Genomic DNA, 56,068 nt, shown 5'->3' on the forward strand with positions numbered 1-56,068 from the left:
CTGCCACCCGAGCTGCAAACAGAAACCGCCCGGGTACGCGGCTGTGAAAGCGCCGCCTGGCTCTACCACTGCCAAATCGAGGGCAAGCATCTGTTTATTGCCGACAGCGAGGCTCGCATCGTCAAAGGGCTGATAGCCCTGTTGCTGCATGCGGTGAATAACAGCGACAACCAAACCCTGGCGCAATTTGAGCCCAAGGCTTATCTCAAACAACTGGGTTTGGAGGGGCAACTGAGCCCATCCCGCAGCAACGGCCTCTATGCCCTGATAAGCAGAATCATCGAGCTCAGCCAGTGCTAATACCATGCTGATTTTTTCAGCGCTTCCACTATCCAGCTCACATCGGAGAATAATTTTGCGGCCTGGTTGGCATTTTTCTGGTTAAGCTTCACTTACCATCTGGCTCCAGAGTCGGAGCGTAGCTCAGCCCGGTAGAGCGCTGTCTTCGGGAGGCAGGGGTCGCAAGTTCGAATCTTGTCGCTCCGACCAATTAAACCGCTATCCAAGCGGCATAAAGACTCAAGGGCAGGTTCATCGAACTTGCCCTTGTTGTTTCTGCCCCGTCACACTGCTACAACCATCATCAAGCCGGCCAGCAACAGACAAGTGCCGAGCACGTATTGCAGGTGTTTCTTAGCCAGCACTTTACAGGTTACCTCTCCCACCATGCTGAGGATCAACACTGTCGCGCCGATCCCCACTAGATACCCCAAGAACAAATTGGAGCCACTGAGAGTCCAGTCCGCCACGCCCAGATTGGCACTGCCCAGGGTGTAACCATGGGCGAATGCCAACATGGCGACCATGGCCGCGGCGACATGGGTAGCAAAACAGATATTGCCGGCAATCAACATGCCGAGCACAAACATGGACAGGAGAACAAAGGATTTACTGACGATAAGCGCCATCGAGGTTTGCGCCGTCAAAGTACCGGCCAACATCACCAGCACAAACGAGAGCGGCACCACCCACAAGGCTTTACCGCCAAGCTGCGCCGACCAGACTCCGACGCCAACGGCCACCAGCAGACTGGCCACCAGCATCAAAGGGTTGAGTTGCATCACCTGCTCGGGAAAGCGTCCCACAACCCCCAGCGACAATAGCAGACTGGCACCAACACCCAAAAACAGCCAAGATCTGCCAGCAAACAAGGACCGCATCATAAGCACCTCTCACTTGCCGAGTGACTACGCTTTAACCTTATACCTTACGGTAAAAAAATGCTTGACCTGGCACAAATTCCTGACAAAAAACCGACCTTTAATTGACTTGCATAACACAGACTCAAGCCTTACTATCCTTGGGTCTTTAAATGTATTTTTGATTAATCCTATGTATTCCCCAATCGACTCATTGCTCATGCAACAGACTTGGTGGCGCAGCCCAAACCGGCGGCGTCAGGATTAAACATAGGTAAAATCATATCTTCCGGGCCGCCATAAGGCGGCCTTTGTGTATCTGTACGTCTTATGGCTCCGGCAATCTCAAGGAGAACAAGATGAAACAGATCATACTCACAGGCGATAGACCCACAGGTAAACTGCATATCGGCCACTATGTCGGTTCACTCAGGCAAAGAGTCCAGGTTCAAGATGAGTTCGATCAGAACGTGATGATCGCCGACTATCAGGCCTTGACCGACAACGGCCATAACCCGGCAAAGGTGACCGACAATATTCTCGAAGTCATGGCCGACTACCTGGCGGCCGGGTTGGATCCGGCCAAGACACGTTTTTGCCTGCAAAGCGCGCTACCGGCGCTGTCGGAACTCACCTGTATCTACTTAAACTTGGTGACGGTTGCCCGGCTTGAGCGCAATCCCACAGTCAAGGCGGAGATCCAGCAAAAAGGTTTTGAGCGCAGCCTACCGGCGGGTTTTCTGGTCTACCCCGTCAGCCAGACCGCTGATATTACTGCCTTTCGCGCCACTCATGTGCCAGTGGGTGAAGATCAATTGCCCATGCTGGAGCAAAGCAATGAAATCGTCCGTCGCTTCAACAATCTGGTGGGGGCCGAAGTGCTCAAGGAGTGTCAGGCAATTCTCAGTGACACTGGCCGCCTCCCAGGGCTCGACGGCAAGGCCAAGATGTCCAAATCCCTTGGCAATACCATAGAGCTGGGAATGAGCAGTGACGAACTCAAGCAAGCGGTGTTTTCCATGTATACGGATCCCAACCATCTGAGGGTGGAAGATCCAGGCAGAGTCGAGGGCAATACGGTATTCAGTTATCTCGATGCCTTCCATCCGGACAAGGCGCTGGTAGCCGAGCTCAAGGCCCATTATCGCCGAGGCGGCCTCGGGGACATGAAGTGCAAACGAATACTCAACGACTGCCTGCAGGAATTACTCGCGCCCATGCGGGAGCGGCGCAGGCAAGCCCTGGCAGACAAAGGGCAACTACTGGCGATACTGCAAAAAGGTACGGAAGAAGCCAGAGCCATCAGTGATGCCGTACTGCAAGATGTCAAAGCCGCCATCGGGCTTAATCTGCTTCGCTAAACGATTGTTCACTCAGCCAAGAGTCTATAAGCCCGGCACTTGGCTGAGCCTCTCACAGAAACAATTCCCCCTGTTGGCACTCATACTAACCTTGATACTGCGAGCGCTATACTGCCAGGCTGTTTATTGCAGTGCTGTATCATGCCCAGCTATGCCAACGCCGCCGAACAAAGCGTGGCAATCAACTATATCCATGAAGAAGGCCAGGCCAAGGGTAGCAAACTGGCTTATAAGCTGTATCCGGACACCCTGAAACCTATCAGTGAAGATTTGGAACTGCCCCTGGAAGCCAGTATCAACTTTTGGAAATACGGCGAGAATAACCAGCATGATGTCAATCATCTGCTGGCCATATCACCCATATTGAGAGACCCGCTGACGAGGGGGCAATGGCTGGACTTTTATCTGGAGGCCGTGAGCGCAAACAGACAGTCGCCATCACCTACCTGCATTATTCCAATGCAGGCCTCAGCAAACCCACCCTAGGGCTCGACTTTGTCGACTTTGTCAACTTGGCCTACAGCTACCGCTTCTAACATCCTTTTAAGGTATCGGGCCAATCAATTTAGCGGCTGATTGGCCCTAAAATAGGTCCACTCTTCCACAATGCTGCCATCCGACAAGTGACAATAGCCTACAGTACCATTTTGCTCCTGAACCAGCTCCAGCTTACCGCCGGATTCGACACAAAATACCGCTGCCGGATTAGGGCTTCCCACAGTATCTTTCAGACTCTCGGACTCGGTTTTTGCCGCCTCTTCAGAGCAGCCCCCCAACAACAGCAGAGTGCCCACAGTCATTACAGTTAATACTCGCATCTTGGCTCCTTACTCTGTTCCTTGAATACAATCAATAGCGGCCAAAAATTGGCCGCTGCCAGCGTGAACCCTCTCCAAGCTACAAGGGCACAGCAGCGTCTGCAAGCGAATGAGCCACTTATCCAAGTCAACAAATCGAAAGTGATGAACATTGTTAAGATAGATCCGCAATTTTTGCCAAGCAGATCGTGGTTTTTCCAATTTGATCGGGTTGGTTTTTTGGCGTTTGACAGTAAAGCGGGTAAAGTGTCGCGGTTATCACCTTTTTTGATACAAGGCATTAGCCTGCAATTGATAAAAGACCTACAAACATAATAATACAGACAAGGGAAGAGTATGAGCGACTCCAACTCCTGTGCAGGCAATGACCTGCGCGAAGTCAAGCAACTGGGAATGTGGGCCTCCATCGCCAGTTTAAGCTATATCTTCTGGCTGGTCGGCGGTATGGAACTGGTTGAACGTATCGCCTACTACGGTGTTAAGGCCAGTGCCGGACTCTATGCCAAGGCGCCGGCCTCCGAAGGTGGCCTGGGTATCAGCCTCAGCGATTACGGTATCATTATCTCAGCCTGGGCCTTGCTGCAGACCTTTGTGCCGGTATTTACCGGCGGGATCTCAGATAGGGTCGGCTATAAAGAGACTATCTTTGCCTCGACCATCATCAAGATCTGTGGCTACCTCTGTATGGCCTTCTTCCCCAGCTTCTGGGGCTTTTTGTTCGGCGCCATGCTGCTGGCGGCCGGTACAGGCATCTTCAAGCCTGGCATCCAGGGAACGCTGGTGCTGTCCACCAACCGTAACAACACCTCCATGGCCTGGGGTATCTTCTATCAGGTGGTGAATATCGGTGGCTTCCTTGGTCCCTTGGTGGCAGTGCATATGCGGCAGCTGTCCTGGGACAATGTGTTCTACGCCTGCGCCGCCATTATCTCGCTCAACTTCCTGTTCCTGCTGACTTACAAGGAACCGGGTAAAGAGCAACGTCTGGAACGGCAACGTAAGATCAAGTCCGGCGAACTCAAGCAGGAGATGCTTTGGAAAGACGCCTGGAGCGAACTGAAAAAGCCGGTAGTCATCTACTATATGCTGGTGTTTTCCGGCTTCTGGTTCCTGTTCAACTCCCTGTTTGACGTGCTGCCGATTCATATTGCCGAATGGGTCGATACCAGTGTGATTGTCACCAGCCTGTTTGGCCCGGAAGGCACCAGCAACGGCGTACTGCAGTTCTGGCTCGGACTGAATAACGAAGGTACCAAGGTCATGCCGGAAGGCATGCTCAACCTCAACGCGGGTCTGATTATGACCAGCTGCTTCCTGATAGCCGCTCTGACCGCCAAGTACCGTATCACCAGCGCCATGCTGGCCGGCTGTCTGCTGTCTATATTTGCCTTTGTGTTGATCGGTGCCACCCATGCGGCCTGGTTTATCGTGTTGGCTATCGCCATGTTCTCTCTCGGCGAAATGATGATAAGCCCGAAGAAGAACGAGTTTATGGGCAATATCGCCCCCGAAGGCAAGAAGGCCATGTACCTCGGCTTTGTGATGTTGCCACAGGGCATAGGCTGGGGCCTGGAAGGCTATTTCGGCCCCAAACTCTATGAGATCTTTGCCTCCAAAGAGATCTTCTCCCGTGAGATGCTACTGGATAAGGGCATGTCACAGAAGGATGTAGCTGCCATTCCGCAGGGGGAAGCCTTTCATAAACTGGTTGAATTCACCGGCCAAAGTGGCCGCGAGCTGACCGAGATCCTCTACCAGAGCCACAACATAGGCATGGCCTGGTACATCATAGGTGCCATAGGCACCATTTCCGCCGTCGGCATCTATATCTACGGTAAGTGGCTGCTGAGAATGCAGCAGGCCCAGGCCTAATTGGAAACGCCACCTCAGGGTGGCGTTTTTTTATCCGCCAATTATTGCCAGCAAATGAGAACTCGATCCCCTTCAGGAAATCAGCAAGACCCTATAATCAAAAAAACAAAAAATGCATGTAACTATTTGTATCAGAAGGAAGTTTTATGTTTTTCAATCATCATCTTCACCGGCAAATAGCTTCATTAAAACAGCAACTCGAAGAGCAGAACCAACAGCAGCGAACGACACAGGCACAATTACAGTCGCAACTGACGCAACTCAAACAGGAAAGGGATCAGGCTCTGGCACAAAACCGCGACTTCGCCGCCATGTTGGCCTGCCAGAACCAGGGCGGGCTCATGTTGCAATCGGTACGCGAAGCCATGGCCGAAGACGCCGGACGTCTGCTTGAGGAGCAAAGCAAACTGGAGCAACTCAACGCCCTGTTCGAACAAACCCGCAGCGCCGTGACCAGGCTGGGAGAGCGAGCCCACCTGCTCAGTTCACAGTCACAGCATAGCCTGGGCACTGTGGCACAACTGGATACCAGTACCCAAAGCATCAGCCAGTTTGTCAGTGCCATTCAGGGCATTTCGGCACAGACCAACCTGTTGGCGCTCAATGCCGCCATCGAAGCCGCCCGCGCCGGAGAGGCTGGTCGCGGCTTTGCCGTGGTGGCCGATGAAGTCCGGCAGTTGGCGGCCAAGGCCAGTGACGCCAGCCAACAGATAGAGCAGTTGGTGCAACAGATCATCACTCAGTCAGAAAGCATACGAACCCTGACAGATGACAACCAAGGCTGCGCCGATGAAGTGGCCAGCTCGGCGGTGCAGATAGACACAGTGGTCACTCAGGTATTGGCGCAATCGGCGCAGATGCAGCAGGTGATCAGCCATGCCGCGACTGTGTCTTTCCTCAACACCACCAAGCTGGATCATGCGGTATGGAAACAACATATCTATGAACTGCTGCAAAACCAGTGTTTTGATCAGCCGGTAAACAGCCACCATGACTGCCGTTTGGGTAAGTGGTACTACGAAGGACAAGGCGCCAGCCTCTATAGCTCACTCCCGGGTTTCCGCGAGTTGGAAGCGCCACATGCATTGGTGCACGAGAGTGGCCGCCTGGCGCTGGAACACGCCGCAGCCGGCGACACCACAGAGCAGGTGATGGCGCTGCAGCGGATGGAAGATGCCAGTATGCAGGTGGTGCAGGCGATAGACATGCTCATCGCCTCAGTTCAGTAGCCGTCAGTAAAATCGTCAGTAAGTGACTGACTCCACCTCATCCCGGGTCAACTCTCTGGCTTCGCCCTCGGCCAGAGAGTCATCCAGCACTATCTGGCCTATCTGGCTGCGATGCAGCGCCAGCACAGGGTTACGAAAGCGGCCGAACATGCGTTTTATCTGGTGATATTTGCCCTCAGTGAGTATCACCTCGGCCTCATGGCTTGCCAAAATTCTCAGTTCGGCCGGCGCTGTGATGACGTTTTCAAACTCAAAGAAGAATCCGCGCCTGAAAGCCTCAATATAAGTGTCATCCAGCGGATTGGCCAGACGCACCCGATAACGCTTGGCTTTACTCGATGAAGGCAGGGTCAACGCCTGGGTCCAGCGGCTATCATTACTGAGCAGCACCAGTCCGGTACTCTGCTTATCCAGGCGGCCGGCGATATGCAGCCCTGGCACCAATGCCGCCGGGGGCAGGCAGTCGAGCACGGTTTTATGCTCGGGATCTTGGGTGGCGCTCACTACTCCGGCAGGCTTGTTCAGCATCCAGTAGACAGGGTTTTGCCGCTGCAGCCATTGCTCATCGAGACGAATATGACTGAACTCATGGATAAGTCTGTCTGCGGCAAACACCTGCTCGTCATCGAGCCAAACCCGGCCATCGGCAAGCAATTGCCTGGCCTGTTTACGGGGAATATTCAACTGCCCGGCGAGAAACCTATCCAGCCGTCCTCTCTTACTGCGCATCGTTTAAAGTACCTTTAGCTTCAATCCGATAAGCACAGCGACGTGAGCCATCCAGAATGTGTTCGCGGCGACTGATCTCCACTTCTGGCCCCAGCAACTGCCGGAACAACGCCAGCTCAGAGCGACAAAAGTTCTGGCAACTCGTGGCCGCTGCGCAAATGGGGCAATGGTTTTCCAGCAGCCAAAAGCCGGTACTGTCCGCTTCAATCTGCGCCATATAGCCTTCACGGCTTCGGATCTCGGCCAGGCTTTCCAGCTTGTCGGCCAGGGAAGCGGCAGCGGCCATCTGGCTCGAATAGCTCTCGAGGCTCTGCTGCTCCCTGTGACTGATGAGTTTATCCAAGCCCTCGTCACCAAAGACCTGACGCACTGAAGTTATCAGCTGCAGGCTCAGCTCATCGTGACGGTCGGCAAACAGCGAGCGACTCTGCTCGGTCAGCGTCCAATAACGCGCAGGTCTGCCGCGGCCTTCGGCCCTGTCTTCAGTCCGCACCAGCCCCTCGGCTTCCAGGGCTTGCAGATGTTGACGCACCCCCATACTGGTCAGCCCCAGCTCTGCGGCCAGGCTCTGAGCCGTCTGGGCTCCGTTCAACTTGAGAATGTCGACTATCTTGTCTGTGGTCTTCATGGCACCTCCAGCGCTGATTATGCCCGGATCAGGACGCCGCATCCAGATTAAATAAACTTTTTTGTTTATTTTATCTTTACATTATTAAGTAAAGCACATACCTTATAAAACAATAAATAAACAAAAAGGTTTACTTAAAATGAAATACCTAGTCGTCAGCGCCAGCCAACGTTTCCAATCCCAGAGTGCCAAGGTCGCAGAATTCATCACCCGGGAAATAAAGACCAAGCAACTCGAAGAGGCGGAGCATCTGGAGCTCTGTGGTTGCAATCTTCCCTTCTGGGATGGTGAACAACAAAACAAAGGCGCCGACTGGCAACGGATAGAAGCCAAGGTGACAGCAGCCGATGCTCTGGTGCTTATCACTCCGGAATGGGGCGGCATGGCGACACCTTTGCTGAAGAACTTTCTGCTGATGTGTGACAGCCAACATACGGCCCATAAGCCTGTGCTGCTGGTTGCAGTTGTCTCAGGCATAAGCGGCGCCTATCCCATCAGTGAATTGAGAATGAACGCCATGAAAAACAACAAACTGGTGGCGGTGCCGGATCATTTGATCGTCCGCGATGTCGAGAAAATGCTCAACCCCGAATGCGACAGCATCCGCGATGCCAGATTAAGAGAAAGGATCGGCTACAGCCTGCATATGTTGGCCCAGTATGCAGCAGCACTGGCACAGATACGTTTTGCCCACAGGGACGCCCCCTTTCCCAAACAACAGGAATATTGCTACGGCATGTAAACAAAGGCCCAGATAAGAAGGAAAAAGGGCAAATACCAAGGAGAACGCAAATGATACAACTGGAACATCTGAACCTGGTGGTCGCAGACCTCCCCAAGACCCTGGATTTTTACCGCGCCGCCTTTCCTCACTGGCAGATCCGCTGCCAAGGAGAAGGAAGCTGGTATGGCAAGCCACGAAAATGGCTCCACTTCGGTGATGACTATCAATACCTGGCTTTCAGCGATAACGGTGAGGGCAATAACCGCGACTTGAGCGGTCATCAACCCGGGCTGGCCCACTTCGCCTTTGTCACAGCAGACATTGACGGGGTGATCAAGCGCCTGCAGGACGCAGGCTATAGCATAGATAAAGACGGTGCCGACGAGCCCTGGCGCCGCAATGTGTACTTTATCGACCCGGCCGGGTTTGAAGTGGAGTTTGTCCAGTATCTGAGCGATCTGCCAAAACAGCGCAATCGCCCTAGCTAAGGGCAGTCATAAATAGCCTTACAGGCTCCCTCGCCTTCGCTCACTGGGTGGGGAGCCGCCTTGATTCACTTCTTGGCAAACAGACTGTATAACCAGCCCAGGGTGACGGCACCTTGCCGTAAGACCGAATTCAAAATAGACCGGCATAAAGACCCAAAGCCGCTATTGACGCGGGTTTCAAGAGCAAAAGGATCTGATGGCGCGGCGCTGTATGACTAGACTTATACGAAGCCAACAATAGGCTGGCTTCGAGGATAACGTCATGAGTGTATTTACACGCCTACTGGCCGTTTCAGACGACAGTAACAGAGGGAAACAGGCCCTGAGAAAGGCGGTGCAACTGGCCAATGCCAGCCATGCCGACCTCACACTACTCAGGGTTAAAACACCAAAATATCAAGGCATTGGTCAATGGTTACAACAGAAAATCCATTCCACCCCCTCGGTCTCACAACAGAGAGAAAAACGTCCATTTTATCCTTCGCGGGAACTGGATATCTGTTTAAAGCACTGCCAGGCCCGAGACTTGCCAACGGCAATTCTGACTGAACTCAATCAAACACATTACGATTTGTTGCTGGTCGAGCACCACAGCTATTCTGCCCTGCAGTGTGAATTGGGCCATACCTATGATTGGCAACTGCTGCAACGAGTTCCCCTGCCGGTGATGTTTGTCAGCGACATGCCCTGGGAGCAACAGGGGTCTATGTTGGCAGCACTTGAGCTGGATGAAGACACGGAAGACCATGCCCATTTCAATCACAGGCTGTTGCAACAAGCCAATGAATTTGCCGATTTACTGCAACAGAAATTGCATCTGCTCAACTGCTATCAACAGGCAGACATCAGCATGGCCTTCGACGAACAGTTGCCGGGTTGTCGCTCGCAACAAGAAAATCAATGGCAAAAACTGCAACAGGCAGCCAAATTGCTGGCATTGAGTGAGGAACAGTTACATCTGTCCTGCGGCCTGCCGGATCATGTAGTGCCTGAAGCGGCCCATAAATGGCACAGCAACATAGTCATCATGGGCGCAGCAGAGCACAGAGGACTGTTGAGTGAACTCAAGGGCCACGCCTCGGAGCAGATGCTCAATCAACTCGAGTGTGATGTGCTGGCCCTAAAGCCCAGTTGCCCGCTACTGCATTGAATCACTTCAGCGGTCGCCCGCCATCGAGTGACAGGGTGCGGCCAGTCATATAACGGCTGGCCATCAGATAGTCCACGGCGGCCAGCATCTCCTGCTCACCGCCCTCTTTGGGCAACAATGCCTTGGCAAGCGCCTTTTGCCGATAGGCCGTATCATCCTGCTCGTTAAACAGCATCAATGCCGGTGCTATGCCGTTGACCTTGACACCCGGCGCCAGCTTGGCGGCAAATGACAGGGTCAAATTATCCAACGCCGCCTTGCTGGCGGCATAAGCGATATGCTTCTTACTGCCTTTCTGCGCCACATAATCGCTGATATGGATGATATCCCGGCTGCCTATCTCATCAGTCTGCAATAGCGGCGCCAGTGCCAGATTCAACTGATAGGGCACTGAGGCATGGATCTGCATCATGCGATTAAAAACCTCAGCCGCATCTGTGTCAGACCGCTCCGGCATCCAATCCGAGGCGTTGTGAATAATCGCCCGCAGAGACTCATGCTTGCTTTTTACCTCGGCAATCAAGCCGTTGAGCTCGCTATTTCGCAAGAGATCCACTCGATACAGCTCGGCGCCTGCGGCCTTGAGTTCATCGATGGAGTCGTAATGGCTGCGATAAGTGCCGATAAGGGGATAACCCTGAGCCATCAAATTCCTGGCCATTGCCAGTCCCAGACGTTTACCTATGCCAGTGATCAAAATAGGCTGCATACTCTTTCCTTTAATATGTTCACCGACACATTGTTTCACGCTCAAGCGGCCCCTGACCAGAGGTGCAGAATAACCGTTGAGCTTAGTTGGTGGATTCCTTACAGAAAAACCATAAAAAATAAATAGATAATCCCAAGCAATCAGAGAAATGCCAATCAGCTCTCATATTGGGATCTTAGTGTGTCCAAGGCTTGAATATGAATACCGGCTCCAATAATATTGCAAAATAATAATAATCATTCTCAATCAAGTTTTATTAATCACAAAGGATACTCCTCATGCGTATCAATCAGTTAATCCTATTGGCTGCCCTGTTTACTCCTCTCGCCCACAGCGCTACCGACAAATTCGGCGAGCCCGTTGACATGAATTTGTTCATGCCTATCTCTACCCTGATGGCGGCCCCCGATGATTACATTGGTCAGGAACTGACAGTGGAAGGCACCATCGTCTCTGTATGCAGCAAACGCGGCTGTTGGATGGAATTGGCGACAGACGACAGCTTCGACCGCCTTAAGGTAAAAGTACGTGATGGTGAAATGGTCTTTCCCGTCAGTGCCAGAGGCTTGAAAGCCTATGCCACCGGCGAGTTCAAAGCCATTAAGTTAAATATTGAGGAAACCCGCGCCTTTTTGGGGCACCAGGCTGAGCAACATAACAAGCCCTTCGATCCCGAGTCAGTGACTCAAGGGTTAACCTTCTATCAGTTGCAACCATATGGGGTCGAAATCCGTGATGCTGAATAACAAAGTACGTAAATGGATCCGCTTATTACACAGAGACATAGGTTATCTGTGCATAGGCATGACTCTGGTATATGCCATCTCGGGAATTGCCGTCAATCACATCAATGACTGGAACCCCAACTATAAGATTACCCAGAGCGAGAGCCGCGTTGCCGGGCTGACACCGTCACTGGGCGATAGCGATATTCAAGCATTGTTGAGTCAACACTTTTCATTGCAGGATAGTATCCGCAGCGGTTATCGCGCCAGCGCCACCGAGTACCAACTATTTCTCAAAGATGGCAGTCAGTTGAGCGCCAACCTGAGTTCTGGCGCAGTTTCGGCTGAGATGGTGAACACTCGCCCTATTTTGCAGGCTCTCAACTACCTGCACCTTAATCATGCTCGCGACGCTTGGACCTGGATTGCCGATATCTATGCCGCCATGCTACTGTTTTTGGCGCTCTCGGCACTGGTGATGTTACGCAGCAGTAACTTGATGAAGAGCCGTAAGACCTGGCTGACCATCTCTGGAGTACTGCTTCCGCTGCTGTTTATTATGTTGCGCTGACTTATTGTTTAGCGGTGACACCGAATCAGAAAGAACCCGGCCATGGCCGGGTTCTTCTATTGCAATAACCGTGAACTATTACCAAGCTTAGAAGCTGTACTCCATGCCCAACCAATAGTTACGGCCCTCTTCAGGGAAACCTTCGGTGTAAGCGTAATCACGATCAAACAGGTTATTGACCGAGGCGTTGACACTCAGCCCCTGCCAGACACGGTAGTCGAAACGAACACCGGTGACGCCAAAACCACTGGCTACTTGAGTGCCTCTGGAACTACTGAGGCTATCACTGCGCGCTTCTTGGCTGACAACAATGTCCAGTGCATCAAACGGAGTCAACTTAACCCAGGCAAAGACTTGATGTTCCGGCAGGCCAGTGACATCGAGCTGCTCATCCTTCACATCGGCATGAATATAGCTGTAGCTCAGGCCAACACTGGCCCAATCGCTGATATCGCCATAGAGCCCTAAATCCAGCCCGCTATAGTCGACCCGACCGCTGTTGCGGTTTTGGATCAGGGTTGGGGTGATGTTATGGGTCAAAATGGCATCCGACACCCGGTTGTAATAAACGCTGCTGTCCAACTGCCAGTCGAGAGGCAATGAGGCCTTATAGCTCAACTCCAGGTTAGTTGCCCGCTCAGGCTCCAGATGTGGATTCACTATCGCCGTTTGGCCAAAAGCGGGTCTGAAGGTGGTGTAGCGTTCTTTCAAGGTTGGAAAGCGACTACGCTGAGACAGAGACAACTGCAGTGTATCCAGATTATCCAGTTCATAACGGCCCATCACCTGCCAGTTGAAAGCATTCTGTGAGTTATCCTCATAGCGAGTCAGACTGCCGTCCTTCTCATATTTGTAGCCTTCCAGACTCTTGCGGGAGTCATAGCTGATGCCCCCAACCAGATCCAGATTGTCTCTCAGCGCCCATTGATACTCCACCGCCGCCGACAAAGTTCGGTCTTTGTACTTATCAAACTCACCATCTGGCTTCCCTTGCTCCTTGTGCAAATCTTCCTTCCAGTGAGTGGCAAACGACAGCATATCTTCCTTGCGCATATCTATGCTGAGCTGCAAACCTGCGCCATTGCTGGCATCGTCATAATGACTGTAAGGCCCTTTCCTTTGCTGCAGGTTTTTCAAACTCTTGTAGATCCGCAATGTGTTTTCAAATTCATCGCGATAGAGACGACTGTGTAACACCACTCCCGGAGTGAGCTGACTGTAACCACTGTAATAAAAACTCTGCTTATCATATTGCGGCCATTGCCAATACATGGGACGAACGTACGCTTCAGTGCCGGCATAAGGCGGGCTATTCTTCTCCCCTTCCTGGCGGATATAGGTAAAGATGTACTCATCAGTTTCATTGGGTGTCAGGCCAAATTTGGCGGTACCACGACGGTCACTGTATGCCGAGTTGGCGCGTTTGCCATCACTACCGGCAATTGGATTGCCATTATCGTGAGACAGGCCGACAAAGTCTTTATTCAGCTTGTTACCACTCAATTGGATAAAGCCCCAATCATTGCTGCCGGCCAGGCTAGCATCCAGGCTATAACCGTTGTCTTCGCCTCGAGCCCAACCCTGAGAAGCACTGACTTGCCCTTCGAACTCCTTGTCCGGTCTACGGGTTGTCAGGTTGATGGCACCGCCCATCATGTTCGGCCCCTGCAGCAAAGAGGCATATCCCTTGGAGACTTCCACCGAGGCCAGATCCGATGCCAGAAACCGCCCTAAGTCCAGATTGCCATCATAGGGGATATAAATCGGAACCCCATCGAAAAACAACGGTACCTGCTTACTGTTAAAACCCCGAACCTTAACCTGTAACTCGTTACGGCGACCGGATTTTTGCAGACTGACTCCGGGAATAATATTCAGCGCCTCGGCCACGTTCTGCTTATTCAACATCTTGATGGTGTCTTGATTGACGCTGTGTTGATTGGCGGCAATTGGGCTCCCCCAAACGCTGATCCTCTCGATTTTGGTGTCGGTTTTCTTCTCGGGCTCGGCACCACTGCCATTGGCAAATGCCAATGGCGAAACCAACATCAGCGGCAAAATAGGGTAATAACTCTTTCGTTTCATACTACAGACCTTCAACATAACAGCGATATATAAACACCTATATATCGATACTTAAAAAATACCCGGATCCCTTGAGCAATCCGGGTATAAAAAACTCGACAATCGCCTCAGGCTAGAGCCACAGCGTCCCAATAAACCATGGCCCAACTGCGATCACCGGTTCGCAGCGGTTTACCCTGTTGCTTATGATGCTGATAATACTCCTGCAACTTTTGTTTTTCGGCGTCATCCAGAGCTCCCAGCGACCAGGCGACATTGTCTTCAAACTGGGCGTAACTCTCGGCTTGGTTCATACAACCACTGGACTCAATAAAGTCCACCTTGGGCTTAATGCCCATCTGCTGCAAAATATTCACTGCATACAGATAGTTAGGTAGGGTCACCACTTTACGGCCTATGGCTTGAATAATGGCGGGATCGATAAAGGTTGAGCTAACAGTATGAGTGGTATAAACCCGCTTGCGAGCCTGGCGATTGAGCTTTTCCAGGGCACTCTTGAGGCAGCCTACCAGAGTCGAGCGCGACGCCACTGCGATATCACACACAGGAATGTCGCTCCAATCATCTTCCCAGGCTCTTTGAATGAGAGTGACATTACTCAAGCCTTCCGCATCGGCGCGGCGCTTGGCCACTTCCAACATGCCACTGCTGTAATCCAGGCCATAGACGGCCTGCATCTTGTCGGCCAATCCCAGGCACACAGAGCCAGGGCCGCAGCCCATATCCAAAAGAGTGTCGCAATCACTCAAGTCCATCAGCTTGAAAAAGCCCTCCAGATAACTGTCCTTGGGTCTGGCGCAGCTCTCGGCCATCTTTTCCGCCCGTTTGTCCCAATGTTCGGCACTCTTGTGGCTGCGCTCGGCCCTTTGCAGGTGCTCGCGGTACATGGCGGCAAAGTCCAGCTCTTCTATTATCATGAATTCACCTTGCTTAAGATTTAACGCTCCCGCCGACCCCTTATAGGTGCTCGGCAATAGCAGATTCACTGACGCCATAGAGCTGCGCCAGTCCTGATACCTGTAACTGACCAGCCACCGCACCTTGCCTCAGGCCGTGACCGGGTTCCACCAGCGCCACGCTATCGGCCAACAGTTCGGCATGACGTGGATGGTGAGTCGACATCAATACTGCGATCCCCTGCTGTTTGAGTCGTTTTACCTGGGCCAACAACTTGATTTGATTGCCGAAATCCAGGCTGGCGGCCGGTTCATCCATTACCAGCAGTCTCGGCGATTGCAGTAAGGCTCTGGCAATCAGTACCAACTGGCGCTCGCCGCCGCTTATCTGATCCATGGCGCAATCGGCCAGGTGGGCAATATCCAACTGCTTCAAGGCCGCCAACGCCCGCTTCTGCTCATTGGCGCCGGGCACGGCAAACGGCCCCAGTCGCGACTGGCAGCCCATGAGCACCATTTCCAACACCCGAAAGGAAAAACGGCTCAACTGCGCCTGCGGCACATAGGCCATCTGCTGCGCCAGCTCACGTTGTGACCATTGATGAATTTCCCTGCCGGCTATCTTTATCTCACCGGCCAGCGGCGGTAGCAAGCCAAGTAGCGTTTTCAATAAGCTGGTCTTGCCGCTGCCATTACAGCCGAGCAAACAAACTATTTCCGCCTCGGCCAGGTAAAGCTGCACATTGGACAGCAAAGGTTTACCGGCATAACCCACTGAGACGCCTTGCATGCAGGCAATCATTGGCCCCGGCCTCCGCCTCTTAACAGTAAAAACATAAAGAAAGGCGCTCCGATACAAGCGGTTAAAATCCCTAGCGGCAACTCGATCGGCGCCAGTGTGCGCGCCAACGTATCGGTCAGCAGCAACATAAAGGCGCCCAGTAGCATGGACATGGGCAACAAGCGTCTGAAGTCAGCGCCCACCAGCAGGCGAGCCATATGCGGCACCACCAGCCCAAGCCAACCTATAATCCCGGCGATGGAAACCGCCGCTGCGGTCAGCAAGGTCGCCGCCAGAATAAATATCAGCCGGGTTTTCGCTATGTTGAGCCCGAGACTGCTGGCCTCATCGTCGGCCAGGCTTAACAGATTCATACGCCAGCGCAGCAGCAGTAACGGCGCCAGCCCCAGTGCCATAGGAAGCAGGCTAGACTTGAGATCTTCCAGAGTGATATCCGACAGACCGCCCATCAGCCAAAAAGTAATGGACGGCAACTGACTATAGGGATCGGCCAACAACTTCATCAACGAAATACCGGCGCCGCACAAGGCGCCGATGGCAATTCCCACCAGAACCAAAGCCAACACAGGATCGCCCTGGCGGCTTAGCCGCGCCAACAAACAGACCAGAGCCACCACCAGCAAACCACCGAGAAAGGCAAACAGCTGGATGTTGTAAACCGGCAAATCTAGGTAGATGCCCAATACCGCGCCAAGACCGGCCCCGGCGGAAACGCCCAGAATATCAGGCGACACCAAAGGATTACGGAACATCCCCTGATAGGCGGCACCGCTGGCGGCCAAACCGGCTCCTATCATGAGTGCCGCCAAAATTCTGGGCAGTCGTAAATGCCAGAAGACACTGACGCTCTTGCTGTCCAGGGCGGCCACATCGCCACCGATGGCATGCCAAAGCGCCTGCCCCTGCTGCGCCAGACTGAGAGGATACTGGCCACTGGCTGCGGCAAAACAGAGAATGCTGAGACAGATCCCGGCTGCCAACGGGTATTTGATTCTGTCGTTCATTCGGGGCGCAGCAGATTGGCCGCCTGCTCTCCACTCAGCTCACTGTGGTAAAAATCGCGGTAGAAATCCTTAACCAGTGCCTGCTGTGCGCGCTCATCAGCGCCGGACAACAGCAGCCTAAGGTAACTCATGCCCAATAGACGGTTGATCCCCGGCGGGGTGTCAATCCAACCAAATGGTCGATTCGGCAACCAATAGATCCGCTGGTTACGTACCGCCGCCAACGTGCCCCAGACCGGGTCTCGGTGTATATGACGGATAAACTCCGGATCCTGGCTGATGATGATCTCGGGCTCCCAGGCCATTAGCTGCTCCAGAGAGACTTTGGCCAGGCCGCGATAGTCACCGGCCTGGGCCACGTTCTTAAGCCCAAGCTGTTCTATGGCTTCGGTATGAATGGAGCCAGTGACCCCAGTTTCAAGCCCATTTGCCCCTCGGCCGAAGTAAAAAGACCGCGCCTCGCCCAGACTAAGGCCGAACTCTCTGGCATCACTGAGGATTTCAGCCGTGCGTTTGGCCAAAAAGTCAGCCCGCTCGTGGACCCCAAGGATCTGTCCCAGCTTTTTCAACTGCAGCGGAATATCGGCCAGTGAGCCATCGAGCAACAAAAATGGCACACCACTGACACGCTCAACCTTTTGCGCCATCGACTGGTAGTTTTGACTGACATTGCCATAATCCACCACCAGATCTGCATCCAGAGTCATCAGCTTTTCCAGTGAAAGGCTGGCATTGCGCCCCACCAAGCGTCCAAGCCTGGGCTTTTGCCACAGGTTTGAAGCAAAGCCGTACTGTTGCAGCAAATCCGGCTTGAGGTGAGCGTAACCGAGTAACTTTTCCGGACTCAAGGCCAGCAACAACAGATCTGCCGGCCCACCGGCACTGACGACCCGCTTGATATCTCTAGCCTGCGGCAATGACTCTTGTGCGGTGGGACTCAACACTGAAGCATGGACCAACCAGGGATAACAGGCCAGTAGCCCCAATCCCATACTGCCCTTGATGAAACATCTTCTATCCAATGTTCAAGTCCCCACCGCAACCGTTATATACAAAAATATATAGCGGTGCAATTTACCTTTCTCAACCAAACTTGGCAATGGATAGAGTTCACAATTAGAAGATTTGTAACTGGCTTACCTTCCAAGGGGATAATTGGATTTATCCAAACTATCATTAAGTTACTGCTTAGCTTTGATACCAAGACAAAAATTCAACCAATAAATTTAGCCGGACTCTCACGACTGTTCTAAATTTTAAGCAATCAAGTATCTGCACCACACCACATTAAAATGGATTTGGTAGCTGTTTATTCCCGGCTACCCGACAGGGAGTCAAGTCATGCGCTTTACCACCAAAATAAAACTCATCAGTCTGCTTATCGTGCTGGTTCCTTTAGTATTGGCAACGGCTCTGGTCACTTGGCTTGCGGAAAAAGAACTCTATAATCAGGCCGAAGACAGGCTGCTGGCGGTCAGAGAGATCAAAGAGCGCCAGCTCGATGCCATGTTTGCCAACTTCGGCAACAATCTGGATGCGATCGCCGCCGTGCTCCAAAACAGTGATTCACTCAACAGTCTCAGCCAATCCCGCACCATGCTAGAAGCCCTCAATAAAGAGTTGGGCTTTTACGATATTTTCATCATCGAAGACTCAGGTCTGGTAAAAGATACCGCGACCCATGAAGCCGACTGGGGCAGTAACCTGCAAACCGGGCCTTATGCAGACTCAGGCCTCGGCCGCCTGTTTAGAAACGCTCTCAACGGCAACGGCGCCACTGTGATGGCCGACTTTAGCCCTTATGCTCCTTCGGGGAATGAAGCGGCCGCTTTTATTGGCAAGCGCATTGAATACCAAGGCCGCCCCTTGGTGGTTGCCGCCCAGCTCTCCATCGACAGGATCAATGCCGTAATGCAAATCCGGGAAGGCATGGGCCAAAGCGGTGAAACTTATCTGGTGGGCGCCGACAAGCGTATGCGCTCCGACTCCTTTCTCGACCCGGTCAATCGCACGGTCAAAGCCTCATTTGCCGGTACAGTCAAGCAAAATGGCATAGATACCCAAGCGGTGGAACAAGCGCTCAAGGGCCAAAGCGGTGTCATGCAGCTCAATGATTACAAAGGCAATCCTGTGGTTTCATCCTATGCTCCCATAGATGCCTTAGGGGTTCGTTGGGCGCTCTTGGCTGAAATCGATGCCGCCGAAGTATCCGCACCGGCAATGCATATGATTTTTATTGGGATCATGGTATGCCTCAGCGCCATAGTACTGGCGCTGCTGGCAGCCAAACTGGTCAGTCACTTTGTGCTGCATCCATTGGGAGGTGAACCTGCGGACATGTGTCAGCTCACCTCAGTCATCGCCTCCGGCGATCTCACCAGCACGCTGCAAGTCGCACAGAGCGACAACCATCTGATGAGCTGGTTGGCCAGAATGCAAAACAAGCTCAAGGAGATCATCGCCCAGCTCATAGGTATGGGACAGGAGCTGGAGTCGGCAGCGGAGCAAAACTCTGCCGCCATCACCCAGGCCGATTGCAGCATCCAGCTTCAGGCCAAGGAAACCGACATGCTGGCAACCGCAGTGGAAGAGATGAGCTATGCCGCCGCCGAAGTGGGTCAGAATACGGCTCGCGCGGCCGATGAAGTCAACGCCTGTCAGGTTGCCAGCGGAACCTTGAAGCAAAATTTGGATCATACCCGTGCCAGTTTGGAGGTCACCCTCAACAATTTTGCCGAGATCCATAAAGAGGTTAACTCGCTGGAGCAGGACAGCCAAAAAATCGGTACTGTGCTGGAAGTGATAGACAGCATTGCCGAGCAGACCAATCTGCTGGCACTCAACGCTGCCATTGAGGCCGCCCGCGCCGGCGAGCATGGTCGCGGTTTTGCCGTGGTGGCCGATGAGGTACGTCAGTTGGCAGTCAAGGTGCAGGAAGCCACTCAGGATATAGGCCATGTACTACAAGGGATCCAGCGCCAATCCGGTTCTTTGGTCAGCCACAGTCAAACCTGTAGCGATGAGGCTGCCGCTACCGCAGAGAAGGCCGAGGGCATGCGCGAAGCGGTCGAAGATATTAGCCGTCGGTTGCAAACGCTTAATGCACTGATGAGCCAAACGGCTACGGCGGCAGAGGAACAAACGACGGTATCGGCCACCCTGGCCAAGGGAATTTCCGGTCTCAGCGCTGCGGCCGAGGAAAACAGCACCGCCATCAGCCAAGTGGCCATCAGCACCCGTAGCTTGTTGGGGCTGGCGAATCAACTTGGGGTCACCACGGCGCAGTTCAAGGTCTGAGGCAATTCAATCTGCAGTATCGAGCAAGCCCTAGGCCCTGCTCGATACTGTGAAATAGCCGCTATCCCGCTAGCTAAGGAAAGTGCTAAAAGAAAGTGCGAAAAAGCCCCTTCTCTAAACCTGCCAATCTATTTCGGCTTGCTGCCACTGTTTCAGCTGCTGGTTGATGGCCGAGAAATGGCCACAGCCAAAGAAACCGCGATAGGCGGAAAGAGGCGAAGGATGCGGACCACTTAAGATCTTATGTTGTGGCGCCTTGATAAGTTTACCTTTCTTAATGGCATGGCTGCCCCAAAGCACAAAAATAATCGGTTCTTCACGCTGATCGAGCAGCTGCAGTGCCCTGTCGGTGAAGGTTTCCCAGCCCGCCTTGGCATGGGAGTGCGCCTTACCCTGCTCCACCGTCAGCACAGTGTTGAGCATCAAGACCCCTTGCTTGGCCCAGCTCACAAGATGACCATGATCCGGGATTGAGAATCCGGGGATGTCTGTCGCCAATTCCTTGTACATGTTGACCAACGAAGGCGGTGTCTTCACTCCGGGCTTGACCGAGAAACACAGGCCATGGGCTTGCCCTGGGCCATGGTAAGGATCCTGACCGATAAGCACCACTCTCACCTTGTCCAGCGGTGTCAGTTCAAAGGCACTGAACACCTCGTCCTCAGGAGGAAAGACGGCCTTGCCGGCGGCGCGCTCTGCGGCAACAAACTCACTGAGTTGCTGAAAATAAGGGGCCTGTTGTTCGGCGGCAATAAATGCCTGCCAGTCAGTGGGAAGCGCCATGGTGATAATCCTCTGCGTAAAAGAGGCCATAGCTTAAGAGTGCCGACTGCGGGATACAAGCGCCGAGTATCGGCTCTGTGGCCTATATTCGAAGGAACTGGAGTCGGTTTTGCAAGCCAAGCTATTGAGGAGTAAGCCAAGATAACCCACGAACACTGACCTGGGTGACAGCAGCAACGGCCTGGGGTTGGCCGACTTTTTGCCAAAATGGTGGAATATTTGCCAGCAAAGGCGGGGACTCAGATCTCAATCGTTCATTTTTTTCCTTGGCACGGCGACTTTTTAGGTTAGAATCGGCCCTCAATCTTTGGCTTAGCAAGAGCGAATATAATATGTCCGATGCCAACAACCAAACCACCATATTTCAGTTAGCAGATCAGTTTATCGCCCTGGCCAATGAGCTGACCCAACAAGAAGGCGACGTCGGCAAGGTCGGCACCGCCCTGAGATTTGCTGCCGCCCGCTTCAACGCCTTTGAAGCCGCTATCAAGTCTGCCGATCTGGGCGCCGAAAAAGCCAATGCCCTAGAGTGGTTTACCGCCGAATATCGCGACATGTTGGATGACAACCTGGAAGATCACATTGCCAACCCCCCAGTGGTCAACGGCGAAGAAGCGGCCGAGCCGACCGATAATGCCGTACAACAATTCAAGCTCTAAGCTCCTTTGATAACAAGCCGCGGGGCATTTGCCCCGCGCTATCTGGCACTTTCATTTCCGGCTTGGCTTTAAGACCGAGCAATTTGTTACTTCTCTTTCAGTCCTGGCGGTTTACAAAGCCGTAGCCAATTTGACGACCTCACTATCACTCGAGTCAAAAGTCGTTTTCTATCACTCACGAGTGGCTGTTACCAATCCCAGGAAAAAGTACAAGCAAGCACCTTAGACAGCTGAAAAATATCTTGGCAGCGCTCAATCCTTGAAAGCTCAGCCGGCAAACTTCTCTGCCATTGACAAGCTCAATCCAAGCGGTCCATTTAAACCACGGCGCCTAGCTCCTGATTGGGTTCAGAGGAGACAGTACTATGTTCGTATTGCGTTTCAAGGTCAAAACAGGGAATAGATCACCCGTCCGGCCAACAGGATAAGCACTAGGCCGCTAAGGCGGTCAATCAACTGCGCCTTTTCTCTCAGCTTGGGTAACACCTTGGGTTGAGACAAGAGGAAGGCTATCAGAGTGTACCAGAGACCATCCACCAGCATAGGCGTCAAGACTATGATGCCTCGCCCCAGCAGACTGTCCGCAGCGGCAACAAACTGGCTGAACAAGGCTAGGAAAAACAACAAAATTTTCGGATTAAGCAATGAGATGGCAATGCCGTCCCGGGCCGCTGTCAGCATGCCCGTCGGCTTGCCGGCACTGAGTTTTTGCTGCATTCCGCCCTTGGATTGCAACGCTTGAATCCCAAGCCAGGCGAGATAAAGTGCCCCCAATATGGCGATGCCGTTAAACAGCAGAGGGGTGTGTTTCAACACCACAGCCAATCCCAAAAGGGTGATAAAAGCATAAACGCCTATCCCCAAAGAATGCGCCCAGGCACAGGCGATACCGCGGCTGCGACCGCCCCCCAAGGTGTGACGCACCACCATGGCCAGGCTAGGTCCGGGTGACATGGCCCCCAAACACGAGATAGCCACCAGTCCCAACCAGTCACTCCAATTCATTGTTTTCCCTCGATGAAACCCACACCATTTTGCCCTGTTTTGTGACCCACAAAAGACAAGTACCATCCGCAACAGGTTGGTCAATATACTCTATGAAGCCAAGGCTTTCGAGCCGCCAATTTTCAATTAGTTTTAAGGCTTGCTGACTATACTGGGCGCCCTTATAGCTCCCTAACCCCATTGAGGCCCGGATGATACTTACTCTCAGCATGCTGGCTCTGCTCAGCCTAATAGCAGTGATTGTGCTGCTGTTAATCAAAAAACGTCGCGGCGCCAAGATCCCCATGGCGGTGATCCTGGTGCTGGGGGGAATGGCTTTTTGTGTCGCCGCCGTGGTCAGTTTTGTATATCGCGGCGAAGACTATGAGGCTTACCGGGAATTGCATTGGCAAACCTTAGACAGCCAGGCAATCCCGGCTCTGGTGGCCGAAGGCAAAACAGTCGTCATCGATGTGAGTGCCGATTGGTGCCTGATTTGTCAGGCCAACAAGGCCAATGTGCTCCATCGGGAGCAGATAGTCAGGGCGCTGGCCGAGCCGAATATTGTATTGATGCGCGGCGACCTCAGTGAGCCCAACCCGGCGGTATCCAACTATCTCAGCTCCCAGGGCGTTGCCGGAGTGCCTTATAACCGCATCCATGGCCCGGCCGTACCCGAGGGAATCGTGATGCCCAGCGTCCTGACGGTCAACGATCTGCTCAAGGTGCTGACTCATGTTCAAGCCAATCCTTAAGGCACGATATATCGTGCCTTCATACTGACAAGCCCGGTAAGCGGTTCTATACTGGCGCGGTCCTCAGTGCCGAAGGAGCCGCTCTTGTCTGACTCAAACAGCTTTTTACCCGAAAACCGCCTCTTGCTCAATGCCGTCAGTGAAGGCATTTATGGTTTTGATCTTAAAGGTAATGCCGTCTTTATCAACCCGGCTGCCGAGAAGATGACCGGCTGGAGCACCGCCGAACTCCTGGGGCGCAAGATCCATGACTTTCACCACCACAGCCATGCCGATGGCAGCGCCTATCCCCACGAAGATTGCCCCATCTATCAGACACTCAAAGACGGCAAAGCCAGAGAAATCACCACGGAAGTCTTCTGGCGCAAGGACGGCAGCTGCTTTCCCGTACACTATAGTTCCACGCCTGTGTGGCAGGACGGTAAGCTCAAGGGCGTAGTAGCGATATTTCGTGACATCAGTCTGCAAAAGCAGACTGAGTTGTCGCTGCGTCAGGCGCTGGAACAGGTACAGGCACTGTCGGAACAGCTGGCCTCAGAAAACTCCTGGCTGCAGGCCGAGCTGGAAGACAAGACGGGCACCCAGGAGATTGCCGGTAACAGCCCGATGATCCAAACTCTGCTCAAACAGCTGCGCCTGGTGGCCAATACCGACAGTACCGTGTTGATCCAGGGGGAAAATGGCACCGGCAAAGAGCTGGTCGCCCGCCAGTTGCACCGACTCAGCAGCCGCAAAGACAAGCCGATGATCTCGGTCAACTGCGCCGCCTTCTCTGCCGGACTCTTGGAAAGCGAACTATTCGGCCATGAGAAAGGCGCCTTTACCGGTGCCAGTCAGCGGCGCAAGGGGCGCTTCGAACTGGCCCATAGAGGCACCCTGTTCCTCGACGAAGTGGCCGAGCTCAGTCTGGAGGCGCAATCCAAGCTGCTACGGGTCATTCAGGAGCAGGAGTTTGAACGCGTCGGCGGCAGCGAGAGTATCAAGGTGGATATTCGACTGATTGCCGCCACTCACCACGATCTGCAGCAGCGGGTGGAACAAGGTCTGTTCCGGATGGATCTCTTCTACCGACTCAATGTCTTTCCGCTCAAGGTCCCGGCACTGAGACAGCGGCGGGAAGATATCCCTGAGCTGGTGCAACAGCTGCTCAAGAGTCTGTCATTGAAACTGGGTAAAACGCTGGCGGGCGTTGATGGCGATAGTCTGCGGCGGATGATGCAATATCAATGGCCGGGAAATGTGCGTGAATTGCAAAACCTGCTGGAGCGGGAAGCCATCCTTGCCCGCGAGCCGATACTGCATCTCGCCCCCTTGCCCAGCGATACGCCGCTGCCGGCCGTGGGTCAGACCCTGGCCGAAGTGGAAGCGGCCCATATCAAGGCGACACTGGACGCCTGTCACTGGCGAATATCCGGCCCAAGGGGCGCGGCCAGCAGTCTGGGGCTGCCTCCCAGCACCCTGAGATCGCGGATGCAAAAGCTGGGGATCCGCCGCTAGGGCAGTTAAAGCCATCACAGGGGATTCAAGGCGTAAAAAAGTCACGACATATCGCCAAATCACGCTATGTCGTGAGTTGATTTCCATGCACCCAAACAAACATTAGATATAAATCAACAAGTTAATCCTGCATTTGAACTGGCACACCTCTTGCCATTAGTTAAGCGTGTGTCAGTCACAATTCAGGAAGTAGCATGGTTCAACAGGCAAGACAGTCATCGGAAGCGATTCCGGTCACTTTTATCCCCTCCCCCCAAGACAAGAAGAGCAGCCACCAAGGCGGTAAAATCCACTTTCGTAGCCAACGCGGTTATTTTCAGCGCTGGCGCAGTGGCCTCAACGCCCTGTTGATAGCCCTGTTTCTGTTACTGCCCTTTATCGACTGGCAGGGGCGGCAAGCGATCTGGTTCGATCTGGCCAATCAACAGTTTTACTTTTTTGGTGCTAGCCTCTGGCCCCAGGATTTTACCCTGTTGGCCTGGTTCTTTATCGCTGCCGCCTTTGCCCTGTTTTTTGTAACCCTGTTTTGGGGCCGGGTCTGGTGTGGTTATCTCTGCCCACAAACCGCCTGGACGTTCGGCTTCGCCTGGGTAGAAGAGAAGCTGGAAGGCAGCCGTAACCAGAGGATCAAGCTGGACGCTTCGCCCATGACTGTCAGTAAGGCTAGCAAACGCGGCGGCAAACATCTGCTGTGGATATTGATTTCACTGCTCACCGGCTGTGGCTTTATCGCCTACTTTGTACCGGCCAAGCAGCTGTATCCGGAGATTTTTACTTTCTCCGCCGGTTTTTGGGATAGCGCCTGGGTGTACTTTTTTGCCCTGTGTACCTATCTCAATGCCGGTTGGATGCGCGAACAGATGTGCCTGCATTGCTGCCCCTACTCAAGATTCCAATCGGCCATGTTCGATTCCTTCACCAAGACAGTGACCTATGATGCCCAGCGTGGTGAAAGCCGCGGCCCAAGAAAGCGCAAACAAGCCACAGAACTTGGCGACTGTGTCGACTGTAATCTCTGCGTCGAGGTGTGCCCAACCGGGATAGATATTCGTAACGGCCTGCAATATGAGTGCATCAACTGTGGCGCCTGCGTCGATGCCTGCGATCAGACCATGAGCAAGTTTGGTTATCGCCCCGGGCTCATCTCCTATAGCAGTGAAGAATCACTGACCGGGCAAACTCCACCACTGTGGCAACGCAAACGCTTTATCGGCTATGGCGCCGCCTTGTTGGCGATACTCTGCACCATGGGGCTGGATATCTACTCGCGAGATCCCATCACGCTCAATGTGATCCGCGACCGCCAAAGCCTATACCGGGAAACCCTGGATGACGGCATAGAGAACAGCTATCTGCTGAAAATACGCAATAAGACCCAGCAAGATAAACTATACAAAATAGAGATCAGCGGGGCCCTGCCCTATCAGTTGTCGACCAATCGCGTTCATATCGCCGCCGGCGAGCAGTATGAATTGCCGCTGACCCTGACTGTGCCCGTGGCGCAAATTGACAACAGCCGCAGCAATCTGCTGTTTACAGTGCTTGAGGCCGATGCACTGGATAATAGCGTCAGCCAGAAGTCAGTATTTTTTGCCCCTTGAGTTGCCTCAGGGCGGCGAAGAGCTTCACCCGACTTCGCCGCCCGCTTTTTACCCGTTTGCGGCCTTGTTGCAGTCTGGCACTATTATCGCCCTGGCGAGCGGCTGTACGCATTCTCTGTCAAGCTGCCTATTTCTCACCCTTAACGCCCATTGATTAACCAATTATTTGTATAGGATTTTTCATTCGCCACCATTGCCTTGACCTCACTTTGCCTCTAACCTGATCCCAGATCATTGCTCAATGTAACGGTATTCAAACCGGCGCAAAAAGTTTCGGGGGAGACATAGGCCCAAGTTAATATCAGGCCAATAAGCTTTCAAAACCCAATAACAATAATAAATTCCAAAGGAAAAGGTGATGACAAGAGTGATACAGAATCAGGTATACGATACCCAGACTCAATTGGATTTTTCCCGCTATGAGTCACTTGCGGATATGATTGTCAGCAGCTGTGAGCGTTACGGCGACAAGAACGCCTTTGCCTGCCTCGGTAAGGCCATCAGCTTTCGTGAACTGGAACGAGACTCTCGTGCCTTCGCCGCTTTCCTGCAGCACAACACCCAACTGCAAGTCGGCGATCGCATCGCCATCCAGCTGCCCAATATCAACCAATTTGTCATTGCCGCCTATGGCGCAATTCGCGCAGGCCTGGTACTGGTAAATACCAACCCCTTGTATACTGAGCGAGAATTGATCCATCAATTCAAGGACTCAGGCGCCAAGGCGCTGGTGGTACTGTCGGATCTCCTGCCAATTTTGGCCAAGGTCGTTGCCAGCACCCCGATTGAAACTGTGATTTCCACCCATCCACTGGATCTGATCGAGCCACAAATTCAACCGAAAACCGGTTTGAAAAACCTCGAATTTACCAAGGTTCTTGAACAGGGACGAGAGCTGGAATTCACCGAAGTAAAGCTGAAGCTGGACGATCTGGTGGCGCTGCAATACACGGGCGGTACCACAGGCCTTTCCAAGGGAGCCATGCTCAGCCACAGAAACCTGATCGCCAACGCCCTGCAATGTGAATCCCGCATCGGCGCCAACCTGGTTCAGGGGGAAGAGATCTTCGTCGCCCCGCTGCCCATCTATCATATTTACGCCTTTTTGGTGAATCTGGTGCTCTACTTCGAGCGCGGCGCCCTGACAGTACTGATCCCCAACCCGAGGGATATCGCCTCACTGATCAAGACCTTGGCCAAGTATCCCTTTACCGGCTTCGCCGGGCTCAACACCTTGTTTGTTGGCCTATGCCACCAGCAAGCCTTCCGTGAGCTGGACTTCTCCCATCTGAAGATCACTATTTCCGGCGGTACCGCCCTTACCGAAGCCGCGGCCAAAATCTGGCAACAAACCACTGGCTGCACCATATCTGAAGGTTATGGTCTGAGTGAAACCTCGCCGGTTATCTCCCTCAACGCCCCTGGGCTAGAGCGTCTTGGCAGCATAGGCAAGCCGGTTATCGAAACTCAGGTGCAAATTCTCGATGGCAATGACCAGCCGCTGCCGCCTGGGCAAGCCGGTGAACTGGCGGTGCGCGGCCCTCAGGTGATGAGTGGCTACTGGCAAAAGCCCGATGAAACTGCGGCCGTAATGACAGAAGATGGCTTCTTCAAGACAGGAGATATCGCCATCGAGAGCGAAGATGGTTACCACAGCATAGTGGATCGCAAGAAAGATATGATTATCGTCTCCGGCTTCAATGTTTACCCCAACGAAGTCGAAAACGTGCTGGCTCGTTGCGACTTGGTACTCGAATGCGCGGTTATCGGTATTGAAGATGAACGCAGCGGCGAAGTCGTCAAGGCGGTAATAGTGCTCAAACCGGAGGTCGATGCCGCCAATGCTCAAGCAGCTATAGAGGCACACTGCCGGGCAGAGCTCGCGGCCTACAAGGTGCCCAAGGTGGTAGAGTTTGTCGCCCAGTTGCCCAAGAGTACGGTCGGCAAAATACTCAGGCGCGAACTGCGCAAATAAACCAAAATAAAAATGCCGCTGTTAAGCGGCATTTTTATTATAAGAACTCTTTTACTTTCAGCGTTCTACTATTGACGGAAGAAGTCCAGCAGATGGCTGAGGGCACAGATGGCGTGCACTATCAGAAAACCGATAAAACCATGGGCCAAGTGTGAATGCCAGCCTCGCCAGAACAGCGCATCACTGGAGCCTTGGGTCAAATACCAAAGCATGCCGGTCAAAGCTACCCCTAGCAGCAGCAACATCCCCAGCCCTTCTATCAGGCTGAACAGCCCTTTGCCACCAGCAACCGGTAACTTGCCTTTGAACAAGCCGCCAATATCGGCACCTATCTGACGCCAATCACCGATAAACAGGCTGAAATACTGGCGCCAGCGGCCCGAGGTGCAGTTGCTCACGAGAAATGTCAGCGATAAAGGTACGCATAGGAGCCCGAGATAAACATGGCTCAGATCCCAGAAGCCGGCGCCGGCCCTGATGGTGCGGATCATCATTAAGCTACCGCTGCCCAGCACCAAAAACAGGCACAAGAGAATTAACAACAAGTGTTGATGGGCACTATAGATGCGCCACAGGCGTTGCAACAGAGCCATTTTCAGCCTCGCTTAACCCGCCCTAGATAATAAAGTCTGCGCCGCCAATTGCTCGGCAAACTCCTGCACCTTGTCCCAATTCGTGTATTCGATACAGGTATTGGGATCGGTCGGTCCCTTGGTGATCCACATGATGAAACGTATGATGTTTCTGTCCATGGCCCCATAGCCCTGATAGTTCAAGTTGCCACCAAATACGGCTAACTGCTTGGGCTTCCATTCAGTTTTGGCCAGGAATGCCTGCATATAGGGATTGGTTTCCGGGGTATTTTTTTCCGGCTTGCGCGCCACCAGACTCACGGAAAAGAAGCCATTGGCCTTGCTTTCCAGTTGCTGCTGATGTTGGCGTATGTAGTCAAACACCGCGGGATTGTGCTTACCGTGACGAATACTGGCTCCGATGGCCACCCGATCAAAATCGGCCAGATCCGGTGCTTCATCTATCGCCGCCATGGTCACTTGCTGTCCCAATGCACCAAGTTGTTTTGCCATAACGTCACAGATCTTGCGGGTCTGACCATGCACACTGGAATACAGCAGAAGAGTCTTGCTCACCTTGTCCCCTAAATTATTCACTCTTTTAGTATTGATGCATCTTAGGTGATCCATTAGTTTATTTACATGAAACAGATCACGAGCATAGGGCAAAACGCTATCCAAGTCGCGGAAATACCGGGTAGTTCACAAAAAATAACCTATTCGGGAACCATTGAGTAACGCACAGGTCTTTAATTTATTTTGTAAGCCTTTTGTGGCTGTATCGCACTGCTACAGCGGCTTTACAGCTAAAAGTTATTTTTCAACAAAGTTTGCCAATCCCCAAAAAACTTCATCATTGATGTTACCGACTTGTTTACCCAAGATTGGAATCGCGACCGACAAGCACACTGATGGCAGTTGACTTTATTGCCCTCAAAAAACATTTAGCTGACACTCTCGGTATTGCTCAACGACTCAGGCTCAGCCCACCGCAGTCATCCAACGGCAGGAAGGCGGCTGAATAACTGGACAACTAGCTGAAAATTATGCATAAAGAAGCACAGTTTTCGCTAAAAGATAATCAAGATGGCAGAGGAAAAGCTCCCTAAAGAGTTTGAAGAACCCGGTCAGGCGTCGGCCCGCAAGAAGGCGCTGCGCCTCGGGCGCCTGCTGGGACTCGCCTCTGAGCAGGACTATAAACCTGCCAATGCCAGCATCGCCGAGCGGGCTGCCTTTCGCATCGACAGACAACAAGTCCAGTACCAACGCAACCTGGAAAACATCTACGCCATGGCACTGAGCTATACCCCGTCCGATGTGACCGGGGTGGAGCTGGATCCCGACTGGGTACATCAATTCTTCCAAATGGCCGAGCAGATCCACAATCGCAAGATGCAGGATCTATGGGCTCGGATCCTCTCAAGTGAAATCATCAATCCAGGCAATTTCAGCCTGCGTACCCTAGCAACCCTGAAACAGCTGACCTTGAGAGAGGCACACATACTGGAAAAAGCGCTGGGGATGGCGGTCAAGGTCAACAATGAGAGCCGACTCAAGCTTATCAGTGGTTACAGAGTCAGCGGCGGCATAGGCCAGTATTTTCGTAAACACAGCGCGGTCAACCTGGGGTTGTCGCAATTCGGCATGCCCTACTCAAGCATACTCACCCTGGTGGATGGCGGCATACTGCACAGGGGCGAGTTCGAGACCGGCATATTGGACAGCAAGAGCCCGCTGCAACTGCAGATCCAACAGCAACACCTGAAGCTGACCCCAAAATCAGGCCACCTGCTGTTCAGCTACTACCGCTTTACCCCAGTGGGTGATGAGCTGGCACTCTTGGTGCGTCCAAGGGAAGACGAAGCCTATATCAAGGCGCTGAAGGCCTTGTTTACCAAAGACTTCAGTATTAGCTAGGCATCTACTAAGCCTCAGGCGCTGGCCTGTAATCGCGTCGACGGGATCACTTCCAAGGCAGAGAGGTAATCCAGCAATGCCTGCACCTGGGTATTGAGATCGCCCTTGCTGGTATCTATGGTTAACTCGGCAGCCAGCGGCTCTTCGTAGGGCGCCGAAATCCCGGTAAAGTCACGGATCTCCCCCTTACGCGCCTTCTGATACAAGCCCTTGGGATCGCGGGCCTCACACACAGCCAGCGGCGTGGAAACATGCACTTCGATAAAACGTCCCGCGGCAAACCGGCCACGAATGGCATCACGCTCGGCCCGGGTCGGCGAGATAAAGGCCGACAGTACCAGCAAACCGGCATCCACCATCAGGTGCGCCACTTCGCCCACTCTTCGCAGGTTTTCATCCCTATCGGCGGCGCTGAAGCCGAGATCTTTGCAAAGACCATGACGCACATTGTCGCCATCGAGCAGATAGGTATGAAACCCCGCCTCGAACAGTGCCCGCTCCAGGGCGCCTGCCAGGGTCGACTTGCCGGCGCCGGACAGCCCGGTGAACCAAAGCAGCACAGGTTGTTGGCCCTTCTGGGCTGCCCTGGCCGCCTGATCGACAGCATGCTGATGCCAAACGATATCGGCATTGGGCTGGGTAGAATTCTTCATCGTCACTCCTTAAAGACCCGCATCAAAGGGGAACAGCATGGGCACCAGAAACAAAACTATCGCCGAGTAAAGCAGCGACAGCGGCAGCCCCAAGCGCACAAAATCAATAAAGCGGTAATTACCGGCGTTGAACACCATCAGATTGGTTTGGTAGCCATAGGGCGAAATAAAGCTGGCGCTGGCACCAAAAACCACTGCCAGAATAAAAGGCCGACTGTCGACCCCGAAGCTGGTCGCAATCGCATAGGCCACGGGAAAAGCCAAGGCCGCCGCCGCGTTGTTGGTAATGAGTTCGGTCAACAGCAAGGTCAGCAAATAAACCCCGACAAAGGCACCAAAGACCCCAAAGCCGGAAAAAGCGCCGAGCAGAGTATCAGCCATCCCTTTGGCCAAGCCGGTATCCAACATCAGCTTAGCCAGACTCAGGGCACTGCCGACAATCAACACCAGCTCCAGCGGGAACCGCCGTTTGAGCTCGCCCAAGGTCACAGCACCTATCGCCAGATAACTGAGCAGCAAGAGCACCAGCCCCTTGGCCAGCGGCAGCCAGCCCAGCAGACTGGCAGCTATGGTGAGCACAAAGCCCGCCAGCACCCACTGACTGCGGCGACTGTCCAGCCTGACACTCAGGTCCAGGCCGCTGACGGCGGCAAAGTCGGTACTGAGACGCGGATTACGGCCAAAGCCATCGCCCGGGGTCAACAGCAACACATCTCCGGCCTGCAGCACTATGTCGCCCAAGCCGCCCTTGAGTGGATGATGGCCGCGGCGAATCGCCATTACGGCGGCATCAAACTGCTCCCGAAATCGCGAGGCCTTGAGTGAAGAGCCCACCAAAGCCGAAGACGGCGCCAGCACGGCTTCCACCAGATTCTGGCCCCTGGCCTGCTGCTTGCCGAACCACTCCAAACCATCGAATTGATGCAGCAACTCAACCGACTCCACCGCGCCGCTGAAGCGCAGCACATCCCCCGCGGCCAGCACGAGTTGCGGCGGCACAGGGCAGATGCGAATGCCGCTGCGCTCCAGCTCCGCCAGATAGAGCTTTTTCAGGGCCCTGAGTCTGTTGTCCTGCACGCTGCGGCCCACCAGGGTCGAGCCGGGCAGCACTTTGGCTTCCAACAGATAAGGCAGACTTTCATCGCCGTGTTGCTCATCGCCATCGGGCAACAGGTGTGACAGTAATACCAAAAGCGCAATACCGGCCACCACCACGGCCAGGCCAATCAAGGAAAACTCAAAAAAGCCCAGGGGTTTCAGCCCGGCGTTTTCAACAAAGGAGTTCACTATCAGGTTGGTCGAGGTGCCAATCAGGGTCAGGGTGCCGCCCAAAATCGCCGCGTAGGATAAGGGCAGCAATAACTTGGCCGGTGCGTGCTGCTGATTGCGACGCACCACGCCAATCAGCGAGGCCACCACGGCGGTATTGTTGGTAAAAGACGACAGCAACGCAGTGGAAAACCCCAGCTTGGCCATGGTCAGCCCCAAGGAGCCTGAGCCTATGACCTGGCTGAGCCTACCGAGCAAGGGCGTCTTCTCCAGTGCCGTGGTTGCCAGCACCAGGAGCACCAGAGTCACCAGACTGGCGTTGGTAAAACTGCCCAGCAGCGACTCCAGTTCCAGCATACCCAAGAGGTAACTGAGCAGCGCCGCTATGGTAAACAGCATGGCCGGTGATGCCAGACCACTGACGAGTCCGGCCACCAGCGCGAGCAGTATTAACCCCAGGATCCAGGTTTCAAACAATTCAGTCTCCCTGAGCGCGGATATCCAGCGCCTGCCAATGGGGGAAATGCTTGCGGATCAGGGCATTGAGTTCCAATTCAAACTCACTGAAATGGGTCGTTTTTTCAGTTTTCCCAAGCGCCTGCTGCACCATACCGGCACCGACAGTGACATTGCTGATGCGATCGATAAAGATAAAACCGCCGGTGTCGCGATTGTCATTATAGGCATCGAACACCACGGCCTCGCTCAGCTCAAGTTCAACCAGGGCTATGGTGTTGAGGCTCAGCTCGGCAACACTGTCCTGTGCCAGGGTATTCACATCTATGCTGTGCAGTATGCGGCTGACACTGGCGGGCACCTTTTTGGTTCCCAGCTTGATGTTGTATTGCTTGCCGGGTGTCAGCGGCTGCTCGTGCATCCACACCACCTTGGCCTGCAGCCGGTTGGAAACGCCCACAGGGCTGGCCGCCGGCACTATCACATCGCCGCGGCTGATATCAATCTCATCACTCAGGGTCAGGGTCAGTGCCTGGCCGGCATAGCCCTGCTTGAGCTCACCATCGAAGGTGACAATCGAGGCGATAGTCGACTCTTTCCCCGAAGGCAGCACCTTGACCCTCTGACCAACTTGCAGACTGCCGGAAGCCAAAGTACCGGCAAAACCGCGGAAATCCAGGTTGGGACGGCTGACATACTGCACCGGGAAGCGGGCATCGAAGGCGTGGTTAAAGCCGGTCACAGGCGCACTCTCCAGCATGGCAAGCAGGGTTTCGCCCTGATACCAAGGGGTGCGCGCAGAGCGGTTCACCAGGTTGTCGCCATCGAGGGCCGACAGTGGTACAAAGCGGATATCTTCCAGCTGCAACTGGCCGGCAAACGCCAGATAGTCGGCCTTGATCGCCTCGAAACGCTCTTCACTGAAATCCAGCAGATCCATCTTGTTGACGGCCACGATGAACTGTTTGATCCCCAGGAGAGAGCAGATAAAGCTGTGTCTGCGGGTCTGGGTCTGCACCCCGTAGCGACCGTCGATCAGGATAATCGCCAGATCGCAGTTGGAAGCGCCGGTCGCCATATTACGGGTGTACTGCTCATGCCCGGGAGTGTCGGCAATGATGAATTTGCGCTTCTCGGTAGAGAAGTAACGATAGGCCACATCTATGGTGATCCCCTGCTCGCGCTCGGCCTGCAGGCCATCCACCAGCAAGGCCAGATCCACGGCTTCGCCCGTGGTGCCATGGCTCTTGGAATCCTTGTGCAATGCCGCCAGTTGATCTTCATAGATCTGGGCGCTGTCGTGCAGCAAACGGCCTATCAGTGTTGACTTGCCGTCATCCACGGAACCACAGGTCAGAAACTTCAAAAGCGATTTATGCTGCTGATTTTCAAGATATTGCTCTATATCCAGCTCATTGACTTGTTGTGCAACCGACATTAGAAATACCCCTCACGCTTTTTCTTTTCCATCGACCCGGACGAATCCCTGTCGATGACCCGTCCCTGACGCTCACTGGAGCGGGACAGCAACATCTCTTCGATAATCTCTGCCAGTGTCGCGGCACTGGACTCTATGGCGCCGGTCAGGGGATAACACCCCAGAGTGCGAAAACGCACCCGGCGATACTCGGGCACTTCGCCTTCATTGAGCGGCATCCGCTCGTCATCGACCATGATCAGGCTGCCATCGCGCTCCACCACCGGGCGCTGCTCGGCAAAATAGAGCGGCACTATGTCGATGTTTTCCTGATAGATGTATTGCCAAATATCCAACTCGGTCCAGTTGGAAAGCGGGAAGACCCTGATGCTCTCCCCCTTGTTGACTTGGCCGTTATAGGTGTGCCACAGCTCGGGGCGCTGATTTTTGGGATCCCAGCGGTGATGGCGATCGCGAAAGGAATAGACACGCTCCTTGGCGCGGGACTTCTCCTCGTCGCGGCGGGCGCCGCCAAAAGCGGCATCGAAACCGTATTTATCCAGGGCCTGTTTCAGGCCTTCGGTCTTCATCACGTCTGTGTGCTTGGCCGAGCCGAAGGTAAAGGGATTCATGCCCATCGCCAGGCCTTGCGGGTTCTTGTGCACCAGAAGCTCGAAGCCGTACTGCTTGGCCGCCTGATCACGAAAGCGTATCATCTCGCGAAACTTCCAGTCGGTATCCACATGCAGCAAGGGGAAAGGGATCTTGCCCGGATAAAAAGCCTTGCGCGCCAGATGCAACAGCACGGAAGAATCCTTGCCGATGGAATACAACATCACCGGGTTGTCAAATTCGGCGGCAACTTCGCGAAAGATCTGGATGCTCTCGGCTTCCAACTGTTCAAGGTGACTCAACACTGGCCCTGACATCTTATTTCTCCAATTGATTCAAAGTGCTGTAACAGCATCATGTTGTAGTTGCAGGCCATTGTTCGCCGCCTCGGGTTCAAACCAGCTGAGGCTGTCCGCCAGAGCGACGACTTCGCCTATGATCATCAGCGCCGGCATCACTACCCGCGAGTCCTGAGCCAGGGTTTGCAACTGCTCCAGAGTGCCGATAACACGCCGCTGTTGTCTGGTCGTGGCCTTGGATACTATGGCCACCGACGTCTGCGGGCTGCGACCATGGGCAATCAGTTGTTGCTGAATGAGCCCGGCATTGAGGATCCCCATGTACACCACCAGGGTGTTGGCCGGGTTGGCGTAGCCTTGCCAATCCATGGGGCGGTTTTGCAGCTGGCAATGACCGGTAATAAAGCTGACCCCCTGGGCAAAATCTCTGTGGGTCAAGGGAATCCCCGCATAGGCGGCGGTACCGCTGGCGGCCGTTATGCCCGGCACCACTTCAAAGGCGACGCCGGCCTGCGCCAGAGTCTGCAACTCCTCGCCGCCGCGACCGAAGATAAAGGGATCGCCCCCCTTGAGTCTGACCACGGTTTGGCGGGTAAAAGCCTTGGTCAGCAACAAACGATTGATTTCACTCTGGGAAGCACTGTGCTCACCGGCCCGTTTGCCCACGGCAATGCGCTCGGCACCTTCGGGGATCAGCGCCAGGATCTCGGGACTGACCAAGGCATCGAACAGCACCACATCGGCGCGCTTAAGCAGGTGCCACGCCTTGACGGTCAATAGTTCTGGATCGCCGGGACCGGCTCCAAGCAGATAAACTTTGCCCTTGGCCCGCTTACCGGGCAGTGTCAGTAATTCCATGCGCTATTCCCCATCTTGCTGATGTAAGCAATATAGCGGCTACACATATTCCACTATAAATAGAGAATCATTAGTTGTTATTACTTTTAGCTATATATGAGGGAATCGCGATAACAGGAAAGATATCTGGGACGGACAAATCTGTTAATAAAAAACATTGCCTTTTATTTTCAATGAATTACAAAACAAAAGCAGAAGTGAATTACTGAAATTTCCTATTGTCTACTGCCGCTTTTGGCACTAACTTATGGCAAAAAATTATAGTTTTATCTCGGTGACAACGGCTTGAAATGGGAATGTGCACAGTAAAGCCGGGATGGTACACTCTCAGGCCGAAGCAATAGCCGGGCATTCCATCAAGCCTCAGAGACAACAGGGAAGAATATGTATACCAAAATCCGCTCCAGCCTCAGCTGCCTGATCTTGGGTCTGGCGATACTGCCGACCGGCCAACTCTCCGCCGCCGAAGACAATGCCCCTTCGCTAGTCGACCAGAGGGTAAAAGAGGAACTGGAAACCTCAGAGCGACCCTTTGTGATCACTCCGCACAAGGTCAACTACATACTGCCGGTCACCTATAATCCCTCGCCCAACATGGCCCCTTTTGAATCGAAAACGACTTCAGAAAATGAAACTTTGGATAAATATGAAGCCAAATTCCAAATAAGCTTCAAATTCCCGCTGATGTACAACGTGTTTGGCGACAATGGTCATCTGTTTTTCGCCTATACCAACCAATCCTGGTGGCAGGTGTACAACAAAGATATCTCCTCACCGTTTCGGGAAACCAACCACGAGCCCGAACTCTTTATGCTGTTCAACAACGACTGGAAAATAGGCGGTTTCACCAACTCCTTCTGGGGCTTTGGCGCGGTGCATCAGTCCAATGGCAAGTCGGGCGATCTGTCCCGCAGTTGGAACCGTATTTATGGCACCATGGTGTTCGACAAAGGGCCGATGGCAGTATCAGCCAAGGTGTGGTGGCGGATCCCGGAAAGTGAAAAAGAGTATGAAGGCGATCCCCGCGGCGACGATAACCCGGATATCAGCGATTACCTCGGCCACTTCGAGCTGACCGGAGTCTACGGCATAGACGACCACAGATTCAGCCTGATGTTGCGTAACAATCTGCAGAGTCCCAACCGCGGCGCGGTGGAGTTTACCTGGAGCTACCCCATACTCGGCAACCTGCGCCTGTATGCCCAGTATTTCAATGGCTATGGTGAAAGCCTTATCGACTATAACGCCCATAACCAACGTATAGGCATAGGGGTTGCCATCAACGATATTCTTTGAGCCGCCAAAGGCGAACTCGATAACAGCCTCTGAGCCGCTAAAAAGTCCAGAGGCTGACATCCGGGAGTGATATGAAACCGGGATACCGTGAAATAGTGAGTTGCTTTGTCCTGCTGCTGTTGATCTCCAGTCTGCAGTTGGGACGATTCCTGCTGCCTGAGCCACCGAAAAAAGAGCTGCTGAGCCAAAGGCAGATGCAGGCCGACCTGACTGTGCTGCTCGAGCAACTACAGCAACACTCGGCCTTTTGGGTACTGGATCCGGACATTGAGCCACGGCTCGAAAAACGGCTGCAACGACTGAAACAGGAATACCGAGACAACATAGCCATCAACCGTTTCACCGCCGAAGTCAATAAGCTGCTGGGAGAGCTAAAAGACCCCGGGGTCCGACTCAGTCAAACGGCACAGCCTTCCGGGGTCTTGCCCCTCAGGCTGAGAGCCATGGAAGACAAATGGCTGGCCCTCAATGACAAGGACGAGCCCCTCCACAGTGATATGCCTTTTATCAGCCATATCGACGGTCTGCCCATCAGTCATTGGCAGAAGATTGCCAATCGCTTCTTGCCTCCGGAGCAGCAAAATAGCGTGCAGCTGCAGCTCCCCTGGTTGCAGCAGCTGGATCTGCTGCGGCGAGAGATGGGACTCAGGGTCAAAGATGAGGTGTTGCTGACGCTCTATGGAGCCGATCTCCAGCCGCAAAACATAGAGATGAAAGTACCGCTGCGGTTTCGCAGTGCCCCTTTGTCGATTCTGGCCAGTTGGCAGCAATTGGCGCCTGACACAGCCCTGTTTAGCCTGACAGATCTCAACGCCATAGAGACTGATCTTCAGCTGCAACAAGATCTGTTGCGCGCCATGAGCAATCGCACCCTAGTGCTGGATCTGCGCCGCACCCGCGGTTTCAGCGACAGTCTGCTGCAGTTTCTCGGCAACTACCAGGACGGGCTCAGCAGCCAACCGCTGGGCTATGGCCGCTACCGCCGCTCGCCACAGCTGCGGCGCGACTTTCTGCGGCCGCTGCACTTTGAGCCGCTCACCCAATTCGCGCCGTTTCCGCCGGTGCGGGCCGCGCTGGACAATCAGCCCCAGCCCAACCTGAGTCACTGGTATGCCCGCCCGATCCCCAAACTGGCTGCTGCACCCGTGCCTGACTCGGGACGCCTGGTACTGCTTATCGGCCCGGATTGCCGCCAGGAGTGTGAATGGATTGCGTCTGCCGCTAAACGTTGGCGCCGGGCGCTGTTGGTGGGCGAACCTACCCGTGGCGATCTGGGGCGTTTACATCATTTCACCCTGCCGGCCAGTGGCCTTAAACTGAGTATCAGCGCCTCGCTTGGCTATGATGGCTATGGTCAGTTGCTTTCCGGGGTCGGCACAGAGCCGGATCTGCAACTGCCAACAGATGAACCCTTGCAATGGCAGGGATTGCTGTCTCTCATCTCCCCGGAGCAAAGCCTGCAGCATTCTGCAGAGGGGCAATCCGAGAACACTCAGGAAAAAGACACTCAAGTAAAGGGCACTAAAGTAAAAGACAGCCAAGCAAAGAAAGATCAGCAGTAACAAGCCCAGCATCAATAAAAGCCTGCGGGAGATTGGGTCAAAGGAGATTGGGTCAAAGAGGATTGAAGCAGGAAGAAACAATTCCCGGATAGCCCCATGAAAGGGTAAGTGGGCTATCCGGGACATGGAGAGTGCTTTGAAGCTGCGCCAGCAAGCCAATCAAAGCTCGGGGTCACTCGCGACCGACTGCTGAAAAACCTGGGCAACCGATGCCAAAAGGGCGAGCCGTCTTGGTGTGTATTGCCGACTGCACTGCCTGCCGCTAAGCCGATGTTTCATCAAAACACCCGATACAGAATGACATATCACACTTTCCCCCGCGGGAACTTTGGATTATAAACCAGAAAAACCTCCTGTGCATAACCCTGTGAACAAATATGTACTAAAGTATGACCCTCAACGATTAGAAGACCGTAACAATAGGAATCCTAGAGGTTAACTTTCCAAGATGACCACAAGATGACAATCCTTTCAACTTGTCCACAGGCAGAAAAAAGCCGCTGATGACAGCGGCCACAAATCAGATCTCGTAGTGCAATCCACACTCGCGTTTTAGCCCGTTGAAACGTGTCTCTTCTTCCGTCATCCCCAGTTCCAGTGGCTTGCTCGAATGGCTATCACCCACAGAGACATAACCCTGCTCCCAGAGGGGGTGATAGGGCAAGTCATAGCACTTGAGATACTCATGCACCTGCTTGTTGCTCCACTCGATAATCGGCAGCATCTTGTAGCGCTTGCCGTGGATAGCCAAAATCGGCAACCCTTCCCGGGTCGATGCCTGAGAGCGGCGCAACCCGGCAAACCAGGTGCCAACTTCCAGCTCAGCCAGTGCCCGCTGCATCGGCTCTACCTTGTTGATACGGTTGTATTGCTCCAGCCCTTCAAGCCCCTGCTGCCAAAGCTTACCGAATCTGGCCTCCTGCCAGGCGGCACTCGTCTCTGCCCGATAGACCTTGAGATTGAGTCCGAGCCGTTCTGTCAGTTGATCGATAAAGCGGTAGGTCTCGGGAAACAGGTAGCCGGTGTCGGTCAAGATCACTTGCGTGTCTTGCTGCACCGAGTTCACCAGATGCAGCATCACTGCCGCCTGAATACCAAAGCTGGACGACAAGGCATGACTCCCGGGCAGATAGACCAGGGCCCATTGGATCCGCGCCTCGGCACTCAATCCGCCAAGATAGCCATTGATGGCAGCGAGGGCACTTTGCTGCTCGGAGGCAGGTGCATCCAGCAAGGCCTGCAGCGCCTCGGCGCTGTACAATAAACTTGTGGTATCAGCCATGAAAGTCCCTCGCGGCGTCCAATACAGGTTTTACTATTCCGGCGCGCACCGTGAAATCACCAAAACTCTCGCCGGTTTCGCGCTCGGCGGCGTAGCGACCAAACAGAGTATCCAGCTCGCTGAGGATTTCGGCTTCCTGAATATTCTCACGGTACATCTTGTTCAATCGGGTGCCTTCGAAGCTGGCGCCCAGATACATGTTGTAGCGCCCGGGGGCCTTGCCCACAAAACCGATCTCGGCGGCAAAGGGGCGGGCACAGCCGTTGGGGCAGCCCGTCATACGCACTACTATCGCCTGATCGCCTATGGCGTGCTTGGCCTGCAGCGCATCCACATGGTCGATAAACTCGGGGAAATAACGCTCGGCTTCGGCCATGGCCAGGGCGCAGGTCGGCAGCGCCACACAGGCGATAGAATGGCCACGGGTTGCGGTGATCACCTGCCCCATCAGGCCATGCTTACGTGCCAGCGCTTCGATTTCGGCCTTATCCTCATCCGCCACTTTGGCGATGATGATGTTCTGGTTGGAAGTCATCCGAAAATCGCCCTTATGTAGCTTGGCGATTTCCCGAAGCCCGGTCTGCAACAACTTACCCTGGGTATCTTTCACCCGGCCACCTTCGATAAATAGGGTCAGATGCCAGTGGTTGTCTATGCCTTTAACCCAGCCGTATCTGTCGCCGCGATCGCCAATGACCACCTCACGCTTGGGGGCGAACTTAACCCCGGCGCGTTTCTCAACCTCGGCCTTAAAGGCCTCAAAGCCGTGATCCACTATGGTGTATTTGAGACGGGAGCGTTTACGATTGCTGCGGTTACCCCAATCGCGCTGCACTGTCATCACGGCCTCGGCAAACTTAATGGTGTCTTCGGCCTTGATAAAACCAAAGTCATCGGCCAGCCGCGGGAAGGTTTCCACTTCACCATGGGTCGAACCCATACCGCCACCGGCCACCAGATTGAAGCCCACCAGCTCGCCCTCTTGCGCCACGGCAATAAAACCCAGGTCATTGGTGTAAACATCCACGTCGTTGTCCGGTGGCACAGCTACCGCCATCTTGAACTTACGCGGCAGGTAGGTCTTGCCGTACACAGGCTCGACAGTTGCCTGCTGCTCGTCTTCTGTGCTGAGCAGCTTCTCCTCATCAAGCCAAATTTCGGCATAGGCACGGGTGTGCGGCAGCAGATGATCCGACAACTTCTTGGCCCAGAAATAAGCCTGCTGATGCAGCTTGGACTCTACCGGGTTGGGGTTACACATGACGTTGCGATTCACATCACCACAGGCGGCAATCGAATCCAGCGCTTCCCTGTCCAGCCCCTGAATAATGGTTTTCAGGTTGCGCTTGGGGATGCCGTGATACTGAAATGTCTGCCGGGTCGTCAAACGTATGCTGTTGGAGCTGGTCAGCTCCGAGGCTATCTTGTCCACACCCAGCCACTGCTCTGGAGTACAGACACCACCCGGCACCCGGGCCCGCAGCATAAAGCTGTACAGCGGCTCGAGCTTTTGCTCCTTACGTTCGTTGCGCAGATCCCTGTCGTCCTGCTGATAGAAACCGTGAAACTTGATCAGCTGTTGATCGTCGTCGCTGAAGGCGCCTGTCACTTCCGTGCCCAGACCCTCGCGTATGGTGCCGCGCAGATAGTCACTGTCGGTCTTGATATGCTCGTTGGCGGATAATTTCTGCTCACTCATGGCCTTATCTCTTTATTCCTAGGTTCTTCAGCTCAGTAGACATCTTTCTGGTAACGCTTGGCGCTGCGCAGTTGATCGAGAAACGCTTCGGCGGCCTCGTGCGTCAAACCGCCTTGCTCCATGGCCACTTCAAGCAGTGCCTGGTGCACATCTTTGGCCATTCGCTCGGCATCGCCGCACAGGTAGATATGAGCCCCGCGCTCAAGCCACTGCCACAGCTCTTTGGCCTGTTGTTTAATCTTGTGCTGAACATAGACTTTCTCCGCTTGATCCCGGGAGAAGGCCAGCGAGATCCGGCTCAGGGCGCCACTCTTGAGGTACTGTTGCCACTCGGTCTGATAGAGAAAATCCTGCTCGAAATGGGGATTACCGAAGAACAGCCAGCTGTCGCCGGCCACGCCCTCGGCCACTCTTTGCTGCATGAAGGCCCGAAATGGCGCGACACCGGTTCCAGGGCCTATCATGATCACAGGCGTCTGTGGGTCTTCGGGCAGGCGGAAGTGCTTGTTGGGTTCCACATACACCCGCACCTGAGCGCCCTCCTCGGCCCGGGCCAGAAAGTGAGAAGCGGCGCCGAAACGGCGTTGGCCGTCACGCTCCTCTTCCACCAGCGCCACTGTGAGATGCACTTCAGACTCCACTTCGCTCTGACTCGAAGCGATGGAGTAAAGCCTTGGGGTAATGGGGCGCAGCTTGTCCACCAGAGCCTGGGCAGAATCCAGCTTGGCGCCATTGAGAGGGTAACGTTTCACCAGGTCCACTAGTTGGTGGCTGAGAATAAACCGCCGGGTCTGCTCCTTGTCTTGACTGATAGTAAGCAGCTCGTCGCTCTGTACGGTTTCGGCCCAAAACTGCACCAGACCGGGATAGAGTTGGGTCAGCTCTTTGCGCTCAATCAGGGCATCACGCAACGCCACAGACTCAGTGCCAAGCTTGACCCGGGTATCCGGCGCCAGCGCCAGCGCCTCGAGAATTTCGGCCACCAGAGCCTCATCGTTATGGAAATAGACCCCCAGCGCATCCCCCGCCTGATAGCTGATGGCCGACTCGCCCAAATCGATTTCCAGATGACGGATATCCTTGAGTGAATCGCGGCCCGTCAGTTTCTGGCTGACTATCACTTCGGCGCTGTAAGGGTTTTGCTTGTCATATTCCTGGCCGATATTGCCATTGATACCTGCATTGACGGTATTGATGGACACCACATTGGTCGCTGCGCCATCGGCCGCCTGCAGCAGAGGCTTAACCCGCTCGAGGAGCTCGGTTTGCCAACTGTCGCTTTGAGACTGATAGTCCAGATCACAGTCCACTCTTGGCTGTAAAGGCTTGGCCCCGAGGGCACTCAGGCGGGCATCGAAGTCTTTGCCTGTCTGACAGAAAAACTCATAGGAGGAATCCCCCAGAGAGAGAACCGCATACTGAAGCTTATCCAGCTTGGGGGCACGTTTGGAGCCGAGAAACTTGTGCAGCTCAATGGCATCATCGGGGGCTTCACCTTCACCATGGGTACTCACTACGGCCACCAGCAGGGTTTCCTGCTTGAGGTTACGGACATTGTATTCGCCCATAGATGCCAGGTTAACGCCATATCCCAGACTCTGGGCCTTGGCGGCCAACGCCTTGGCGATACCCCGGCCATTGCCCGTCTGACTGCCATAGAGTATGGTCAGAGTTTGCCCGCTCTGGCTTTGTGGGGGAGCGCCCTCCTGCCCCTGAGCGCTGGCGGCCAGATAACCACTGACCCATGCCAGCTGCAGCGGGCTGAGCTCGGCGGTGAGTTGTTTAAGCTTATCCACTTGTGGCGCTGAGAGTGGCGAAGCCAGTGAAGAGAGTTGTTTCAGTAACATTGAGACGGCCCAGTGACAGAGTAATGTCAGCAGCTTAGCCCCACTATCGAAAAGCAAAAAAGAATAATATTTAATTTTTTATGCAAATATGGAATATGCATAGTGTGAAAATTAAGCTACAAAAGTGTGGCCCAGCGCAAAGAATTTGCTCAGACCAGTTGAGAAACACATCACATGAAGAATATGCGCTTGTTTCCACTGAAAGACTTGCGACAATGCCAAAAGCACGCTAGGGGCCATGAAGTGAATGTCTGTACCCCACACTCAGGATTTCATTCATGAGCGGGCTTGGTTCCTGAAAATATTTCAGGCAGTCCCCAATGGAAGGGAAAGACCAGTCCCCGAGTCCAGGCCAACGGACTTGTATTCTTTCACTCTGCCAGCGGAGTTTTGGCGGGGTGAATTTTGTTTATCAACCATCAGGGAATAGTCATGCAGATTGGAATACCGAGAGAGAGTCTCGCCGGTGAAACCCGGGTCGCTGCGACCCCGGCAACGGTAGAGCAGCTTAAAAAACTCGGCTTTGATGTGGCGGTGGAAGCAGGCGCAGGTGCGCTGTCCAGCTTCAGTGATGCCGCCTTCGAAGCCGCCGGTGCCAGTGTGGTACCGAATGTATGGCAGGCCGACTTGATCTTTAAGGTCAACGCGCCAACCGAAGATGAAATCAGCCAAATCAAAGATGGAGCCACCCTGGTAAGTTTTATCTGGCCGGCCCAAAATCCTGAATTGGTGGAAAAGCTGTCACAGCGCAACATCAACGTGATGGCGATGGACATGGTACCGCGGATCTCCCGCGCCCAGTCCCTCGACGCCCTCTCCTCCATGGCCAATATCGGCGGTTATCGCGCCGTAGTGGAAGCTGCCCACGAGTTTGGCCGCTTCTTTACCGGCCAAATCACTGCCGCGGGTAAAGTCCCACCGGCCAAGGTGTTGGTGATAGGCGCCGGGGTTGCCGGTCTTGCCGCCATCGGTGCCGCCGGTTCATTGGGCGCCATAGTGCGCGCCTTCGATACCCGTCTGGAAGTGGCCGAGCAGATCGAGTCCATGGGCGGTGAGTTCCTCAAGCTGGACTTTGGCGGGGAAGACGGCTCTTCCAGCGATGGCTATGCCAAAGTGATGTCTGATGAATTCATCAAGGCTGAAATGGCGCTGTTCGCCGAGCAAGCCAAGGAAGTGGATATCATCATCACCACAGCGCTGATTCCAGGCAGACCTGCGCCCAAGCTCATCACCAAAGAGATGGTCGACTCCATGAAGCCGGGTTCAGTGATTGTGGACTTGGCGGCCGCCACCGGTGGCAACTGCGAATACACCCAAAGCGGCGAACTGTTTGTGACCGACAATGGCGTTAAAGTCATAGGTTACACAGATCTGCCTGGCCGTTTGCCGGCACAGTCATCCCAGCTTTACGGCACCAACCTGGTGAACCTGATGAAGCTGATGTGCAAGGAGAAAGACGGCAACGCCAGCATAGACTTCGAAGATGTGGTGATGCGCAACATGACGGTCGTCAAGGCCGGTGAAGTCACCTTCCCGCCACCACAGATCTCTGTGACTGCGGCGCCCAAGAAACCGGCTGCCAAAGTTGAGCCGAAAAAAGCAGAAGAGAAAGCGCCATCCAAGCTCAAGTATATTTTGGGCGCTCTGGGTGTGGCCGCCTTCGGCGCCGTGGCCTCGGTGGCTCCGGCTGAGTTTCTGTCGCACTTTACTGTATTCGTGCTCGCCTGTGTGGTGGGTTACTACGTGGTTTGGAACGTGACTCATGCGCTGCATACGCCATTGATGTCAGTCACCAACGCTATTTCCGGCATTATTGTGGTAGGTGCACTGCTGCAGGTTGGCCAGGGCTCGGCCCTGATGACCGCACTGGCATTTATCGCCGTGCTGATTGCCAGTATCAACATCTTCGGCGGTTTTACCGTCACCCAGCGCATGCTGAAGATGTTCCGTAAGGATTAAGGGGGTATATCGTGTCTCAAGGACTGGTAACAGCAGCCTATATCATAGCGGCCCTGTTCTTCATCTTAAGCCTCGCAGGCTTATCGAAGCAGGAGTCTGCAAAAAATGGAAACCTGTTTGGGGTTATAGGGATGGCGATCGCTTTGATCGCTACCATACTGAATCCCGAAACCAATGGGGTTCACTGGATTATTCTCGCCATGGTGATAGGCGGTGCCATAGGTATTCGTCTGGCGCTCAAGGTTGAGATGACAGAAATGCCCGAGTTGGTGGCCATTCTCCACAGCTTTGTGGGTATGGCCGCCGTATTGGTGGGTTTCAACTCTTTCCTCGGCCTGCATCCACAGGCGATGAATGAAGTGATAGTCACTGTCGGTAATGACCTCAATGCCACGCTGGAAGCCGCCAAGGTTGCCATAGAACAGGCCGCAGCCTCGGCAGCGCATGAGCCCATGACGGGTGCCATGCTCAACATCCACCTGGTGGAAGTCTTCTTGGGGATCTTCATCGGTGCCGTGACCTTCACCGGCTCTGTGGTGGCATTCGGCAAGCTCAGAGGCATTATCTCCTCCAAGCCGATGATGTTGCCTCATCGCCACAAGCTCAACCTGCTGGCGGTAGTGGTATCCCTGCTGCTGATGATTTACTTCGTCAACGTAGGTGGCAGCATCTGGCCTCTGCTGATCATGACGCTGATAGCCTTTGCCTTTGGCTGGCACCTGGTAGCCAGCATAGGCGGCGCCGACATGCCGGTTGTGGTATCCATGCTCAACTCCTACTCTGGCTGGGCGGCCGCGGCGGCCGGCTTTATGTTGTCCAACGACCTGCTGATCGTCACAGGTGCCCTGGTGGGTTCTTCCGGTGCCATCCTGTCTTATATCATGTGTAAGGCGATGAACCGTTCCTTTATCTCTGTGATTGCCGGTGGTTTCGGTACCGATGGCGCCGTTTCCAGTGGTGATGAAGAGATGGGCGAATACCGTGAAACCACGGCCGAAGAAGTAGCCGAGCTGCTGAAAAACTCCAGCTCAGTGATCATCACCCCCGGATACGGCATGGCGGTAGCCCAGGCGCAGTATCCCGTGGCCGAGATCACCCAGAAACTGCGCAATCTGGGGGTTAAGGTGCGCTTCGGTATCCACCCGGTTGCCGGGCGTCTGCCGGGCCATATGAACGTGCTGTTGGCCGAGGCCAAAGTGCCTTATGACATAGTGCTGGAGATGGACGAGATCAATGATGATTTCGAAGACACAGATACAGTACTGGTGATAGGTGCCAACGACACGGTTAACCCGGCGGCCACTGAAGATCCTTCCAGCCCAATCGCCGGCATGCCGGTACTGGAAGTGTGGAAGGCCCGCAACGTCATCGGCTTCAAACGCTCGATGAATACAGGTTATGCTGGGGTGCAGAACCCGCTGTTCTTCAAAGACAACACCCAGATGTTGTTCGGCGATGCCAAGGCCAGCGTAGAAGCGATTTTGAAATCGCTCTAAATAGCCTGCTAAACCCATAGTCAAAGAGGGAGCCCGGTGGCTCCCTCTTCTTTTACCAGCTCAATAAAGATTTAAGCTCTCAGACCGTTATCTTCTGCGCCCAAAGCTGTCTTTGATTTTGTCCGCTATCAAGTAAGCCAAGTTCACTTGGCGAATCAATATCGGCCAACAAGCCCTAGGACAAGCACAGAGTGAGACTCAGCGGCGGATCTTCACCTCAGGCTCATTAAGCATCGCCAGCAAGGGGTTTTGCTGCATCACTCTGGATTTGAGGCCAAACCCCAAGATAAGCCCCATCACAAAACCGCCGATATGAGCCCAGTAAGCCACGCCTTCTCCGGCCAGCAACAACCCCACCAAATTGAAGACCAACCAGATGGCAAAGAAAGCCATCGGCGACAACTTCTTCTGATAGATAACAAACATAAAGGTCAAGCTGGCATGGCGGAACCACAAAAGATACATGCCGAACAGACCGGCAATGGCGCCACTGGCACCCACCATAGGGATATTAGAGCCGGGATCGGCAATGATCTGCGCCGCTGCGGCCGCCAGGCCACAAAGCAGATAAAGCCCAAGGAACCTCATCCGCCCCAAGGCATCCTCCAGGTTGTCGCCAACCACATAGAGGAAGTACATATTGCCCGCCAGGTGGAGCCAGTCGCCGTGAAGGAACATATGGCTGAACAGGGTCCATACATGGCTGCCGTGCAACACCTCATCGGCCCGCAGGGCAAAGTTGGCAAACACGGTATCGGCTATGTCCAAGTCTGTGCCATAAGCGGCAAAGATCATGATGTTGAGTGCCAGCAGCAGATAGGTGATGGCAGGCTGTGAGCGGGTCTTGAGATTGAACTCCACCGGCATTTGCGACAGAAACTGAAACAGCCAGGTTTTGACACTGATCTTGCCGTTAAGCTCGGCCAACAGCCCCTGCAGCCTTGGGGACTGCACCACTTTATTCCTTTCATCTTTATCGACCCAGACGCCACTGCAACTGTGGCAGACGTCCAGCTCTATCTGATAACCATCCATCAAATAATACCTGTGCATCTGTTCTTCACAGTGCATACAGTGACGCTTGGAAAGCCCAAGATGAGGCCCGAGCGACTCCTCTATGCGCACATGATCATTGCCATTGTCGGCAGTTGACAGCGCGCCATTAAGCTCGCCGTTATCAAACCAGATACCTTCGCAGTGATTGCAGCTATCCACCTGCTCACCGTAAAGTTCAAAGGTGCGCATCGATTCGCTGTGACACCCGGGACACTTTAAACTCATGGATTATTCCTCTGTGATATTCACATCCACGCCATAGAGCCGCTGCTAAAGGCCTTGAAAAATCAAGCACAGCTCAGGCAGAGTATCGGTCACAATCTTCCTTTTCAGGCAATACGCCCTGTGTACCGATACCAGATCAAGTTAGTTGTATATTCGCAATGGTTCGTGCGCTGAACCTGCTTGCTCAACACAACCAGGCTCAATGACAGGTGAGGCCTTACCCTATCCGGGCCATTCGCTAACGATATACTAAGTCTAAGCCCAAGCCGTCAGTTAACTTCTATTCCAGCGCGCTTAAGCTCATCGGCCATCTTCTTATAGCTTTGCTCTAACTTAGGTAAGGTGTGGGTTTCCACCTCTTCAATCAGGGCTCGCAGCTGTTTGGAGCCAAAGCTGGGTCCATAGAACTTACGTTCTATCTTGCCGACAACATCAGCAGAACCCATATAGAAACGGCGGGCACCGGAGAGGATATCGCTGGGGGTTTCCAGGGTATAGGCCGAGTACTTCATATTTTGCCAGATGAAGTCCGCCATAACTGGATGATATTCTTTGATATTATAAGGTTTTTCTTTCTCGATAAGCTCAGTGTACTCTGTCATGACTTTGACATTGTCTTTCAGCTCCTCATAGAGAGAATGCTGCAGATGATAATTGTTCTGCATATTAGTCAGGCTATCAAACTTAATCGCCTGTGACAGACCTTCCTGCGCCGCCAAATAAACCCCGGCAACCGTGGCGATAATCATAAAAATCTGGCTGACCCAAAAGCTGGTTTTCACCAACTCCTGATTATCGAATCTGATTTTTTTGGCGCCCCGACGCTGACTTGGCTCTTGATTGACTTCCATTTCGATACCTCTATGAAACTGACTGAATTTTTGAGGCCGCCATCATACAGAAGGGGGCAACCTCGAGCCAGTCCCATGGGTCATTTTTACCGCTCAGATCTCAACCAATATTCACAGTGCCGCCGCCCACCAGAGTACCACCGCAGTCAACCGCATCACCGGTTCTGGCAGCAGGCTTCCCATCGATAAAAACACTGCCCGAACCCGCGGCAATGGTACGAGGGTGCGGCGGATGTTTGGGCTTGTCGTGGGGGGCCAATGAATCACCCTGACGTGCCAGAGGAATACCATCCACCTTGACCGTGGAAGAGGCCGAAGTCACCGGCGTGGGTGGAAACCCATCATGATCTGTCCCTATATCGCCCAACTTAACGGCATTACCCATAACTGACTCCTTAATACCTTGATTAACGTCCGCAAAATTTATCTGCCCATTGCTGCACCCTGGCAAGCTCTGTCTCTGTCAGCTGCAGCCTGGCTGCCAAGGGTGCCAACTCGCCGCTCGATGATGCAGCCACTCTGGCCAGCACCCATAATTCAGACTCTCTTGGACTCAGGCCCTTGGCGGCGGCTTCCTCCCAGGCCAGAGTGACTGCCTGAGGCAAGCTGTAATAGAGTTCACTGCTATCCAGCAACGGCTTGGCATCGAGCCATAAACGGCTGAGCCAGCGTTGTTGCTGCCGACTAAGCGGCGTTTGTGGGCTCAAGGGGCGCTCGGGCTTATCGGTCCAGCAGCGGCTATCGCTCAGCAACATAGGTTCTTGCTCCATTCCCGGGCCACTTTGGCGCATCGACTCCAGCCTCTCAGGGCGGACAGGCAGCAAAGGCTCTGCGGACGCGGCATTTTTGCGCCTCTGCCCCTCAATGGCCAGCATATACTGGCGATAATCCCTGTCACTTGCATCGAGTGTCATGGGGCCAAACTGAGCCTGGGCCTGACGCAGGTACTGATAACGGCCACAAACCGCGAGCCACACCTTGGCTTCGCCGCCCGGCAACAAGCCAAATAAAATGCCTGTTTGACAAGCTTTACCACTGTCATTATCGCCGGTTGCCGCGGCCAACATCTGCCGCTGCAACTCATCAGGCAGGCGGAAACTCAGTTCATAGACCCGCTCTTCAGTGAGCGCCAGATAGCGGATAAATATCTCTTCCGGCGGCTGAACATAAGCATCGGCGTTATAAAAACTGCTGATGCAGTTGAAACAAAAATCCAGTGTCCAGGGATCCAGCCCTCCGGGAGCATTGGCCTTATGGGTCTTGAGGTCCGGGATCCGCCGAAAGCCGGTATGCACCGAAGTCCAGTCCTGCTTACTGTTGAGGCCATAGACAGTCGGCACAGGATTGCCCATGGGCATGACTTCATAATAAAAAGGCGCCACTATCTCTATATCCCAGGGAATACCTTCGCTCTGAGACGCTGCTCTGGCGCTCATGCTGCCTCCCGAGCAGGCAAACAGAAAGCCGCTCATCAGCAATAACAACAGGCGAAGTACTGTGGCAAACCCCATAGGCATACTATTTCCCTTTTACGGCCGGGTGCACGGCGCGAGCATTGCCGTCGTTGGGGATATAAGGCACGATAAAACCACCGGCGACCGATACCACATCGGCGCTGTGGTGAATAAAGTGTGGCCTCAGTGCCCGCCTGAAAGATTCATCGCCAAGCAGCGGGTGCAGTTGCCCCTGCATCGCCTGCTGCAATACCTCTTCGCAAATAGCGGCGAATGAACGACCAAGCAGGTTAAAGTGACTGTTGAGATCTTCCACCTTGTAGCTGCTGTCCGAGCTCCATTTCTGCTCGAAGGCGCCGTCATCAAAGTTCACGCCGCTGAACTTGGCCAAACCGGCCATCAGCCTTAGATACAGGCGTGACAGATCCCCTTCAACAATCCGCGTCATGGTCAGCTTCACCGTTACCCTCTCTTCCGGATCACTGTTCTCGTTGCCCTGCAATACAGGCCTGACCACATAATCGATACTCAAGTCCGAGGTCTGACACCAGTTCATGGTGACCAAACGGTCGATTTCCCGCAGCACCTTTTTACCTGCATTGGAGGCCATCACCTTGGCGGTCAATGCCGGATCGTCCCCTTGACCAAAAGCCACCGGGCTATTGCTGCTGACGGCGTTTTTCGGCAAGCGGCTGTGATAGGCGGCAACCAGCTTGGTCTCGGTAAACAGCGGATTGTAGGACTGCACCTTGCCATCGAAAAACTGGCGTGAATAGTAACCACCGCCAAGATCCGAGTGTGCCCCGGGCAACACAGCCTCAAAGAAGGGGGCCGTTGGGTTTCGAGAGGCGTTGTTGAGACTATTGAGGGAGAAGTTATACCTGAACTCATCCCTTGGATTGGCAGTGAGATGCACCACCTTCTTCACCCGCTTGGGATCCAGCCAGAGCTTCACATCCCCATTGTGTTCATCATGGGGATCTATGCCGTCCCACAGGGTCGCAATTGCAGCGACGGTATCGTAAATACCGACGAAGTGGATCTGACAATGCTCATTGTTTTGCCAATCCATATCTGAGCGCAGCGGCACATCGCTGCAATGCTTCGCCAGCGCGGCCTGGAACAGGTTATCTTTTTCCCTGAGCACCATGTTGGCGCAATGACGTGCCGCCGCTGCGCCACGACTGAAACCAAAGAGATCAAACTCAAACTTGCCTACGCCATCATACTGGTTGGCAAGGCGGCCCCACTGCGACTTGAGCTTGTTCTGACAGACATCATTCAATGCCTGCTCCACCCGGGACTCAACACCGTTATCCCCGCGTCCTGCTGCCACCCCGGCAAAGGCATCATCATCATCTATGCCGTTAGCTGGCTCTTCCAGAGACGTACCTATCCCTTTGACATACAAGCCAAACTGCAAAAGGCCAGCGCCATAGAGCTGATTGGCGTAAAGCCACTCAAGTTTCTGCACATTGGTGTATTCATTGGTAGCACTGAGATTCTCCATCGCCTTGGGCATGGGTGCCTGACACTGAGCCGCCAGTTCCAGGGCCTGTTCCTGTGACTCCACCGAGAAGCGGTTCATACAGTAATTCGCCGCCCGCTCCTGCTGTTGCCTGCCCCAATCGACGTTATAAGTGTTGTTGGCTGTGCCATCGAAAAACAGCCCCATACGCACGGTTAACCATTTGAATGCCTGGATCTCCACCACATAGGCGTTGCGGCTGAGCAGCTCTATGGCACCACTCTTGCCTTTCCCGGCTTGATGGCGCTCTGCCACGGCGGCTGTGGGAGGCTGTTGCCAAAAATCACCAACCGTTGCCTGCAAATGCTGTTTAACCGTATTGTTGAAGCCCTTGGCCGCCTTAACATATTCAGGCACGGCCGAGGTTTCGGCTGCATTCAGGGGACGCCTGGACATCACTGCCTTGAGCCAGCTGTCGGTATCAAAAGTCAGCGTCACCGCCCCCGGCGCCAAGCAGGTGATCAGTTGCGGCCCCCCCGTCAACTTGAGCTGTCGACTGTTGCCGGCGGCATCGGTAACAGTGGCTGTTAACCCGGATAAGGGCTGATTGCTTTCATCACGAAAGTCGATTTCAATCCAGTCGGTTAAGGTTTCACAGGGGATAGTGTGCTGACTCATGCATGCTCCATCCATTTAGCCAAATTCAAAAAGTCCTGTTGATTCAATCTCATTCCTTGGGCGATCGCCGGCATAGGATAGCTGACACTGCGTCCCAGACGCGCGGCAGCAAACACAGGGATATCCTCTTCATCCACCCCTTGTTCACGACCTCGCAGAATCGCCGCCTTAATGATCTCCCGCCGCTTGGGTTGCTGACTCATCAAGGGATGCAACTCTCGCCATAACTGGCGCTCAACAATATAGATATGGCGCTGGATGTCGCTTTGTCCGGCCAGATGCTCGGGTTTCATCTGCCACCAGATATCCGCATGCTCGGTATAACCGGGCTCGCCCGGGTGCAGCACCACAGTGCTGTCATGCTGGGCCTCAACGGGGCTGGCGGGATCAAGATGCTGCGCCTCATCCATGGGGTCGTCGCTGTTGCCGCTTGGCAACGGCTTGCCGACAAAGCTCAAACGGGTTATCGGCCCCAGAAAAGCCCCCAACTCAACTTGGCTAAAGCGCGGCAGCATAGGTTGCAGCACTCTTGGGTCATAGAAGCGGAATACCACTCGTTCACCATCACATGCCGCCAGCAACAGACTCTTCAAGTGGGCAAGCAGTTGCGGCCTGGGCAAATGACTCTCCAGCGCCAGAATAGGGCAATCGGCAAATGGCGCTTGCTGCAACAGTTCCGGCCGTGCCGGCACCAACCATGGCCCCTTATCTTTATGGGACTCGAGCAAGGTGCCCTGAAACAGAGGCACGGCATCCACGCCGCCCTGTTGATAATAAGCGGGCAGCAGCTTTTCATTGGCCAGGGGATTAAGCAGCCAATAGCCTAATTCACTCAGGGTGTCATTCCGTTGCACAAACATTTCCACTCCTTGATAACCAAAGCCGCGCGGCGACTCCGGCAGCAATCAATCCTTGGCTTCAACCAGCTTGCCATCTTGCAAGCGGTAATCTGTGGTAACCAGCAAAGCCTTATCAGCATTTGTATCTCTGCTGCTGATGACTCTGATTCTTGGCTCTCCGGCGGATGTGTACTGCAGTTCTATTCCATCTCTATCCGATACCAAGTCATCGGAAGGCAGTCGCCGCAGCAGATTGCCCTCGAGCCGATAAACATTCATCAGGGTCTGGTGCCCGCCTGCCTTGTATCTAAGCAGAATCTCAACTTGTCCATCTCCGTCGAGATCAACCGCTTGCAATTGGGGGGTATGGCCTGTGAAACCGTCGATGATCCGCGGATAACCCTGGCGATTATATTGCGTCAGATAAAGCTCTGCGGTGGGCATGCGATCGCCTTCGCTATCGGCAAACCAGAGGGCGGAGACATCCACTCTGGCGATAGTCCGCAACTCAAGCGTTAAACTCGCCTCCGCTGACTTCTGGGAAAAACCGTTTTCTGCTGTTGTTGCCCAAGCCGGAATCGCACCGCAACACAACAACACCCAAGCTAATACCAACTGCCTCATTATTTGTCTGCCTTACCGGTGATACGCCACCAGTCCTGTTCAAATTTCTCCACTGTGCCCTTACCAAGCACAGTGTTGTAGTATTGCTTCCAATATTTGGCTACCGCCTTGATATCCTGACCATCAGGGAAGGCCTCTCCGGTTCTGAATCTGGCTCTGGCATAGTGCACATAAGCCATGGCGGTGGCGTATTCATCATTGTTGCGCAGCTCGGATAATCTGTCATCCGAGCCTTGCAGTGCCGAAACCTTCTTCGCCAATTTCGATTTATACTTCAGGAAGTTGTCCCAGATATCATTGTGGGTTGCCGGTTCCATCTGGTACAGCCCCTTGGCGGGTCCGTTACCCATCTGATCTCTCATGGTCAGATGGCTCTCATGAGCTGCCGTCCCCAACAATAGAATTTCGGCATCTTCATCGACCACATCAAGTTTTGCCAGCGTCGGCCGGATCACTTCACGGCGAAAACGCTCGGCTTCAGTTTCTTCTGTCTGTGGCTGGGTCTCAGCTTGTTGACTATCAGCGGCACCGGGCGCCACTGCAGATGCCGCTCCGCCACCGGCCGCAGCATCTGCTGTTTCTGCCGTATCGGCTTCAGTTGAAGTCCCAGCAGCGCTTTGCGTCTGAGCTTGAGGCTGAGATTGAGCCTCCTCTTCGGTCAGCGGGCACACCTGCACCGCAGGCGCGGCGAACTCCTCGGCAACCAACAGCGCAGATAGGGGAACACTTCCCCCCTGAGGCAATATCGCTTGTTCAACCACGCCGGGTAACACAGATGCCAAACCGCTGAAACCACTGGCACTGCCTGGGCTACCCCCTGAGTTGAGGTTGATCCCTGGGCCGGAAAGATGCACCCCGGCCGGATCGACTTTGACAAAACTGCCACCGGCCTTAAGCGTTACTTCGGCGCCGGACTCGATCACTATCTTGGCACCGGCTTTCAATTGAATTTCCGGCCCGGCCTGCAGCAGGTATTTGTCTGCAACCTTGATCTGTTGGCTGGCATCCACTATCAGGCTCTTGTCGCCTGTTACCTGCTGGCGGGACTCGCCCAACACCGTCAAGTGGTCGTTGCCGCCGATGCGGCTGCGCCTTTCATTGTCCACATCCAGGTGGTTGTCGTGCTTGATATGCTCGTGTCTGTCATTCTCGGTCAGTAGGTTCAGGTCTTTCTGCGCATGCAGGTAAATCTCCTCTT

Annotated in this window: 52 protein-coding genes and 1 tRNA gene (1 of these 53 cut by a window edge); 23 read left to right on the forward strand and 30 right to left on the reverse strand. The window is 54.0% G+C overall.

Annotated elements, in window-relative coordinates; all coding sequences use genetic code 11:
* Nucleotides 1-300 carry the 3' portion of a SufE family protein gene (locus CBE72_RS02755; protein ID WP_100142207.1) on the forward strand. It extends 150 nt beyond the left edge of the window, so the window shows 300 of its 450 coding nt (coding positions 151-450); the start codon falls outside the window, past its left edge; it ends in the stop codon at nt 298-300.
* 112 nt (nt 301-412) lie between these two features.
* Nucleotides 413-489, forward strand: a tRNA-Pro gene (locus CBE72_RS02760).
* 74 nt (nt 490-563) lie between these two features.
* Here CBE72_RS02760 and CBE72_RS02765 read toward each other — a convergent pair.
* Entirely contained in the window at nt 564-1,163 is a 600-nt protein-coding gene (locus CBE72_RS02765) for a HupE/UreJ family protein (protein WP_100142208.1), read from the reverse strand.
* Nucleotides 1,164-1,498: 335 nt separating this feature from the next.
* Between CBE72_RS02765 and trpS the strand changes: the two genes are divergently transcribed.
* The 3 genes from trpS to CBE72_RS20615 all read left to right on the forward strand — a co-directional run bounded on the left by trpS (nt 1,499) and on the right by CBE72_RS20615 (nt 3,036).
* Nucleotides 1,499-2,500, forward strand: a complete 1,002-nt coding sequence (gene trpS / locus CBE72_RS02770) for a tryptophan--tRNA ligase (RefSeq protein ID WP_100142209.1) — start codon at nt 1,499-1,501, stop codon at nt 2,498-2,500.
* Nucleotides 2,501-2,641: 141 nt separating this feature from the next.
* Nucleotides 2,642-2,986, forward strand: a complete 345-nt coding sequence (locus CBE72_RS20385) for a hypothetical protein (RefSeq protein ID WP_229672010.1) — start codon at nt 2,642-2,644, stop codon at nt 2,984-2,986.
* Nucleotides 2,947-3,036, forward strand: coding sequence for a hypothetical protein (locus tag CBE72_RS20615; RefSeq protein WP_373289275.1), 90 nt, complete (start codon nt 2,947-2,949; stop codon nt 3,034-3,036). The genes CBE72_RS20385 and CBE72_RS20615 overlap by 40 nt, the downstream gene beginning before the upstream one ends.
* Before the next feature lie 24 nt (nt 3,037-3,060).
* Here the strand turns inward: CBE72_RS20615 and CBE72_RS02785 are convergent, their stop codons facing one another.
* Entirely contained in the window at nt 3,061-3,318 is a 258-nt protein-coding gene (locus CBE72_RS02785; protein WP_206191784.1) for a putative hemolysin, read from the reverse strand.
* 336 nt (nt 3,319-3,654) lie between these two features.
* Between CBE72_RS02785 and CBE72_RS02795 the strand changes: the two genes are divergently transcribed.
* Together CBE72_RS02795 and CBE72_RS02800 are read left to right on the forward strand one after the other, a co-directional pair.
* Entirely contained in the window at nt 3,655-5,190 is a 1,536-nt protein-coding gene (locus CBE72_RS02795; RefSeq protein ID WP_100142214.1) for an MFS transporter, read from the forward strand.
* Between the two features lie 146 nt (nt 5,191-5,336).
* Complete coding sequence (locus CBE72_RS02800; RefSeq protein WP_100142215.1) at nt 5,337-6,419, forward strand: methyl-accepting chemotaxis protein; 1,083 nt, start codon at nt 5,337-5,339, stop codon at nt 6,417-6,419.
* Between the two features lie 15 nt (nt 6,420-6,434).
* On the opposite strand, the gene CBE72_RS02805 is transcribed toward CBE72_RS02800, so the two are convergent.
* Both CBE72_RS02805 and CBE72_RS02810 read right to left on the reverse strand, forming a co-directional pair.
* Nucleotides 6,435-7,148 (reverse strand): 16S rRNA pseudouridine(516) synthase, encoded by a 714-nt coding sequence (locus CBE72_RS02805; protein WP_100142216.1) that lies wholly within the window; start codon nt 7,146-7,148, stop codon nt 6,435-6,437.
* Nucleotides 7,138-7,776: a helix-turn-helix transcriptional regulator gene (locus CBE72_RS02810; protein ID WP_100142217.1), complete on the reverse strand. Its 639-nt coding sequence runs from the start codon at nt 7,774-7,776 to the stop codon at nt 7,138-7,140. Before CBE72_RS02810 ends, CBE72_RS02805 begins: the two co-directional genes overlap by 11 nt.
* A 139-nt stretch (nt 7,777-7,915) precedes the next feature.
* Between CBE72_RS02810 and CBE72_RS02815 the strand changes: the two genes are divergently transcribed.
* The 3 genes from CBE72_RS02815 (at nt 7,916) to CBE72_RS02825 (ending at nt 10,138) form a co-directional block, all read left to right on the forward strand.
* Nucleotides 7,916-8,518 carry an NADPH-dependent FMN reductase gene (locus tag CBE72_RS02815; RefSeq protein WP_100142218.1) on the forward strand — a complete coding sequence of 201 codons (603 nt, stop codon included), beginning with the start codon at nt 7,916-7,918 and terminating at the stop codon, nt 8,516-8,518.
* Nucleotides 8,519-8,568: 50 nt separating this feature from the next.
* Nucleotides 8,569-8,988: a VOC family protein gene (locus tag CBE72_RS02820; protein ID WP_039033140.1), complete on the forward strand. Its 420-nt coding sequence runs from the start codon at nt 8,569-8,571 to the stop codon at nt 8,986-8,988.
* A gap of 262 nt (nt 8,989-9,250) precedes the next feature.
* Nucleotides 9,251-10,138: a universal stress protein gene (locus CBE72_RS02825; protein WP_100142219.1), complete on the forward strand. Its 888-nt coding sequence runs from the start codon at nt 9,251-9,253 to the stop codon at nt 10,136-10,138.
* 1 nt (nt 10,139) lies between these two features.
* On the opposite strand, the gene folM is transcribed toward CBE72_RS02825, so the two are convergent.
* A complete protein-coding gene (gene folM / locus CBE72_RS02830) occupies nt 10,140-10,847 on the reverse strand; it encodes a dihydromonapterin reductase (RefSeq protein ID WP_100142220.1) in 708 nt (235 codons plus the stop codon).
* Nucleotides 10,848-11,125: 278 nt separating this feature from the next.
* Between folM and CBE72_RS02835 the strand changes: the two genes are divergently transcribed.
* Nucleotides 11,126-11,593, forward strand: coding sequence for a DUF4920 domain-containing protein (locus CBE72_RS02835; RefSeq protein WP_100142221.1), 468 nt, complete (start codon nt 11,126-11,128; stop codon nt 11,591-11,593).
* A complete protein-coding gene (locus CBE72_RS02840; protein ID WP_157929026.1) occupies nt 11,583-12,143 on the forward strand; it encodes a PepSY-associated TM helix domain-containing protein in 561 nt (186 codons plus the stop codon). The genes CBE72_RS02835 and CBE72_RS02840 overlap by 11 nt, the downstream gene beginning before the upstream one ends.
* An 87-nt stretch (nt 12,144-12,230) precedes the next feature.
* Here the strand turns inward: CBE72_RS02840 and CBE72_RS02845 are convergent, their stop codons facing one another.
* The 5 genes from CBE72_RS02845 to CBE72_RS02865 form a co-directional block, all read right to left on the reverse strand.
* Nucleotides 12,231-14,228, reverse strand: coding sequence for a TonB-dependent receptor plug domain-containing protein (locus CBE72_RS02845; protein ID WP_206191785.1), 1,998 nt, complete (start codon nt 14,226-14,228; stop codon nt 12,231-12,233).
* A 107-nt stretch (nt 14,229-14,335) separates the two neighbouring features.
* On the reverse strand, nt 14,336-15,145 hold the full coding sequence (locus CBE72_RS02850; RefSeq protein WP_100142224.1) for a class I SAM-dependent methyltransferase: 810 nt from the start codon (nt 15,143-15,145) through the stop codon (nt 14,336-14,338).
* Between the two features lie 40 nt (nt 15,146-15,185).
* A complete protein-coding gene (locus CBE72_RS02855) occupies nt 15,186-15,926 on the reverse strand; it encodes an ABC transporter ATP-binding protein (protein WP_100142225.1) in 741 nt (246 codons plus the stop codon).
* The gene (locus CBE72_RS02860) at nt 15,923-16,930 is read right to left on the reverse strand and encodes a FecCD family ABC transporter permease (RefSeq protein ID WP_100142226.1); all 1,008 of its coding nucleotides are present in this window, start codon (nt 16,928-16,930) and stop codon (nt 15,923-15,925) included. Before CBE72_RS02860 ends, CBE72_RS02855 begins: the two co-directional genes overlap by 4 nt.
* Complete coding sequence (locus CBE72_RS02865) at nt 16,927-17,952, reverse strand: ABC transporter substrate-binding protein (RefSeq protein ID WP_157929027.1); 1,026 nt, start codon at nt 17,950-17,952, stop codon at nt 16,927-16,929. Before CBE72_RS02865 ends, CBE72_RS02860 begins: the two co-directional genes overlap by 4 nt.
* 319 nt (nt 17,953-18,271) lie before the next feature.
* Here CBE72_RS02865 and CBE72_RS02870 point away from each other — a divergent pair, with 319 nt between their 5' ends.
* Nucleotides 18,272-20,227: a methyl-accepting chemotaxis protein gene (locus CBE72_RS02870; RefSeq protein WP_100142228.1), complete on the forward strand. Its 1,956-nt coding sequence runs from the start codon at nt 18,272-18,274 to the stop codon at nt 20,225-20,227.
* A 114-nt stretch (nt 20,228-20,341) separates the two neighbouring features.
* Here CBE72_RS02870 and ung read toward each other — a convergent pair whose 3' ends face one another.
* Nucleotides 20,342-21,010 carry a uracil-DNA glycosylase gene (ung, locus tag CBE72_RS02875; protein WP_100142229.1) on the reverse strand — a complete coding sequence of 223 codons (669 nt, stop codon included), beginning with the start codon at nt 21,008-21,010 and terminating at the stop codon, nt 20,342-20,344.
* A gap of 332 nt (nt 21,011-21,342) precedes the next feature.
* Here ung and CBE72_RS02880 point away from each other — a divergent pair, with 332 nt between their 5' ends.
* A complete protein-coding gene (locus CBE72_RS02880) occupies nt 21,343-21,669 on the forward strand; it encodes a DUF3144 domain-containing protein (RefSeq protein ID WP_100142230.1) in 327 nt (108 codons plus the stop codon).
* A gap of 387 nt (nt 21,670-22,056) precedes the next feature.
* Here CBE72_RS02880 and CBE72_RS02885 read toward each other — a convergent pair whose 3' ends face one another.
* Nucleotides 22,057-22,674, reverse strand: a complete 618-nt coding sequence (locus CBE72_RS02885; protein WP_100142231.1) for a LysE family translocator — start codon at nt 22,672-22,674, stop codon at nt 22,057-22,059.
* A gap of 191 nt (nt 22,675-22,865) precedes the next feature.
* Between CBE72_RS02885 and CBE72_RS02895 the strand changes: the two genes are divergently transcribed.
* The 4 genes from CBE72_RS02895 to CBE72_RS02910 all read left to right on the forward strand — a co-directional run bounded on the left by CBE72_RS02895 (nt 22,866) and on the right by CBE72_RS02910 (nt 28,481).
* On the forward strand, nt 22,866-23,408 hold the full coding sequence (locus CBE72_RS02895) for a thioredoxin family protein (RefSeq protein ID WP_100142233.1): 543 nt from the start codon (nt 22,866-22,868) through the stop codon (nt 23,406-23,408).
* Nucleotides 23,409-23,492: 84 nt separating this feature from the next.
* On the forward strand, nt 23,493-24,905 hold the full coding sequence (locus CBE72_RS02900) for a sigma-54 interaction domain-containing protein (RefSeq protein ID WP_229672009.1): 1,413 nt from the start codon (nt 23,493-23,495) through the stop codon (nt 24,903-24,905).
* Between the two features lie 194 nt (nt 24,906-25,099).
* Nucleotides 25,100-26,506, forward strand: a complete 1,407-nt coding sequence (gene ccoG / locus CBE72_RS02905; RefSeq protein WP_100142235.1) for a cytochrome c oxidase accessory protein CcoG — start codon at nt 25,100-25,102, stop codon at nt 26,504-26,506.
* A 358-nt stretch (nt 26,507-26,864) separates the two neighbouring features.
* Complete coding sequence (locus CBE72_RS02910) at nt 26,865-28,481, forward strand: AMP-binding protein (RefSeq protein WP_100142236.1); 1,617 nt, start codon at nt 26,865-26,867, stop codon at nt 28,479-28,481.
* 68 nt (nt 28,482-28,549) lie between these two features.
* Here CBE72_RS02910 and CBE72_RS02915 read toward each other — a convergent pair whose 3' ends face one another.
* Entirely contained in the window at nt 28,550-29,074 is a 525-nt protein-coding gene (locus CBE72_RS02915; protein WP_167387631.1) for a cytochrome b/b6 domain-containing protein, read from the reverse strand.
* Between the two features lie 12 nt (nt 29,075-29,086).
* Nucleotides 29,087-29,629 (reverse strand): menaquinone-dependent protoporphyrinogen IX dehydrogenase, encoded by a 543-nt coding sequence (gene hemG / locus CBE72_RS02920; RefSeq protein WP_100142238.1) that lies wholly within the window; start codon nt 29,627-29,629, stop codon nt 29,087-29,089.
* Between the two features lie 510 nt (nt 29,630-30,139).
* Between hemG and CBE72_RS02925 the strand changes: the two genes are divergently transcribed.
* Nucleotides 30,140-30,970, forward strand: a complete 831-nt coding sequence (locus CBE72_RS02925; RefSeq protein WP_100142239.1) for a TIGR03899 family protein — start codon at nt 30,140-30,142, stop codon at nt 30,968-30,970.
* A 14-nt stretch (nt 30,971-30,984) separates the two neighbouring features.
* Here the strand turns inward: CBE72_RS02925 and cysC are convergent, their stop codons facing one another.
* Genes cysC through cobA form a run of 5 tightly spaced genes read right to left on the reverse strand, consistent with a single transcriptional unit; the run spans nt 30,985 to nt 36,534 of the window.
* On the reverse strand, nt 30,985-31,623 hold the full coding sequence (gene cysC / locus CBE72_RS02930) for an adenylyl-sulfate kinase (protein WP_100142240.1): 639 nt from the start codon (nt 31,621-31,623) through the stop codon (nt 30,985-30,987).
* A gap of 9 nt (nt 31,624-31,632) precedes the next feature.
* Nucleotides 31,633-33,369 (reverse strand): SLC13 family permease, encoded by a 1,737-nt coding sequence (locus CBE72_RS02935; protein WP_100142241.1) that lies wholly within the window; start codon nt 33,367-33,369, stop codon nt 31,633-31,635.
* 1 nt (nt 33,370) lies between these two features.
* Nucleotides 33,371-34,786: a sulfate adenylyltransferase subunit CysN gene (gene cysN, locus CBE72_RS02940; RefSeq protein WP_100142242.1), complete on the reverse strand. Its 1,416-nt coding sequence runs from the start codon at nt 34,784-34,786 to the stop codon at nt 33,371-33,373.
* Complete coding sequence (gene cysD, locus CBE72_RS02945; protein WP_071475794.1) at nt 34,786-35,694, reverse strand: sulfate adenylyltransferase subunit CysD; 909 nt, start codon at nt 35,692-35,694, stop codon at nt 34,786-34,788. Before cysD ends, cysN begins: the two co-directional genes overlap by 1 nt.
* Nucleotides 35,695-35,712: 18 nt before the next feature.
* Nucleotides 35,713-36,534 (reverse strand): uroporphyrinogen-III C-methyltransferase, encoded by an 822-nt coding sequence (gene cobA, locus CBE72_RS02950; protein WP_100142243.1) that lies wholly within the window; start codon nt 36,532-36,534, stop codon nt 35,713-35,715.
* Nucleotides 36,535-36,918: 384 nt separating this feature from the next.
* Here cobA and CBE72_RS02955 point away from each other — a divergent pair, with 384 nt between their 5' ends.
* Together CBE72_RS02955 and CBE72_RS02960 are read left to right on the forward strand one after the other, a co-directional pair.
* The gene (locus CBE72_RS02955; protein WP_100142244.1) at nt 36,919-37,830 is read left to right on the forward strand and encodes a phospholipase A; all 912 of its coding nucleotides are present in this window, start codon (nt 36,919-36,921) and stop codon (nt 37,828-37,830) included.
* Nucleotides 37,831-37,901: 71 nt separating this feature from the next.
* Nucleotides 37,902-39,392 (forward strand): S41 family peptidase, encoded by a 1,491-nt coding sequence (locus CBE72_RS02960; RefSeq protein ID WP_100142245.1) that lies wholly within the window; start codon nt 37,902-37,904, stop codon nt 39,390-39,392.
* A gap of 520 nt (nt 39,393-39,912) precedes the next feature.
* Here CBE72_RS02960 and CBE72_RS02965 read toward each other — a convergent pair.
* From CBE72_RS02965 to CBE72_RS02975, 3 genes are read right to left on the reverse strand one after another with little or no spacing between them, the layout of a single operon-like run.
* Nucleotides 39,913-40,674, reverse strand: coding sequence for a phosphoadenylyl-sulfate reductase (locus CBE72_RS02965; protein WP_100142246.1), 762 nt, complete (start codon nt 40,672-40,674; stop codon nt 39,913-39,915).
* Nucleotides 40,667-42,373: an assimilatory sulfite reductase (NADPH) hemoprotein subunit gene (gene cysI / locus CBE72_RS02970; RefSeq protein ID WP_100142247.1), complete on the reverse strand. Its 1,707-nt coding sequence runs from the start codon at nt 42,371-42,373 to the stop codon at nt 40,667-40,669. Before cysI ends, CBE72_RS02965 begins: the two co-directional genes overlap by 8 nt.
* 32 nt (nt 42,374-42,405) lie before the next feature.
* On the reverse strand, nt 42,406-44,220 hold the full coding sequence (locus CBE72_RS02975; RefSeq protein ID WP_100142248.1) for an assimilatory sulfite reductase (NADPH) flavoprotein subunit: 1,815 nt from the start codon (nt 44,218-44,220) through the stop codon (nt 42,406-42,408).
* Between the two features lie 432 nt (nt 44,221-44,652).
* Between CBE72_RS02975 and pntA the strand changes: the two genes are divergently transcribed.
* Both pntA and pntB read left to right on the forward strand, forming a co-directional pair.
* Nucleotides 44,653-46,179 (forward strand): Re/Si-specific NAD(P)(+) transhydrogenase subunit alpha, encoded by a 1,527-nt coding sequence (gene pntA / locus CBE72_RS02980; protein ID WP_100142249.1) that lies wholly within the window; start codon nt 44,653-44,655, stop codon nt 46,177-46,179.
* A gap of 11 nt (nt 46,180-46,190) precedes the next feature.
* Entirely contained in the window at nt 46,191-47,675 is a 1,485-nt protein-coding gene (gene pntB, locus CBE72_RS02985) for a Re/Si-specific NAD(P)(+) transhydrogenase subunit beta (protein ID WP_100142250.1), read from the forward strand.
* 198 nt (nt 47,676-47,873) lie between these two features.
* Here pntB and CBE72_RS02990 read toward each other — a convergent pair whose 3' ends face one another.
* The 8 genes from CBE72_RS02990 to CBE72_RS20390 all read right to left on the reverse strand — a co-directional run.
* Complete coding sequence (locus CBE72_RS02990) at nt 47,874-48,956, reverse strand: rhomboid family intramembrane serine protease (RefSeq protein ID WP_100142251.1); 1,083 nt, start codon at nt 48,954-48,956, stop codon at nt 47,874-47,876.
* A gap of 269 nt (nt 48,957-49,225) precedes the next feature.
* Nucleotides 49,226-49,807, reverse strand: coding sequence for a hypothetical protein (locus tag CBE72_RS02995; protein ID WP_100142252.1), 582 nt, complete (start codon nt 49,805-49,807; stop codon nt 49,226-49,228).
* 100 nt (nt 49,808-49,907) lie between these two features.
* Complete coding sequence (locus CBE72_RS03000; RefSeq protein ID WP_025886893.1) at nt 49,908-50,192, reverse strand: type VI secretion system PAAR protein; 285 nt, start codon at nt 50,190-50,192, stop codon at nt 49,908-49,910.
* Between the two features lie 22 nt (nt 50,193-50,214).
* Nucleotides 50,215-51,324, reverse strand: coding sequence for a DUF2931 family protein (locus CBE72_RS03005; protein ID WP_100142253.1), 1,110 nt, complete (start codon nt 51,322-51,324; stop codon nt 50,215-50,217).
* 1 nt (nt 51,325) lies between these two features.
* Nucleotides 51,326-53,407 (reverse strand): phospholipase effector Tle1 domain-containing protein, encoded by a 2,082-nt coding sequence (locus CBE72_RS03010; protein WP_157929028.1) that lies wholly within the window; start codon nt 53,405-53,407, stop codon nt 51,326-51,328.
* Nucleotides 53,404-54,267, reverse strand: coding sequence for a DUF4123 domain-containing protein (locus CBE72_RS03015; RefSeq protein WP_157929029.1), 864 nt, complete (start codon nt 54,265-54,267; stop codon nt 53,404-53,406). Before CBE72_RS03015 ends, CBE72_RS03010 begins: the two co-directional genes overlap by 4 nt.
* 45 nt (nt 54,268-54,312) lie before the next feature.
* Entirely contained in the window at nt 54,313-54,870 is a 558-nt protein-coding gene (locus CBE72_RS03020; protein WP_025886888.1) for a hypothetical protein, read from the reverse strand.
* A partial coding sequence (locus CBE72_RS20390) for a bacteriophage T4 gp5 trimerisation domain-containing protein (RefSeq protein WP_420876322.1) occupies nt 54,870-56,068 on the reverse strand: 1,199 nt, incomplete at its 5' end. The genes CBE72_RS03020 and CBE72_RS20390, both read right to left, overlap by 1 nt.

The organism is Shewanella carassii (assembly GCF_002777975.1).
GTDB lineage: Bacteria > Pseudomonadota > Gammaproteobacteria > Enterobacterales > Shewanellaceae > Shewanella > Shewanella carassii.

What these genes read in the sequence shown, in the direction of transcription:
- cysN (WP_100142242.1), bottom strand. Translation starts at nt 34,786, where the DNA reads ATGTCGGTTGCACAACAAGTCAATGAGCTGGATATAGAGCAATATCTT.
- CBE72_RS02880 (WP_100142230.1), top strand. Translation starts at nt 21,343, where the DNA reads ATGTCCGATGCCAACAACCAAACCACCATATTTCAGTTAGCAGATCAG.
- cysI (WP_100142247.1), bottom strand. Translation starts at nt 42,373, where the DNA reads ATGAGTGAGCAGAAATTATCCGCCAACGAGCATATCAAGACCGACAGT.
- CBE72_RS02800 (WP_100142215.1), top strand. Translation starts at nt 5,337, where the DNA reads ATGTTTTTCAATCATCATCTTCACCGGCAAATAGCTTCATTAAAACAG.
- CBE72_RS03000 (WP_025886893.1), bottom strand. Translation starts at nt 50,192, where the DNA reads ATGGGTAATGCCGTTAAGTTGGGCGATATAGGGACAGATCATGATGGG.
- ung (WP_100142229.1), bottom strand. Translation starts at nt 21,010, where the DNA reads ATGGCGCTTCCCACTGACTGGCAGGCATTTATTGCCGCCGAACAACAG.
- CBE72_RS02825 (WP_100142219.1), top strand. Translation starts at nt 9,251, where the DNA reads ATGAGTGTATTTACACGCCTACTGGCCGTTTCAGACGACAGTAACAGA.
- CBE72_RS02915 (WP_167387631.1), bottom strand. Translation starts at nt 29,074, where the DNA reads ATGGCTCTGTTGCAACGCCTGTGGCGCATCTATAGTGCCCATCAACAC.
- CBE72_RS02815 (WP_100142218.1), top strand. Translation starts at nt 7,916, where the DNA reads ATGAAATACCTAGTCGTCAGCGCCAGCCAACGTTTCCAATCCCAGAGT.
- CBE72_RS02960 (WP_100142245.1), top strand. Translation starts at nt 37,902, where the DNA reads ATGAAACCGGGATACCGTGAAATAGTGAGTTGCTTTGTCCTGCTGCTG.
- CBE72_RS02995 (WP_100142252.1), bottom strand. Translation starts at nt 49,807, where the DNA reads ATGGAAGTCAATCAAGAGCCAAGTCAGCGTCGGGGCGCCAAAAAAATC.
- cobA (WP_100142243.1), bottom strand. Translation starts at nt 36,534, where the DNA reads ATGGAATTACTGACACTGCCCGGTAAGCGGGCCAAGGGCAAAGTTTAT.
- CBE72_RS02955 (WP_100142244.1), top strand. Translation starts at nt 36,919, where the DNA reads ATGTATACCAAAATCCGCTCCAGCCTCAGCTGCCTGATCTTGGGTCTG.
- CBE72_RS02895 (WP_100142233.1), top strand. Translation starts at nt 22,866, where the DNA reads ATGATACTTACTCTCAGCATGCTGGCTCTGCTCAGCCTAATAGCAGTG.
- CBE72_RS03015 (WP_157929029.1), bottom strand. Translation starts at nt 54,267, where the DNA reads ATGTTTGTGCAACGGAATGACACCCTGAGTGAATTAGGCTATTGGCTG.
- CBE72_RS20385 (WP_229672010.1), top strand. Translation starts at nt 2,642, where the DNA reads ATGCCCAGCTATGCCAACGCCGCCGAACAAAGCGTGGCAATCAACTAT.
- CBE72_RS02835 (WP_100142221.1), top strand. Translation starts at nt 11,126, where the DNA reads ATGCGTATCAATCAGTTAATCCTATTGGCTGCCCTGTTTACTCCTCTC.
- CBE72_RS02820 (WP_039033140.1), top strand. Translation starts at nt 8,569, where the DNA reads ATGATACAACTGGAACATCTGAACCTGGTGGTCGCAGACCTCCCCAAG.
- CBE72_RS03020 (WP_025886888.1), bottom strand. Translation starts at nt 54,870, where the DNA reads ATGAGGCAGTTGGTATTAGCTTGGGTGTTGTTGTGTTGCGGTGCGATT.
- CBE72_RS02850 (WP_100142224.1), bottom strand. Translation starts at nt 15,145, where the DNA reads ATGATAATAGAAGAGCTGGACTTTGCCGCCATGTACCGCGAGCACCTG.
- CBE72_RS02885 (WP_100142231.1), bottom strand. Translation starts at nt 22,674, where the DNA reads ATGAATTGGAGTGACTGGTTGGGACTGGTGGCTATCTCGTGTTTGGGG.
- CBE72_RS02975 (WP_100142248.1), bottom strand. Translation starts at nt 44,220, where the DNA reads ATGTTACTGAAACAACTCTCTTCACTGGCTTCGCCACTCTCAGCGCCA.
- CBE72_RS02870 (WP_100142228.1), top strand. Translation starts at nt 18,272, where the DNA reads ATGCGCTTTACCACCAAAATAAAACTCATCAGTCTGCTTATCGTGCTG.
- CBE72_RS02990 (WP_100142251.1), bottom strand. Translation starts at nt 48,956, where the DNA reads ATGAGTTTAAAGTGTCCCGGGTGTCACAGCGAATCGATGCGCACCTTT.
- CBE72_RS02765 (WP_100142208.1), bottom strand. Translation starts at nt 1,163, where the DNA reads ATGATGCGGTCCTTGTTTGCTGGCAGATCTTGGCTGTTTTTGGGTGTT.
- CBE72_RS02965 (WP_100142246.1), bottom strand. Translation starts at nt 40,674, where the DNA reads ATGGCTGATACCACAAGTTTATTGTACAGCGCCGAGGCGCTGCAGGCC.
- CBE72_RS02795 (WP_100142214.1), top strand. Translation starts at nt 3,655, where the DNA reads ATGAGCGACTCCAACTCCTGTGCAGGCAATGACCTGCGCGAAGTCAAG.
- CBE72_RS03010 (WP_157929028.1), bottom strand. Translation starts at nt 53,407, where the DNA reads ATGAGTCAGCACACTATCCCCTGTGAAACCTTAACCGACTGGATTGAA.
- trpS (WP_100142209.1), top strand. Translation starts at nt 1,499, where the DNA reads ATGAAACAGATCATACTCACAGGCGATAGACCCACAGGTAAACTGCAT.
- CBE72_RS03005 (WP_100142253.1), bottom strand. Translation starts at nt 51,324, where the DNA reads ATGCCTATGGGGTTTGCCACAGTACTTCGCCTGTTGTTATTGCTGATG.
- CBE72_RS02860 (WP_100142226.1), bottom strand. Translation starts at nt 16,930, where the DNA reads ATGAACGACAGAATCAAATACCCGTTGGCAGCCGGGATCTGTCTCAGC.
- CBE72_RS02805 (WP_100142216.1), bottom strand. Translation starts at nt 7,148, where the DNA reads ATGCGCAGTAAGAGAGGACGGCTGGATAGGTTTCTCGCCGGGCAGTTG.
- cysC (WP_100142240.1), bottom strand. Translation starts at nt 31,623, where the DNA reads ATGAAGAATTCTACCCAGCCCAATGCCGATATCGTTTGGCATCAGCAT.
- CBE72_RS02855 (WP_100142225.1), bottom strand. Translation starts at nt 15,926, where the DNA reads ATGATTGCCTGCATGCAAGGCGTCTCAGTGGGTTATGCCGGTAAACCT.
- CBE72_RS02925 (WP_100142239.1), top strand. Translation starts at nt 30,140, where the DNA reads ATGGCAGAGGAAAAGCTCCCTAAAGAGTTTGAAGAACCCGGTCAGGCG.
- CBE72_RS02840 (WP_157929026.1), top strand. Translation starts at nt 11,583, where the DNA reads ATGCTGAATAACAAAGTACGTAAATGGATCCGCTTATTACACAGAGAC.
- CBE72_RS02810 (WP_100142217.1), bottom strand. Translation starts at nt 7,776, where the DNA reads ATGAAGACCACAGACAAGATAGTCGACATTCTCAAGTTGAACGGAGCC.
- pntA (WP_100142249.1), top strand. Translation starts at nt 44,653, where the DNA reads ATGCAGATTGGAATACCGAGAGAGAGTCTCGCCGGTGAAACCCGGGTC.
- cysD (WP_071475794.1), bottom strand. Translation starts at nt 35,694, where the DNA reads ATGTCAGGGCCAGTGTTGAGTCACCTTGAACAGTTGGAAGCCGAGAGC.
- ccoG (WP_100142235.1), top strand. Translation starts at nt 25,100, where the DNA reads ATGGTTCAACAGGCAAGACAGTCATCGGAAGCGATTCCGGTCACTTTT.
- CBE72_RS02785 (WP_206191784.1), bottom strand. Translation starts at nt 3,318, where the DNA reads ATGCGAGTATTAACTGTAATGACTGTGGGCACTCTGCTGTTGTTGGGG.
- CBE72_RS02910 (WP_100142236.1), top strand. Translation starts at nt 26,865, where the DNA reads ATGACAAGAGTGATACAGAATCAGGTATACGATACCCAGACTCAATTG.
- CBE72_RS02845 (WP_206191785.1), bottom strand. Translation starts at nt 14,228, where the DNA reads ATGAAACGAAAGAGTTATTACCCTATTTTGCCGCTGATGTTGGTTTCG.
- folM (WP_100142220.1), bottom strand. Translation starts at nt 10,847, where the DNA reads ATGCAGCCTATTTTGATCACTGGCATAGGTAAACGTCTGGGACTGGCA.